37 protein-coding genes (1 of these 37 running past the window's edge) are annotated in these 57,671 nt (G+C 69.1%); 15 read left to right on the forward strand and 22 right to left on the reverse strand.

All coding sequences use genetic code 11. The features are described 5' to 3' along the window. From C8K36_RS20150 to C8K36_RS20160, 3 genes are all read right to left on the reverse strand, one after another. The coding region (locus tag C8K36_RS20150; RefSeq protein ID WP_146176513.1) for a branched-chain amino acid ABC transporter permease at window positions 1–563 on the reverse strand (563 nt) is incomplete at its 3' end. A gap of 2 nt (window positions 564–565) precedes the next feature. Further along, window positions 566–1,423 carry a branched-chain amino acid ABC transporter permease gene (locus tag C8K36_RS20155; protein ID WP_107986315.1) on the reverse strand — a complete coding sequence of 286 codons (858 nt, stop codon included), beginning with the start codon at window positions 1,421–1,423 and terminating at the stop codon, window positions 566–568. 43 nt (window positions 1,424–1,466) lie between these two features. Beyond that, window positions 1,467–2,684: an ABC transporter substrate-binding protein gene (locus C8K36_RS20160; RefSeq protein WP_107986316.1), complete on the reverse strand. Its 1,218-nt coding sequence runs from the start codon at window positions 2,682–2,684 to the stop codon at window positions 1,467–1,469. A 438-nt stretch (window positions 2,685–3,122) separates the two neighbouring features. On the opposite strand from C8K36_RS20160, the gene C8K36_RS20165 reads away from it, so the two are divergent. After that, on the forward strand, window positions 3,123–3,986 hold the full coding sequence (locus C8K36_RS20165; protein ID WP_107986317.1) for an endonuclease domain-containing protein: 864 nt from the start codon (window positions 3,123–3,125) through the stop codon (window positions 3,984–3,986). A gap of 71 nt (window positions 3,987–4,057) precedes the next feature. Here the strand turns inward: C8K36_RS20165 and C8K36_RS20170 are convergent, their stop codons facing one another. From C8K36_RS20170 to dnaK, 4 genes are read right to left on the reverse strand one after another with little or no spacing between them, the layout of a single operon-like run. Next, entirely contained in the window at window positions 4,058–4,465 is a 408-nt protein-coding gene (locus C8K36_RS20170; RefSeq protein ID WP_107986318.1) for a heat shock protein transcriptional repressor HspR, read from the reverse strand. 32 nt (window positions 4,466–4,497) lie between these two features. Next, window positions 4,498–5,673: a molecular chaperone DnaJ gene (dnaJ, locus tag C8K36_RS20175; RefSeq protein ID WP_107986319.1), complete on the reverse strand. Its 1,176-nt coding sequence runs from the start codon at window positions 5,671–5,673 to the stop codon at window positions 4,498–4,500. 34 nt (window positions 5,674–5,707) lie between these two features. Then, window positions 5,708–6,286: a nucleotide exchange factor GrpE gene (gene grpE / locus C8K36_RS20180; protein ID WP_107986320.1), complete on the reverse strand. Its 579-nt coding sequence runs from the start codon at window positions 6,284–6,286 to the stop codon at window positions 5,708–5,710. Continuing rightward, the gene (gene dnaK / locus C8K36_RS20185; protein WP_107986321.1) at window positions 6,283–8,121 is read right to left on the reverse strand and encodes a molecular chaperone DnaK; all 1,839 of its coding nucleotides are present in this window, start codon (window positions 8,119–8,121) and stop codon (window positions 6,283–6,285) included. Before dnaK ends, grpE begins: the two co-directional genes overlap by 4 nt. Before the next feature lie 241 nt (window positions 8,122–8,362). Between dnaK and C8K36_RS20190 the strand changes: the two genes are divergently transcribed. Beyond that, window positions 8,363–8,938 (forward strand): hypothetical protein, encoded by a 576-nt coding sequence (locus C8K36_RS20190; RefSeq protein WP_107986322.1) that lies wholly within the window; start codon window positions 8,363–8,365, stop codon window positions 8,936–8,938. Next, a complete protein-coding gene (locus C8K36_RS20195; protein WP_107986610.1) occupies window positions 8,935–10,350 on the forward strand; it encodes a phytoene desaturase family protein in 1,416 nt (471 codons plus the stop codon). Before C8K36_RS20190 ends, C8K36_RS20195 begins: the two co-directional genes overlap by 4 nt. Window positions 10,351–10,370: 20 nt before the next feature. On the opposite strand, the gene C8K36_RS20200 is transcribed toward C8K36_RS20195, so the two are convergent. The 7 genes from C8K36_RS20200 to C8K36_RS20225 all read right to left on the reverse strand — a co-directional run bounded on the left by C8K36_RS20200 (window position 10,371) and on the right by C8K36_RS20225 (window position 14,800). Further along, window positions 10,371–11,381: an iron-containing redox enzyme family protein gene (locus C8K36_RS20200; RefSeq protein WP_107986612.1), complete on the reverse strand. Its 1,011-nt coding sequence runs from the start codon at window positions 11,379–11,381 to the stop codon at window positions 10,371–10,373. An 18-nt stretch (window positions 11,382–11,399) separates the two neighbouring features. Next, window positions 11,400–11,552: a hypothetical protein gene (locus tag C8K36_RS24895; RefSeq protein ID WP_181319650.1), complete on the reverse strand. Its 153-nt coding sequence runs from the start codon at window positions 11,550–11,552 to the stop codon at window positions 11,400–11,402. Window positions 11,553–11,584: 32 nt separating this feature from the next. Beyond that, on the reverse strand, window positions 11,585–11,824 hold the full coding sequence (locus C8K36_RS20205) for a hypothetical protein (protein ID WP_258195512.1): 240 nt from the start codon (window positions 11,822–11,824) through the stop codon (window positions 11,585–11,587). 223 nt (window positions 11,825–12,047) lie between these two features. Continuing rightward, on the reverse strand, window positions 12,048–12,254 hold the full coding sequence (locus C8K36_RS20210) for a CDGSH iron-sulfur domain-containing protein (protein ID WP_107986324.1): 207 nt from the start codon (window positions 12,252–12,254) through the stop codon (window positions 12,048–12,050). Then, window positions 12,247–12,915 carry a HemK2/MTQ2 family protein methyltransferase gene (locus C8K36_RS20215; protein WP_107986325.1) on the reverse strand — a complete coding sequence of 223 codons (669 nt, stop codon included), beginning with the start codon at window positions 12,913–12,915 and terminating at the stop codon, window positions 12,247–12,249. The genes C8K36_RS20210 and C8K36_RS20215 overlap by 8 nt, the downstream gene beginning before the upstream one ends. 98 nt (window positions 12,916–13,013) lie before the next feature. Next, the gene (locus C8K36_RS20220; RefSeq protein WP_107986326.1) at window positions 13,014–13,907 is read right to left on the reverse strand and encodes a serine hydrolase; all 894 of its coding nucleotides are present in this window, start codon (window positions 13,905–13,907) and stop codon (window positions 13,014–13,016) included. After that, window positions 13,904–14,800: a LysR family transcriptional regulator gene (locus C8K36_RS20225; RefSeq protein ID WP_107986327.1), complete on the reverse strand. Its 897-nt coding sequence runs from the start codon at window positions 14,798–14,800 to the stop codon at window positions 13,904–13,906. The genes C8K36_RS20220 and C8K36_RS20225 overlap by 4 nt, the downstream gene beginning before the upstream one ends. Window positions 14,801–14,920: 120 nt before the next feature. Between C8K36_RS20225 and C8K36_RS20230 the strand changes: the two genes are divergently transcribed. Continuing rightward, window positions 14,921–16,711, forward strand: a complete 1,791-nt coding sequence (locus C8K36_RS20230; RefSeq protein WP_107986614.1) for a penicillin-binding transpeptidase domain-containing protein — start codon at window positions 14,921–14,923, stop codon at window positions 16,709–16,711. 18 nt (window positions 16,712–16,729) lie between these two features. Here the strand turns inward: C8K36_RS20230 and C8K36_RS20235 are convergent, their stop codons facing one another. From C8K36_RS20235 to C8K36_RS20245, 3 genes are all read right to left on the reverse strand, one after another. Continuing rightward, window positions 16,730–18,274, reverse strand: a complete 1,545-nt coding sequence (locus tag C8K36_RS20235) for a dynamin family protein (RefSeq protein ID WP_258195528.1) — start codon at window positions 18,272–18,274, stop codon at window positions 16,730–16,732. A gap of 8 nt (window positions 18,275–18,282) precedes the next feature. After that, window positions 18,283–20,130, reverse strand: a complete 1,848-nt coding sequence (locus C8K36_RS20240; RefSeq protein WP_107986329.1) for a dynamin family protein — start codon at window positions 20,128–20,130, stop codon at window positions 18,283–18,285. Window positions 20,131–20,276: 146 nt separating this feature from the next. Further along, on the reverse strand, window positions 20,277–22,748 hold the full coding sequence (locus tag C8K36_RS20245; protein WP_107986330.1) for an IniB N-terminal domain-containing protein: 2,472 nt from the start codon (window positions 22,746–22,748) through the stop codon (window positions 20,277–20,279). A 302-nt stretch (window positions 22,749–23,050) separates the two neighbouring features. Between C8K36_RS20245 and C8K36_RS20250 the strand changes: the two genes are divergently transcribed. From C8K36_RS20250 to C8K36_RS20265, 4 genes are all read left to right on the forward strand, one after another. Then, window positions 23,051–24,832 carry an Hsp70 family protein gene (locus C8K36_RS20250; protein WP_107986616.1) on the forward strand — a complete coding sequence of 594 codons (1,782 nt, stop codon included), beginning with the start codon at window positions 23,051–23,053 and terminating at the stop codon, window positions 24,830–24,832. A gap of 3 nt (window positions 24,833–24,835) precedes the next feature. Then, entirely contained in the window at window positions 24,836–27,340 is a 2,505-nt protein-coding gene (locus C8K36_RS20255; RefSeq protein ID WP_107986331.1) for a LuxR C-terminal-related transcriptional regulator, read from the forward strand. An 83-nt stretch (window positions 27,341–27,423) separates the two neighbouring features. Further along, window positions 27,424–28,803 carry a S1 family peptidase gene (locus C8K36_RS20260; RefSeq protein ID WP_107986332.1) on the forward strand — a complete coding sequence of 460 codons (1,380 nt, stop codon included), beginning with the start codon at window positions 27,424–27,426 and terminating at the stop codon, window positions 28,801–28,803. A 151-nt stretch (window positions 28,804–28,954) separates the two neighbouring features. Next, window positions 28,955–30,283, forward strand: coding sequence for a S1 family peptidase (locus C8K36_RS20265; RefSeq protein WP_107986333.1), 1,329 nt, complete (start codon window positions 28,955–28,957; stop codon window positions 30,281–30,283). A gap of 75 nt (window positions 30,284–30,358) precedes the next feature. Here the strand turns inward: C8K36_RS20265 and C8K36_RS20270 are convergent, their stop codons facing one another. After that, on the reverse strand, window positions 30,359–30,985 hold the full coding sequence (locus C8K36_RS20270) for a hypothetical protein (protein WP_107986334.1): 627 nt from the start codon (window positions 30,983–30,985) through the stop codon (window positions 30,359–30,361). Between the two features lie 508 nt (window positions 30,986–31,493). Between C8K36_RS20270 and C8K36_RS20275 the strand changes: the two genes are divergently transcribed. Next, a complete protein-coding gene (locus C8K36_RS20275; RefSeq protein ID WP_107986335.1) occupies window positions 31,494–34,673 on the forward strand; it encodes a (Fe-S)-binding protein in 3,180 nt (1,059 codons plus the stop codon). A gap of 611 nt (window positions 34,674–35,284) precedes the next feature. Beyond that, the gene (locus C8K36_RS20280) at window positions 35,285–35,866 is read left to right on the forward strand and encodes a hypothetical protein (protein WP_420910913.1); all 582 of its coding nucleotides are present in this window, start codon (window positions 35,285–35,287) and stop codon (window positions 35,864–35,866) included. Between the two features lie 26 nt (window positions 35,867–35,892). On the opposite strand, the gene C8K36_RS20285 is transcribed toward C8K36_RS20280, so the two are convergent. Continuing rightward, on the reverse strand, window positions 35,893–37,839 hold the full coding sequence (locus tag C8K36_RS20285; RefSeq protein WP_107986336.1) for a prolyl oligopeptidase family serine peptidase: 1,947 nt from the start codon (window positions 37,837–37,839) through the stop codon (window positions 35,893–35,895). Between the two features lie 47 nt (window positions 37,840–37,886). On the opposite strand from C8K36_RS20285, the gene C8K36_RS20290 reads away from it, so the two are divergent. The 4 genes from C8K36_RS20290 (at window position 37,887) to C8K36_RS20300 (ending at window position 41,550) form a co-directional block, all read left to right on the forward strand. Further along, a complete protein-coding gene (locus C8K36_RS20290) occupies window positions 37,887–38,303 on the forward strand; it encodes a TIGR03668 family PPOX class F420-dependent oxidoreductase (RefSeq protein WP_107986337.1) in 417 nt (138 codons plus the stop codon). A gap of 97 nt (window positions 38,304–38,400) precedes the next feature. Continuing rightward, complete coding sequence (locus tag C8K36_RS24900; protein WP_181319651.1) at window positions 38,401–38,574, forward strand: hypothetical protein; 174 nt, start codon at window positions 38,401–38,403, stop codon at window positions 38,572–38,574. Window positions 38,575–38,670: 96 nt separating this feature from the next. Beyond that, window positions 38,671–39,933, forward strand: coding sequence for a pyridoxal phosphate-dependent aminotransferase (locus C8K36_RS20295; RefSeq protein ID WP_107986338.1), 1,263 nt, complete (start codon window positions 38,671–38,673; stop codon window positions 39,931–39,933). Window positions 39,934–40,230: 297 nt separating this feature from the next. Continuing rightward, a complete protein-coding gene (locus C8K36_RS20300) occupies window positions 40,231–41,550 on the forward strand; it encodes a YibE/F family protein (protein ID WP_107986339.1) in 1,320 nt (439 codons plus the stop codon). A gap of 5 nt (window positions 41,551–41,555) precedes the next feature. On the opposite strand, the gene C8K36_RS20305 is transcribed toward C8K36_RS20300, so the two are convergent. Beyond that, window positions 41,556–42,488 carry an FGGY-family carbohydrate kinase gene (locus C8K36_RS20305; RefSeq protein WP_258195514.1) on the reverse strand — a complete coding sequence of 311 codons (933 nt, stop codon included), beginning with the start codon at window positions 42,486–42,488 and terminating at the stop codon, window positions 41,556–41,558. 118 nt (window positions 42,489–42,606) lie between these two features. On the opposite strand from C8K36_RS20305, the gene C8K36_RS20310 reads away from it, so the two are divergent. After that, window positions 42,607–43,140 carry a low molecular weight phosphatase family protein gene (locus tag C8K36_RS20310; RefSeq protein WP_107986342.1) on the forward strand — a complete coding sequence of 178 codons (534 nt, stop codon included), beginning with the start codon at window positions 42,607–42,609 and terminating at the stop codon, window positions 43,138–43,140. A gap of 75 nt (window positions 43,141–43,215) precedes the next feature. Here C8K36_RS20310 and C8K36_RS20315 read toward each other — a convergent pair whose 3' ends face one another. Continuing rightward, on the reverse strand, window positions 43,216–44,676 hold the full coding sequence (locus C8K36_RS20315) for a polysaccharide biosynthesis tyrosine autokinase (protein WP_107986344.1): 1,461 nt from the start codon (window positions 44,674–44,676) through the stop codon (window positions 43,216–43,218). A 54-nt stretch (window positions 44,677–44,730) separates the two neighbouring features. Further along, window positions 44,731–57,671, reverse strand: the 3' portion of a protein-coding gene (locus tag C8K36_RS20320) for a non-ribosomal peptide synthetase (protein WP_258195515.1). Its footprint extends 5,842 nt past the window's final position; 12,941 of the gene's 18,783 nt are visible here — the last part of the coding sequence; its start codon lies off the right edge, out of view — the gene reads right to left on this strand; it ends in the stop codon at window positions 44,731–44,733.

A 57,671-nucleotide genomic window follows, 5' to 3' on the forward strand; every position in this document is an offset into this window, starting at 1 on the left:
ATGCCGTGACGCGAGATCACCAGGTTGCGCATCACCACGAACCACAGGATCGTCACACCGACGACGACGTAGTAGAAGTCCTTGTCGATGTCCTGACCGAACAACGTCGGAGGCTCCATGCCGGACAGGCCGTTTCGGCCGCCGGTCTTGCCGCCGAAGATGGCGAGGATGTCGGGCACCAACAGGATCAGGAAGAACGACGTCATCGCGAGCGACCAACTACCCAGTCGCAGACCGGGAATGCCGGTGACGATGCCGACCACGAGCGCGACCGCACCAGCGGCCACCAGTTGCAGCAGGATCTCGGTGTGCCCGGCCTGCGACATCAGACCGGCCGTGTAGGCACCGGCCGCGTACATCGCGGCCTGGCCGAGTGCGAGTTCACCCGCGTAGCCGAGGCTGAGGTTCAAGCCGCTGACGACCAGCGCCAGAATGCAAGCGAGTTGGAGCTGACGCGTGTTGGTCGCGTCCAGACCGAGCATCGGTGCGAGGAACACCACGGCACCGAAGACGAGCGCGAAGATCCAACTGGGGATCGCGCGGAGAGTCCGCCAGATCTGCATGGCTACACCACCCGTTCTTTCACCGTGCCGAACAATCCGGCGGGCTTGACCATCAGGATGACGATCAACACCGTGAACACCGCGATGTTGCTGTACTGGCTACCGAACCACAGCGCGGTGAACGACTCGACCAGGCCGACGGTCAGACCGCCGATCAGAGCGCCCGGCAGCGAACCGAAGCCACCGATCGCCAGCGCCACGAAGCCCTTCAGGGCCAGCGCGGCACCGAGCGTCGCGACCGCGAACGTCTTGGGGCCGACGAACAGTCCGAGGACACCGGCGAGCGCTCCGGAGAGCGCGAACGCGCCCATCGCGATTCGACGCACGTTCACGCCGCGGAGCATCGCGGCCTCACGGTCCTCCGAGACGCCCATCAGCGCCAGACCGGTCATCGTCCGCTTGCTCAGCTGACCCAGCGCGATCACGAGCACGATCGACAGGACCAGCAGCGCGATCTCGACCGGGTAGGTGCGTCCACCGAGGAGCGTGATCGGGTCGTTGGACCCGAAGAACGGCACCGTGAGCGGCTCACTGCCCCAAATCAACTGAGTCGCACCGTTGAGCAGCGTCGCCGCACCCAATGTCGTGACCAATTGGTTCTGATGATCGGCAACCGGTCTGATCGCGACCATCTCCTCGACAGCCGCGAGGATCATCACCGTCACCGTCGCCATGACGGCGACCACCAACACCGGAAGCTTCAGCGTCACCAGGCCCGTGTAGGCCACGAACGTGCCGACCATCATCAACTGTGCCTGAGCGAAGTTGAAGGTGTTCGACGAGACGAACACGATGTTGTACCCGATAGCGACGAGCACGTAGACAGCGCCGAGGGCGAGCCCCGACCACAGAATCGTCATCGCGGGGCCCTCCTCCGCGTCGTGGAATCGAAGATCATGGAGCTCATGCCTTCGGGTTGCCGAACTGGCCGTTGACGACCTTGGTGGGCGCGATGAACTTCATCTCGTCCTGGGTCGGGTTGGGGCCGTGGTTCTCGGCGGTGAAGTTGTAACGGGCCAGGAACGCGGTCGCGGCGTTCTTCTGGACCTCTTCGCTCTCGAGTGCCTCGGCCAGCTTCTCGGCGTCGGTGGTGGTCCCGGCCTTCTCTGCGGCAGCGGCGACGAGCGGGAACGCGTCGTAGTTGTCGGCGATGATCAGCGTGGACGGGATGGTGCCCAGCGAGGCCATCGTGTCGACCATCTTGTTCACGGCCGCGTTGTTCGGGTCGTACACGGTGCTCGTGAAGACCTGCGAGACGAGGTTCTTGACCTCAGGCGTGCCGAGGACGCCGCTCGGGGGCTCATTCGCGACGAGGTTGGTGCTCGACACCGAGGTGTTGCCGATCAGCGGGACGTCCCAGCCCAGACGCTGCATGCTCTGCAGGACGTAGCCCAGCGGGGCACCGTACGCGTCGAGGGCGAGGGCCTTGGCGCCGGCGTTCTTCAGCGACTGCAGCTGCGCGGTCATGTCGAGCGCGGTGGACTCGTACTCCTCGTTGCCGGCCTGCTTCAGGCCTGCCTTCTCGAGCGTCGAGGTCATCTCCTTGCCGAACAGCTCGCCGTACGCGGTGCTGCCGTGGATGACGCCGATGCTGTCGTAGCCCTTCTCCTTCGCATGGCCGACGATTCCGCGAGCGTTGTCGGCGGCACCGGGCGCGAGGTCGAAGTTCAGCGGGAACTTCGACGGATCCGTCGAATCCGGCGTGGGCGCAACGTTGAACGAGAGAATGTCGTTCTGCTTGAGGATCGGCAGGACGGCCGCGCCGACCGACGACGGACCGGAGTTGAGGACCAGATCCGGCTTCTGCTTGTTGATGGCCTCGCGCACCTTGGTGACCGCGATCGTGGCGTCACCGGCGTCGTCGACGACGGTCAGCTCGATCTGGCGGCCACCGATACCACCTGCTGCGTTCTGGACCTGGGCACCGGCCTTGGCGGCGAGGATCGAGGTGTCCGCGTTGGCTTTGAGAACACCCTGCGCGCTGATGCCTCCGGTGACGAGCACCCGATACGGCTGGTCGTCCCCGCCTGTCTCGGCGGAGTCGGCGCTACCGCACCCCGCCAGAGTCAGGACGGATACGGCCGCGACCGCTGCGACGACAACTGGACGCCGATTTCCCATGACTGTCCTCCTAGAACACCCGAAACACACCAAACCAAGCGCTCGCTTGACTCGGTCGGACAAAACTGACCCGGACCAGAAGCGATCACCTGGCGGTTTCACCTTCCGAACGCGACCCATCAAGCAACCGCTTGAATAACCAAGCAATCGCTCGACCGGGAGCATAGGGGTGTGACAGAAGTAACGTCAACTAGGACTGCCGCGAGGCGGGAAACTCCACGTGGAAATTCCGCGCCTGGTAGCTTCGGCGTCCCCGTCCCCGAAGCGCCGAAGCGCCGAACGGGAGTTCACGACACGCTTTCCCGACGCAAGCGTGCCCGGAACTCCCGTTCAGTGCTCGTCGAGCGAGTTGTCCACAGCCGGTCCGCTGTCCACAGGCCGGTTCCGATCACGCCGACAGCGGCAATTCCTGTCGGGGCGCGCCGCCAGTCTGCCGCCATGACAGCACTACTCGTACCGTTCCGCGGAACCGCGGCGCTCGGCCGGGGATTGGTGAGCCGACGCGGACTGCGCCGCCACTACACGCGCCTGTACCCGGACACCTACGTCCACACCGACGTCGAGGTCGATGCTCGGATCCGCGCGCTCGCGGTGTGGCAGTGGGCCGACGGGCGGGGTGCGCTCGCCGGATCGTCGGCGGCCGCAATGTGGGGGACCAAGTGGGTCGACCCGACCGCCGGCGTGCGCGCCTCGACCGCGCACTTGCGACCGCCCCGCGGCATCGCCCTCTACCGCGACGACGTCCCGGCAGACCAGATCACCAGACGCGGAGGAGTGCTGCTGACCACCCCTCTTCGCACCGCGTTCGATCTGGGGCGGCGCCTCGAGTTCGACCCGGCCGTCGAAGCCGTGGACGCCCTCTACCAATCGACACGCATCACGCGCGCAGCGCTCGCAGAGTTCGCCGCGCAGCATCCAGGCGAGCGCGGAATCATCCAGCTGCACAGGGTGATCGAGGACTCCGACGAGGGAGCCGAGTCACCGTGGGAGACGCGGACCCGGCTCGCGCTGGTCCGCGCCGGGCTGCCTCGCCCCGACACGCAACTGCCGATCCGCGACGGCGTCGGCCGCTTCATCGGACGCGTCGACATGGTGTGGGAACGCTGGCGGGTAATCGTCGAGTACGACGGCGATCACCACTTCGACCGCGAGCAGCGCAACCGGGACGTCGAACGATGGAACGCGCTCGAAGCGGCCGGGTGGCGGGTGATCCGGGTGAAGGCGCGGCAGTTGCACCACGGCCGCGCGACGCTGATCGCGCAGATCACCAAGGTCCTGCGCGACGCCGGGGCACCCCTGTGAAACGCCGAACGGGAATCCGCGGCACGTTTCGTAATCGAAAGCGTGCCGTGGATTCCCGTTCGGGGCTGGGATCAGCGCTGGTTGCGCGGCTTCCACACCACGAGCGCATTGCTGCGCGGGATGGGAACGAGTTCGCGGCGGTAGCTCGCGTGAACTCGGGCGATCTCCGCAGCCATCTCCTCGAGACGACTCTGGAGTGCCTCGACCTGGTTGGTCAGCTCGATGATGCGTTTGATGCCGGCAAGGTTCACGCCCTCGTCCTGGGACAGGCGCTGAACCTCACGCAGCAGCGCCACGTCCCGCGGCGAGTACCGGCGTCCACCACCGGTGGTGCGGTGCGGGGTGACCAGCCCGAGCCGGTCGTAGTTGCGCAGCGTCTGCGCGTGCATGCCGGCCAGTTCGGCGGCCACCGAGATGACGAACACCCGCGCGTCGGGGTCCGATGGGGCCTCCGCCTGCCTGCGTTGCTTGTCGGTCATGATGGTTCACCTGTTCGATCGGTTCGGGACCGTCAGGCCCCGGCCCATCCTGCCCGCGGATCGAATCCGCTGGCCTTCTCCGCCTCCAGGTAGGCCTGGAGGGCTTCGGTCGCGGGATCGTCGAGTTTCTGCGGCACCGCCACCTTCACGGTGACGAGCAGGTCCCCGGCGCCTCCGCCGCGCTTGGGCACACCGCGCCCTCGCACCCTGAGAATTCGTCCGTCCGCGGTTCCCGCCGGAACCTTCACGCCCACACGGCCGTCCAGGGTCGGGACGGACACCGTGGTGCCGAGAACCAGTTCGCCGTAGCTCACGGGGATCACGAGCGTCAGGTCGTCGCCGTTGCGTCCGAACACCTTGTCGGGGCGGACGTGGACGGTGACGTACAGGTCGCCGGACGGCGCACCGCGTAGACCGGCCTCGCCCTGACCCGCGAGGCGGATCTTCTGTCCGTCGCTCACCCCGGAGGGGACGCGGACGGTGATGGTGCGGGTGCGGTTGGTGACGCCGTTTCCGTGGCAGTCGGTGCACGGGTCGTCGATAATCGATCCGGTGCCGCGGCAGTCGTCGCACGGCTCACTGAAGCCGAACGCGCCCTGGTTGCGGCTCACGACGCCGGCTCCGTTGCAGCGCGGGCACACCCGCGGGCTCGTGCCGGGCTTGGCGCCGCTGCCGTGGCAGGTGGTGCACGCGGACGGACTCGTCAGGCGCAACGGAACCGTCACGCCCTGGGCCGCCTCGCGGAACTCGAGGGTCGTCTCGGTCTCGACGTCGCTACCGCGACGGGGACGCGAACCGGCCGTGGACCGGCCGCCGCCGCCACGATTGAACAGCCCACCGAAGATGTCGCCGAGTCCGTCGCTGCCGCCGGCGGAGGCACCGCCACCGAACAGGTCGTTGATATCGAACCCGCCGCCACCGAAGCCGCCGCCACCGGTGGAATGCCCGGCGCGAGGGCCGAAGCCGCCGCTCGCGAACAAGCGGCGGGCCTCGTCGTACTCCTTGCGTTTCGCGGGATCGGTGAGGACCGCATTGGCCTCGCTGACCGCCTTGAACCGCTCCTCCGCCTTGGTGTCACCTGGATTGGCATCGGGATGCAAGTCCCGAGCCAGCTTGCGGTACGCCTTCTTGATCTCGTCGGCGGAAGCGTCGGAGGAGACGCCCAGTTCCTTGTAGAAGTCCTTCTCGATCCACTCCCGTTGGCTCACTCGACGTCTCCTCCTTTCACTGTTTTCTGTCTAACTACTCGGCTGCCGCATCGGTGACAGGCTCACCGTCGGTGACGGTCACCATCGCCGTACGGAGCACCCGGTCACCCAAGCGGTAACCCTTGCGCAGCACTGCCCCGAGCACGGGGTTGTCGCCGTCGCCCTCCATCTGCACGGCCTCGTGCAGATCGGCGGAGAACGCATCGCCCTCGGCGCCGAACGCGGCCAGGCCGAGACCTTCGAGGACTCCGGAGAGCTTGTCCGACAGCGCCTTCAGCGGACCCGTCTCCAGGTCGCCGTGGGCCCGTGCCCGATCCAGGTCGTCGACGACGTCCAGGAACTTCGACACGACGGCCACCCGCTCGTCCTCGACGGCCCGATCGGTCCGGGCGAGAGCCGTGCGGCGGTTGTTGGCGATCTCCGCCTTCGCATACCCGAGCTCCGTGATGGCCTGGTCACGTTCTGCGGTGACCTTGGCCAACTCGTCCGCGCCGGCCCCGGCCGCCGTTTCATCGGCGGCCGGGACGGTCTCGGCGGTGTCGAAGTCCTCGAAGGCATCGATCACCTCGCCGTCGGTGATCACCGGTTCGCGCTCGGGGTTCTCCGACGTCACTTCTTGTCCTGATCGGTCGGCTCGTCGACAACCTCGGCGTCGACGACGTCGTCGGCGGGGCCGGAGCCGTCGCCGGACGCGGCGGTGTCAGCGGCCTGCGCGTCGTAGATAGCCTGGCCCAGTGCCTGCGACTCGGTCGACAGCTTCTCCACCGCGGTCTTGACGGCCGCGATGTCGGTGCCGGCGAGAGCGGTCTTGACCTCGGTGATCGCGGCCTCGACCTTCTCCTTGACGTCGGCGGGCACCTTGTCCTCGGAGTCCTTGATGAACTTCTCGGTCTGGTGCACCAGCGAATCGGCCTGGTTGCGGACCTCTGCCTCTTCGCGGCGGTTCTTGTCTTCCTCCGCGTGCGCCTCGGCGTCCTTGATCATGCGATCGATCTCGTCCTTGGACAGACCGGAGCCGTCCTGGATCTTGATCGTGTTCTCCGTGCCCGTGCCCTTGTCCTTCGCGGTCACGTGCACGATGCCGTTGGCATCGATGTCGAAGGTGACCTCGATCTGCGGCACGCCACGCGGGGCCGGCGGGATGCCGGACAGCTCGAACGATCCGAGGAGCTTGTTGTGCGAGGCGATCTCGCGCTCACCCTGGAACACCTGGATCTGCACCGACGGCTGGTTGTCGTCCGCCGTGGTGAAGGTCTCCGAGCGCTTGGTCGGGATCGTGGTGTTGCGCTCGATGAGCTTGGTCATCACGCCACCCTTGGTCTCGATACCGAGGGACAGCGGGGTGACGTCGAGCAGCAGGACGTCCTTGACCTCGCCCTTGAGGACGCCGGCCTGAAGGGCGGCGCCGACTGCAACCACTTCGTCGGGGTTGACGCCCTTGTTGGGCTCGCGGCCACCGGTGAGCTCACGAACCAGGTCGGAGACAGCCGGCATACGGGTGGAGCCACCGACGAGCACGACGTGGTCGATGTCCTTGACGGCGATGCCCGAGTCCTTGACCACGGCCTGGAACGGCGCGCGGGTGCGGTCCAGCAGATCGGAGGTGATCTTCTGGAACTCGCTGCGGGTGAGCTGCTCGTCGAGGAACAGCGGGTTCTTGTCCGCGTCCACGGTGATGTACGGCAGGTTGATGGAGGTGCTCTGCGAGCTGGACAGCTCGATCTTCGCCTTCTCCGCGGCCTCACGCAGACGCTGCAGGGCCATCTTGTCCTTGGTGAGGTCGATGCCGTTCTGCGCCTTGAACTTCTCGACGAGCCAGCTCACGACACGCTCGTCCCAGTCGTCGCCACCGAGGTGGTTGTCACCGGAGGTCGCGCGGACCTCGACGACGCCGTCGCCGATCTCGAGCAGGGACACGTCGAAGGTGCCGCCACCGAGGTCGAAGACCAGGATGGTCTGTTCCTTCTCACCCTTGTCGAGGCCGTACGCGAGCGCGGCCGCGGTGGGCTCGTTGACGATGCGCAGGACGTTGAGGCCCGCGATCTGTCCGGCTTCCTTGGTGGCCTGGCGCTGGGCATCCTCGAAGTAGGCGGGGACGGTGATGACGGCGTCGGTGATCTCCTCGCCGAGGTACGCCTCCGCGTCACGCTTGAGCTTCATCAGCGTGCGCGCGCTGATCTCCTGCGGCGTGTACTTCTTGTCGTCGATCTCGACGTTCCAGTCGGTGCCGACGTGGCGCTTCACCGAGCGGATGGTGCGGTCGACATTGGTGACCGCCTGGTTCTTCGCGGGCTGTCCGACGAGTACTTCACCGTTCTTGGCGAAGGCCACGACCGACGGGGTGGTGCGCGAGCCCTCGGCGTTGGCGACCACTACAGCTTCGCCGCCTTCGAGCACAGACACGACCGAGTTGGTGGTCCCGAGGTCGATTCCGACCGCACGAGCCATAGTGATCCCTCACTTCCCTCTTTGCAGCTCCGCGAGCTGCATTCTTTGTTCTCTACGCTGACGTGATGAACCTCAGGTGAGCGTGTTCGGCTCAAGTTTGCATCCGACCCCGGTCGAAGTCAATTCCAAACTTGAGTCCCTTACACTCAGGTTCTCGATAGGCTCAACGGGCCGCGATGCCGGTTTGTTCCCGGCCTGTCGAACTCCCCGATTCCGCAAGCGAGCTGGATACGATTCGGACGTGGACACCACCGGCGAACCCGAGACGACCGTGCCCCGCCCCCGCCCGCCCCGGCCCGACGTCGTCGTCGCACCGATGCACATCCTCGACGCCGATCCCGGTCTCGCGCCGCGGTCCCTGACCATGGCGGTCACCGCCTGGGCCCTCTCGTTCGCGGCCTTCGCGGCCGTCGCCGGGGTCCTCGGCGTCTACTACGACGCCGTCGTCGACGCCCTCGACACGGGGCTCGCCTCACGGAATCCGGCGGCCGAGTCGGCCACGGTCGACCAGGTGACCGGACTTACCGTGCTGGCTGTGGGCGGAGCCGGCCTGCTGCTGGTCCTGGCGGCGGTCCTCGGGATCGTGCGCCTGCGGTCGGGCCACGGTCGGCCCCGCACCTGGCTGACGGTCGTCGGCGTCCTCACCGTCGCGGCGGCGGTGATCTCGTGGAGCGTGCTGGCCGACGCGGGCGACCTCGCGTTCGCGACCCTCACGTGGGCACCGCTGCTGCAGGCCGGACTGGTCGTCGTCGGTACCGCACTGCTCTTCACGAAGCCCTCGTCGGCATGGCTCGGTCGCAGGACCGTGGCGGCATGACCGACGCGGTCGTGGTCGGCGCCGGGCCCAACGGACTGGCCGCAGCGGTGACCCTCGCGCTGCGCGGGGTACAGGTCACCGTCTACGAGGCCGCCGACACGATCGGCGGCGGCACCCGCACCACCGAGCGTCTCGCACCCGGACTGCTGCACGACGACTGCTCGGCGGTGCACCCGATGGGTGTGGCGTCGCCGTTCTTCCGGTCGCTCGACCTGGCCGCGCACGGACTCGAGTGGCGCTACCCGGAGATCGACCTGGCGCACCCCCTCGACGACGCGGTCGCGGGCGTGTTCGCCCGGTCCCTCCAACAGACGACCGACCGACTGGGCCCCGACGGTCCCGCGTGGGGCAGGCTGTTCGGCCCGATCGCCGACCGGTTCGACGACATCGCCGCGGAGGTTCTGCGGCCGATCGCACACGTGCCCCGACATCCGGTCACGCTGGCCCGCTTCGGGATCGGCGCGCTCGCACCCGCGACGGTGACGGCGCGGCGGTGGCGCACCGACCAGGCGCGGGCGCTGTTCGCCGGCGTGGCCGCGCACGCCTACTACCCGCTGACCCGGCCGACCACGGCCGCGGCCGGACTGCTGATGCTGGGCGCCGGACACCGATACGGCTGGCCGGTCGCGAAGGGCGGGTCGCAGGCCATCGCCGATGCCCTGGCATCACTACTGAGTGCACACGGGGGACGGATCGAGACCGGCCGACGCGTCCGCTCGCTCGGCGAACTGCCCCGCGCCGACGTCACACTGCTCGACCTGTCTCCCACCGGCGTCGCCGATCTGGCCGGCGATCGCCTGCCGGGGCGGGTCGCGCGGGCGTACCGCCGCTACCGATACGGTCCGGCCGCGTTCAAGCTGGATCTCGCCGTCGAGGGCGGCGTTCCGTGGCGCGACCACGCCTGCCGCCGCGCCGGCACCGTGCACCTGGGCGGCACGCTCGAGGAGATCACCGCGACCGAGCGGGGCGTGCACTCGGGTCGCATGCCGGAGCGCCCGTTCGTCCTCGTCGGCCAGCAGTACCTGGCCGATCCCTCCCGCTCGGCGGGCGACGTGCACCCGGTGTGGGCGTACGCGCACGTCCCGCACGGCTACACCGGCGACGCCACCGAGGCGATCGTGGGGCAGATCGAGCGCTTCGCCCCCGGGATCCGCGAGCGAATCGTCGGCATGTTCTCCCGGTCGGCCGTCGAGATGCCGCGGTACAACCCGAACTATGTGGGCGGCGACATCGCGTCGGGCGCCAACGATCCGGTGCAGATGCTCTCGCGTCCCCGCATCGCGCTCGATCCGTACGCGACCGGCATTCCGGGCGTCTACATCTGTTCCGCGTCGACCCCGCCGGGTGGCGGCGTGCACGGGATGGGCGGGCACAACGCGGCACTGTCGGCGCTGAGGAGACTCGAGCGCTAGCCGACCGGCGCAGCGGGTTCTCAGCTGCCGCGGGCGCGCAGCGAACTGGCACCGCGCGCCCACGAGTCCGCCACGCGCTCGCCCACCAGGTCGTCGAACGCCAGGCACGCGGCGGCACCGAGCAGCACGTCACCGGCACAGTCCGGTCGCTGCTCGACGAGCCCGCCTGCGAGATCCCGGACGACGATCTGCTCGTGCACCGAGTCGGCCTCGACGTGTTCGTCGAAGAACAGGGTGGCCGCGGCGCCGAAACCGAGTCGGCGCAGTCCGGCGGCATACTTCTTGCTCGGCAGCGCGGACGTGGTCTCCACCGCGCACAGGTGCCCGGCGAGCGCGGCCCGCAGGCGGCGGTGCAACCCGAACAGAGACAGCACGTTGAGCGACGCCAGCGTCACCGCGGGAACGTCGTCGAGGTAGTGGGCGTACGCGTCGGACAGCCCGAGCTCGCGCATCGTCGTGGCGAACAGTGTCGAGTGCATCCGATCGAGCCGCCCGCCGCCGTACTCGTCGGCCTGCACCTCGACGAGCGCCGCCTTCGGACGTCCCGCGAGCCGCGGGATCCCGAGAGTGTGGACGTCAGCCTCGCGTAATTGGTTGAGCGACCGGTGGATCAACAGTTCCCGGAACTGAGCTTCGGTCGCCTCCGTCGCCATGAACCCGGACAGGCCGGGCCCCGCCGTGGGCGCGGTCATCTCCCACAGCGCGGCCACGACGTCGGACGAGTCGGCCTTCTCCACGCGCGGGCGCACGAGTTCGCGAACTGCCGCCTCGAAGGGCGCCTCCAGTTCGGCACGCGCCGCGATCAACTCCGGCGCCCACTCGAGTCGGTCGTCGACGCCGTCGATCCCGTGCAGATGCAGTTCGTACAGCAGTGTCAGCGCCAGCTGGACATCGTCGTCGGTGAGCACGTCATCCGGCGGGTCCGACCTGCACCCGAGGGCCGCCGTGTTCACGGTGGCCGGCTCGTCCGCTCCCGCGAACACCGCGACAAGGGCGGCACTGACGGGACCGCGTGGTTCGGGAATGGGCATCGGCATCAGTGGCCCCGATCAATCGTGCTTGTCGCCCGAATCGGCGTCGGCGTCCGTCGCCGGCCCGTCTGCCGTCGCGCCGCCTTCGTCCGACCACGTGTCGCGTCCGCTGGGATCGGACTGGACATCTTCTTCCTGAGCGGGGGCGGGGTCCTTCTCGTGTGCGGTCATTCGTCTCGTTTCTCCGTTCACGTCGGGTACGGCTACGTGTACTGCTCAACCAGTCGATCGAACTCGTCCGCGTCGATGAGACCCGGCTGCCCGATATCGAATGCAGTCAAGAACTTGTGCACCAGACCGAAGTCGTGCCGCAATTCGTCGGCCGAGACTCCCGCAACCTTCGCACTCACACCACTTCCGATCATCGCGTCCAGGCTCGCGGCGATCGCGTTCAACTTGGCTCGGTCGGTCTCGGCGCGACTTCCTGTTTCTCGAGTCGTCATCAGATCTCCACCTCGTTTCCGTCTGTTGGTCGTTCGCAAGGTTTCCGGCCGGACCTTCATCATGACTGCCGATGGACTGTTCTGCCGGACAGCGGGTCTTCGGAACGACCGCGATGAAAACTACTCACACCTGTGGACAGATCTGTGAATGATTCACCGGGAGGCCCCGACTCGGCCTCGACTCGAGGACACTCTGCCGACTCGAGTTGATGCAGACCGAGTTTCACTGCCTCGAGACCTTCTTGCGCTTGTGCGAGCTGTCACAGAACGGGGGCCGACTCGTACGACCGCAGCGGCACAACGCAATTGTGGCCCGCGAGTTCGCAATCGGAACCCCGGCATCGTCGAACAGTGCCACCGGCCCGCGCACGAGGAGCGGCCCGTCCGAACACACGGTGACCACCACATCGGGTTCGGCGGAATCAGTCATGTTGGGCTCTTCCCGGACGTCCGGCCCGCAGGACGACCAAACGCTCCCGATCCTGTCCGTCCTCGATGAGACCCCGCCGCCGCAACATGTCACGACGACTGGTTGTCACCGGACCGAACGGTATTTCCTCGGTGCGAACAACTTCCACCTCGAGGCCTTGTTCCTCGAGCATCACGTGGGTCTTCCCCACGTCTGCCAGTGCGGACTGCAGCAACAGCAGCACGCCACGGGAGGAAAGGATCTCGGGGACCTCGACACAGATGCGGTCCAACAACGACCGCCCGTTCAGGCCCGCATCCCAGGCCCGCGCCGCGCCCCTGGCCGGCACGTGGTCACTCGCCGCCGGAACGTAAGGCGGATTCGACACCACCAGATCGAACTGTTCGTCCCGTACCGGCGCGGTGAGATCGCCGCGCGCCACGCGCACCCGAGTGCCTCTGAGCCACAGATTCATACGGGTGTTCATCAGCGCCCTGCGCCCGATGTCCACGGCCGTGATGTCCTCGGCGCCCGCTTCGGCGGCCTGCGCGCTCAGGACGCCGGTGCCGGAACACAGATCCAGGACTCGGGTTCCCGGCCCGAGACGCTCGGAGCGCAGCGCCTGTGCCAGAAGGTAACTGTCCGCCTGTGGTCGGTAAACACCCGGTAATCGGAGCAGCACGAAGACCTCCTCGATCCACTTGACGCCGGAGAACCGACGCCTCCCTCGAGTATTACCGACCAGCGGAGGCGCCGCACGGAACCGACGGACCGGCCGGATCAGCTCCGACGTCGCAGGTCCGCGATCGCGGCCCGGGCGGCAATACCGATCGCCGCATCAGCTCTGGGCAACAACGTGTCCGCTCGTGCTGCCCGCGTGAACACCGCGACCGCGAACGCGTCCCCGTCGGGAAACTCGACGACACCCACCTCGTTCCGAACCGCACCGAGCGTTCCGGTCTTCCCGGCGACGACGACGTCCCCGAAGGGGAAGCCCGACCGCAGTCGTGCGGTGAAGACCTGGCTCGCCATCACGCCACGCACGAACGCCGTCTGTTCCGCGGACAGAGCGGCGCCTGTCCACACCGCGGACAGCAACCCGGTCATGTCGCGCGGGGTCGTTGCGCTCGACAGCACGGGGTCGTATCCGCTGGGGAACACGACGCTGTCGTTGTCGCCGATCCGCGCGAATGCCTCCGCCGGCGAGCGAGTGCCCGTGTCCGCCACGAGGGATTCCAGAATGTCCGACGTGCCGCCGACGATCCGCGTCGACGACAACCCCAGGCCCCGCATGGTCTCGTTCACCCGGTCCACCCCGACCCGGCGGAGCAGTTCGTCGGCAGCGGCATTGTCGGACAGCGCCATCATCGAGCGCGCCATGTCACGCAGCGACATTCGCACCGGATCCGACAACTGCGAGACGCCGGTCGGTCCGGTGGTGCGGTTCGACGGATCGAGGACGACCTGCTCCCGCGGATCCAGGTCACCGGCGTCGACGAGGCGACAGAAGGTGACGACGAGCGGCAGCTTGTACACCGACGCCATCACCACCGGTTCGTCGGCGGCCGTCCCGATCTCGATGCCGCCATGTCCGTCCGACACGGGGATCACGTGCATCCATCCGCGGACGGCGGCGTCGGCGAACACCTCCGAGAGCCTTGGCGCGGCCGTCACGGGGCCACCCGTCCGCCTGCCGCATAGGCGGCGATCCGGTCGGCGACCACGTCGAGCACGCCGTCCGGCACGTCCGCGGACGACGACCGCAGGCAGCGCAGGCGCAGTCGGATCGACTCGTCGCCCGGACGGACCCGCGCGACACCGGGCGCGGTAAGTCCCCGGTCTGCGGTGAGCGCGAACGCCTGGCCGGCCGCGACGAGCGCGAGCGCCCAGCGGTCGTCGGGCGCGTTGACGACGTCGAGGTCGGCGCCGACCCGGGCGAACGCGTCGGCCAGTAGGTCGTATGCGGCCGGGCCGTCGGAGCGCGGCGGCGATGCGAACCGCAGGTCCGTGAGGCGGGACAGTCCGCACGGATCCTGCTCGGCGGCCGGGTGCGACGCCGGCACCAGCAACGTCAGCGGCAAGGGCACGACGTCGGTGCCGGTGAGCGGATCCACCAGGGCGGGGTGCTCGATCACCCCGACGTCGAGCGAACCGGCGGCCAACTGGTCGACGAGGTCGGTGCTCGGCGCGATGCTCACCTCGACGCGCGCCGGCCCACCGACCGACCCGACGGTCGCGGCGAGGTCGGCCACCAGCGCGGTCGGCACCTTCGGCATCACTCCGACGCGGAGCGTGCGGTCCTGCACGCGGCGCCGCCGCGCGGTGTCGGTGAACTGCCGGGCGCGCCGCACGAGGTCGATCGCGTCGGGCAGCAGCGCGTGCCCGCTCGCGGTGAGGACGACGCCCTTGGAACCACGGTGGAACAACGTGACGCCGAGTTCCCGCTCGAGTTTCTTCACTCCCTGGCTCAGCGGCGGCTGGGTCATCCCGAGGCGCGCGGCGGCGCGACCGAAGTGCTGCTCCTCGGCCACGGCGATGAAGAATTCAAGATGCAGAAGCAGATTCACAGTGCCCTTGAACTGCTCTTATTCGAATCGAGTATCGCTTCCACCCCGATAGCATATTGGACCTACACCCGCGGTGGGTGCTTCGCTGCGACTCGGCATCGACGTCGAACGAGCGGAGTGATGATGACCGTCGGGACAAACCCGGTCAGGTGGAGGCGCGGCACGCTGGCAATCGCGGCGGTGCTCATGCTGACGTCGTGCGGGATATTCGGTGGACCCGACTCCGGGGAGAAGGTGGCGAAGAAGTTCGTCGGCGCCCTGGGCGGCGCCGACGTGGCCGCGGCGGCAGCACTCACCGACGACCCGGACGGCGCGAGCGCCGTGCTGCGTCGCACGTTCGACGGCCTGGGCGAGGGCGCCGACGCCGAGTTCACGGTCGAACGCGCGAACGACTCTGCGTTCACGTACCGCTCGGACTGGGACTTCGGGGGCGGCCGCACCTGGAGCTACTCGACGACGGTGCCGCTGACGAGCCCCGGCGGTGACCGCCGCATCGCGTGGTCCGCGGCCGTGATCAACGAACGGCTCCAGGCCGATCAGGCGCTGCAGTACACCCCGGTCACCGACACCCGGGCCGTCCTCGACGCGAACGGCATGGCGCTGATGGAACCGCGGACCGTCACGGTCGTCGACGTCGAGTCGAGCGCGCTCACGCCCGCGGTGCGCGCACAACTGTCGAGGTTGTTGGCGAGCGCGGTCCCGGGCTTCGAACTCGCGGCGCCGAGCGGCGGCACGAAGCCGGGTGAACGGGTCAACCTGGTGACGTTGCGGCAGGAGGACGTCGAACCGATCCGCGCCGAACTCGAGAAGGTTCCCGGCATCCACCTGTCGGATCAGCTGCGCCTGCTCACCGTCGATCGGGAGATGACGTCACCCGTCGTCGCGGGACTGCGGGCGACCTGGGAGTCGCGGCAGAAGGACTCTGCCGGCTGGCGGGTGCAGGCCGTCGACCGTGACGGCGGTGTCGCCGGCACCCTCGCCGGCGGGGATCCTCCCGGCGGCACCGCGATGCGCACGACGCTCGATCCCCGTATCCAGTACCTCGCGCAGCAGGCCGTGAACACCGAACCCCGGGCGGCCGCGCTGGTCGCGCTCGACACGTCGAACGGTCAGGTGCTCGGCGTGGCGCAGAACGGCGCCGCCGACAAGTCCGGCCCGATCGCGCTCACGGGTCTGTATCCACCGGGGTCGACGTTCAAGACCGTCACGACGATGGCGGCCCTGCAGAGCGGTGCGGTCAGCGCCGACAGCACCGTCGACTGCCCGGGCACCGCGAACATCGAGGGGAGGCGCATCCCCAACGAGAACGAATTCGATCTGGGCCGCGTTCCGCTGCACAGCGCATTCGCGCACTCCTGCAACACCACGATGGGCCGACTCGCCGTCGGTCTACCCGCCGACGCACTGCGGAGCCAGGCGCGCGAACTCGGTCTGGGCGTCGACTACGTGACTCCCGGGCTGACCACCGTCACCGGTTCGGTGCCGTCGGCCGACACTCCGGCGAAGCGGGTGGAGGCAGCAATCGGACAGGGCGAGAACCTGGCGAGCCCGTTCGGCATGGCGATGGTGGCGGCGACGATCGCCCGCGGCAACGCACCGCTGCCGCAGCTGATCGGCGGCGAGACGACCACCGCAGACCACGCGCCGGAACCGCTCGATGCCGCGCACGTGCGGGACCTGAAGTCGATGATGACCGAGGCCGTCCGTAGCGGCACCGCCACCAGCCTCTCCGACATCTCCGGGCTGATGGGTAAGACCGGGACGGCAGAGTTCGGCGACGGCAAGCACGCGCACGGCTGGTTCGTCGGGATCCGGGGCACCGTCGCGTTCGCGGTGCTGGTGGTCTCCGGCGAGAGTTCGCGTCCTGCACTCGACATCGCCGGGCACTTCCTCCGGCCCCTCGACGACTGATCCGGACGGTGCTCCGCGCTACGCGTCGGGCATCGGCGTGACCCGCACCGCTCCGGCGTCGAGGTCGAGGCGCATCGCGCCGGCGAATCCGCCCGCACCGGAGATCCCGCCCAGATCGGCGAGGACCCCCTCGGCGCTGCGGGCCGCGACCCGGCAGGCGCGCGCGGTGAACTGATCCACCAGCGGATGCGCTGCCCGCTCGCGCCACTTTCGCACCGCGGTGAGCCCGGCCGCCCTACCGTCCTCGATCGACGCGTCCGCGCCGAGACCGAGGCGCTGGGCGGGGTCGATGCCGAATCCGCCGATGAGCCGCTGCAGTTCGGCGAGATCCTCACCGGACAGGGCGGTCTCGGTGCTGCGCAATCTGCCGAGCATCCGCAGTTCCTGGAAGCCGTGGACGTCGGCGAGCAGGCGTCCGACGTCGTCCAGCAGGCGGGCGGTCGCGGCCGTCGGGTGCGTGGTGAGCACGCGCTCGAGGGCCACCAACGCCGAATGCGTCTTCAACTGCTCGGCCCGCTGGCCGAACTGCACGTCGATCACCTGACGAAGTTCGTCGAGTCCGCTGCTGGCCACCAGTTCGGCTGCCAGACTGGGTGAATCGTTCACCCCGAGCCGGACGAGCATGATCGCGAGCCGAATACCGAAGAGCCCGAACCGGTCTGCCAACTGACTGCGCATCGCGGCGTCCACCGGAAGTGGCGCGTCGTCGCGAGCGAAACGGTCGGCGGACAGCATCGCCAGTTGCAGGTCTGCGTCGGACACCTGCGCGAGCGCCTCGAACGCGGCGAATTCGCTCTGCCGCAACGTGCGCGCGCCCAGCGCGAGCAGACCGGCGACGGGCACCACGGACTGACACAGCCCGGTGAGTTCCAGTTCGGAGGTGAAGCGCGCGGCGACCTCCTTGGCCGACATCATCGCGTCCGCCCGGCCGGCCCCCACCTCGTCGGCACGGGAGACGACACCCACCACCCCGAGCGGCCCCGACTCGCCGCCCACGTGCGCCCCGATCCGGCCCAGGAACTGGACGTCGGATGCACTGAGGCTGCGCAGCAGGTACACGACGGCATCGGCCCCGGACACCGCATTCTCGGGGGTGAGCATCCGGAAGGTGCGGGCCGAGACGTCCTTCGACAGCGACGACGTGCCCGGGGTGTCGATGATCGTGGTCTGCGAAAGGGCGCTGGCGGGCCATTCGACGTCCAGGCGGTCCACCCGGTCCGCGGTGAGATCGCCGAGGTCGAACGTCAACCGGCCCTCGTGCCTCCGCACGGTCACGTTCGACGAGGCGTCGCCGTCGTAGCGGGCGGTCACCGTCGGGGTGGTGCCGCTGCGGTACCACGTGACGACTCGGGTGCACTCGGTCGCGTCGGTGGGCGCGATGTCCTGTCCGACGAACGCGTTGAGCAGTGTCGACTTCCCGGCCTTGAGCGACCCGGCGAGCGCGACGCGCAGCGGTTCCTCGAGTCGGGCCGCGCACTCGGCCAACTGGGCGCGCGCCGCCGCGTTCTCGGGGTAGGCGGCGCGGGCCGCGGCGATGAGATCCCGGGCCCGTCCGATCGACATCGCCGTCGTCACGCGGAGATCTCCCCGCTCGGCGCGGACTCGACCGGGAACAGCTGTGTCGCACGCCCCTTCAACGTCTCGAGGACTGCCATTTGCCGCTCCACCTCACCGCCACGCCTGGTGCGTTCGCCAGATTCGATCGACGCCGCCTCCTGCGCGGCCCGCAGCGAGTCCGCGAGCGATCGCAGCGTCTGCTCCGCGATGGCCGTGAAGTGGTCGCGCAGCAGACGCTGGATCAGGCGCAGCCGATCCTTCGACTCCTTGCCCACCTGGAAGCTGACGTCGTCGGTGAACCGGCGGATCGCGACCTTGGCGTCGGCCCGTCGTTTGACGATCCGGGTCTCCCGATCGTCGCGATAGGCCTTGGTGCCGAGCAGGACTCCGGCGCCCATCGAGATGGGGTTGAGCAGCGTCATGCCCATCAGCGTCGTGATGAGACCGAACATCAGTACGCCACCGTACGAACCGCGCATGCCGACCAGCACCTTCTGGGTGATGCCGATCCGGCCCGATTCGAGGTCCGTCAGCGCGACCACCGGGTCGAGGACGCTGTCGAGATCGGCGACGTCGAGTTGCGGCAGTTCGACGGTGCCCGCGTCGGCGAAGTGCTCCGCCACCACCTCCGCGAGCCACAGCGCGCGCTCGTGCGCCCACACGAAGTTGTCGCCCACCGACTGCGCGATCTGCTGCTCGAGCCAGTCCCCCAACTCGTCCCATTCCTTGCCGGGATCGCACTCGTCGACGGCGCGTTCGGCCTCCCGCGTCACCTGCCGCAGTCGATCGCGCAGGTCGTGATCGATGTCCGACGCCAAGTCGGCGATGCCGTCGGCGAGGGTCTGCTGCCACCGTGATGTCTTCTTCTGCAGTTCCTCCGTGACCGCCTTCGCGCGCATCAACTCGGCGACCGCCGCGGCCCCCTTCTCCGGATCGCGCAGCGCTGCCAGTTCGCTGCCGAGAGCGAGCATGAGGTGTTCGACGACGGAGTGGACGTCGACGGAGACGGCTCGGCGCAGCCCACCCGCCGCGTGGTCGATGACGCGTTCGCGCAGAAAATCGTAGAGCGCGGCGAAACCCGACTCGTCGTGCAGTGATTGGTCGTCGAGGCGCAGCGCGTGCGAGCGCAGCATCGACGAGACCGGCAGCAACGGGACGTCGAGCCCCGCCCGCTCCAGGTGCCCGGCGTCGGCCTCGACGATCCGTCGCCAGTGCGGATACAGATCGGTCTTGGTGATCAGGCACGCGACCGCGGGGCACAGTCCTGTCACTTGGCGCAGGAACGCCAACTCGGGCTCGGTGAACTCCTGGCTGGCGTCGGAGAGCACCAGAACGGCGTCGGCTGCCGGCAGCAGACCGAGAGTGGCCGCCGCGTGCGGGCTTCCGTGTCCACCCACCCCCGGGGTGTCGACGAAGACGAGCCCGTCCGCCAGCAGCGGGCTCGGCACGCTCACCTCGAGCCGCAGCACCTCGCGCCCCTGCGCGAGCGGAGTGGACGGGGTAATCGAATCCAGTTCCGCCAGAGGAACATCCACTCTGCGCGTCTCGCCACCGGGTTCGGCGAGTACCAGTTCGGCGGTCGCGTGTTCGCCGTTCTGCACCACGGTCGGTACCGCGGTGGTCTCGTCGTCGCCCACCGAGCACACCGACAGGTTGAGCAGCGAGTTCACGAACTGGCTCTTGCCCTGTTTGAGCTGACCGACGACGACGACGCGGAACCGCGGGTCGACGACGCGGGTGCGGACCAGCGCGAGGCGATCCACCAGGTCCGCCCGGCCCGCGGACGCCGCGATCTCCGAGGTCTGATCGAGCAAACTCGTCAGGGCAGTATCCGAGGTGACCTCGGTGACCTTGGTGTTCATGAGTCTCACTGCCCCGCTTCTCTTCCGACCTCCACGCGCACCGACGTCCGCGTGCCGACTGATCCGCCGATCCGCTGGATACGGATCGGGGCCCCGTTCGCATTAGCGCGCACGGGGCCCCGTTCGTTACAGACCGTGTCCGGTCGTCACGGCAGCAGATCGTGTCCCGGATCGAGCAGCGCGGCGGGATCGATGGCCGCCGGATCCGCATGTCCGCCCAGGTCACCGGCACCGTTCGCGAACAGGCCGGCATCCGAATGACCGGAACCGAACGCGTCCACGTCGATGGAGGACCACGCGTTGCTCGTCGCGTCGAGCGCGCCCTGCAGCGCGGACGTCAGCCCACCGGTGAGATCGGCCGCGATGTCCTCGGCGCCCGCCAGTCCGGCACCGACGCCGGCGCCGAGGCCCGCGTCGAGGCCCGCGTCGAGGCTGCCGCTCGAGCCGAAACCACCACCGAATTCTCCGCCGAACTGTCCACCGCCGCCCACGTTCCCGTCGATCCCGCCGTCGACCGCACCGGAGGAACCGGCGCCGATCTGCGCGTTCCCGACTGCCGTGGTGGCAGCGTCCAGGGCGCCGCCGAGTGCCGAGTCGAGGGCACCGGAGATGTCGCCGGCGAGGTCCAGTCCGCCGCCCAGCCCGGCCCCGAGACCTGCACCGAGGTCACCGGTCGAGCCGAGGTCGCCGGTCGAGCCGAGGTCGCCGGTCGAGCCGAGCCCGCCGGTGGAGCCCAGTCCGCCGCCCGCACTGATCGCCGCGTCCAGCGCCGCACCGAGATCGCCGCCCAGGTCCAGCGAACCGGATTCCAGGCTTCCGCCGAGTGCCGCACCGAGTGCCGCACCGAGGTCCGCGCCGGCCGAGCCCCCGACACCGAAGGCGCCCTCGAGCAGGCCGCCCAGGTCGACGCCGGCACCCGCTTCGACGCTTCCGCCGAGGGCGAGTACGTTGTCGATCGCGGCACCGAGGGTGGTGGTGAGCGAACCGTCGACGCCGAGGGCGCTGCCCAGTGCAGCACTGATCGCGCCGCCCAGGTCGCCGCCCGTACCGAGCAGGCCGTCGAGGTCGAGGCTCGCCCCGAGCTGAGCGTCGAGTGCGCCACCCAAGGCCGCACCGAGATCCGCACCGATCGAACCGCCTGCAGCGAGCGCAGATTCGAGTGCACCACTGAGCCCTGCCGCCAGGTCACCGCCGAGATTGGCGCCCAGTTCGGATCCGAGGCTGCCGCCGACCGCCAGCGCCGACTCGAGCGCACCGTTCAGGGACGCGCCGAGGTCGCCGCCGACGCCGAGGGCACCGGCGAGCGTCGTCTCCAGCGAGCCGCCGAGACCACCGACCGACCCGACGGCTCCTTCGAGCACGCCGCCGAACGCCGCGCCCAGTTGCGCACCGAGATCTCCGCCGACGGAGAAGGCGCCCTCGAGCGCGGCCGTCAGACCGCCACCGGTCGCGAGCAGACCGGACAGGTCCAGGCTGCCCAGTCCGTCGAGGGCGGCACCCAACGCCGCACCGAGATCCGCGGTGAGGGCGCCATCCACCCCGAGCGAGCCGCCCAGCAGGCTGCCGAGCGAGGCGCCGAGGCCCAGTGCGCCGTCGATGTTCACCAGGTCGGCGATGTCGATCGTGCCGCCCAGCTCGAGGGCACCGCCGAGCGCGGCACCGAGGTCGCCGCCGACGGATCCGCCGATCGCCAGGGCTGATTCGAGCAGGCCGCCGAGGGACGCACCCAGCTGGACCGCGAGGTCACCACCGAGCGCTCCGCCGAGGCTGCCGCCGAGCGTCAACGCGCTGTCGAGCGCTGCTTCGAAGCCGGCGCCGAGCCCCCCACCGAGCTCGACGCCGGCCTCTACTGCCGAACTCAGGAGCGCACCGAGGGCGGCGCCGAGCTCCCCACCCAGCGCACCTCCGATCTCGAATGCGCTCTCGAGCGCGGCGCTCAACCCGCCGTCGACCGACAGGAGTCCATCCAGATCCAGGCTCATGCCCTCGAACGCGGCGTTCAGGGCGGCACCGAGATCCGTCACCAGGGAACCGTTCACCTCGAGTGCGCCGCCCAACGCCGTGGCCAGCGCACCGCCGAGGTCGATCGAGCCACCGAAGTCGACCAGGCTCCCGAGGTCCAGACCGCCGCCCAGCCCGAGGGCCGCCTCGAAGGCACCGCCCAGCGCGGCACCCAGCTGCGCACCGATCGAGCCGCCGGCCGCGAGCGCTGCACCGAGCGCCGCCGCGATGTCGCCGCCGAAGTCCAGGTCGCCGGTGATGCCGCCGCCCAGTCCCCCGCCGACCGCAGCACCCAGACCGAGTCCGGCTCCCGCGCCGAGGCCGAGACTGGCACTGCCGCCGAGCCCGCCGCCCAGGCCGAGTCCGCCGCCGGCGGCCGCACCGAGCGAACCGGCCGCCGTCGTGCCCGCCGCGAGGATCGCGCCCAGATCACCGGCCGCGTTTCCGAAGAGTCCGGACTCGGCGACCATCGGTGCGACGGCCGCAATGTCCGCGTGGCACAGATCGCCGAGACCCGCCGCGCCGAGCGCCGCCTGTGGGTTCGCGCAGTACGCAGCAGCGGCCTCCTCGTCACGAAGTAGCCGGAGGATGAAATCGAGAACCGCGTTGCTGGCCATGAGAAAGCTCCTGACAGTAGAAAAGCAGGCTGCCACAGATGCCGGGAAGACCGGCGAGAAAACCGCGGCGAGATTGCCCTTGACGCTACGAATTCGGCGGCCGGCGGGTAACGGGGCAGATCCCCCCGAGTTGGTCGAGGGGGATCCTGCCGACCCCGCATAGGGGATCGCCCGCCGATAGGGGGTGTGCCCCCAACCTGCGCTGTCCGCAGCCCTTCCCCGTAACGCTCGGTGCCGTGGCGCCGACAATCGGCATACCACCGGCGGTGCCGAACCCCGCCCCGAACGCATCGGAGAAGGACATGATCGCAGGGCTCGGAATTGCTGTCGGAACGGCCAATTCGGACGCCGCGGTCACCCGTCGATGCGAGCCGGGCGACGGCACCGCGTCGATCATCGCGTCGTACGCGACGATCGTCCACGTCGGCGCCGACGGCACTGCGACGCTCGACTCCGGCCCCTCGGGTCCGGGGAGGGCGGGCCTGTCCGGCTTCGTCGAGCGCGTCGGCGATCCGGTCGGATTGCTCGGCCCCGACGGTCGGGCTCATCCCGGCGAAGATCTGTTCGCGGCGGCCGTCACGTGCCTGATCGACGAGGTCGTCGGGGAGGACACTGCCGCCCACGAAGAGCGGACCGCGATCGTCGTCACGCATCCGACGCCGTGGAACAGCCACACGGTCCGAACACTGGAATCCGCACTCGAACGCACCGACCTGCCGCCGGTGACCCTGGTGCCCGAGGCCACTGCCTGCCTGCGCTGGCTCGAGTCCACCCGCGGCGCACAGGACGACGGTGTCGTGGTGGTGTACGACCTCGGTGCCACGTCGCTCGACGTCTCGGTGCTGCGCACCGGGTCGGAGACGGCGTTGCTGGGCAAAACGATCCGCTCGGAGGACGTCTCCGGCGCGCAGTTCGACCACCTCGTCACCCGCCACGTTCTCGACGACCTCGCCGGCAAGACGGCCGGATTCGACCCGTTCGATCCGGCCCTCGTCGAGGCGCTGACGACACTGCGGCGCAGCTGTGCCGCGGCCAAGGAAGCGCTGTCAGCCGACACCGAGACCGTCATCCAGGTCGCCCTTCCCGGGCTCGAGACGGATGTGCGTCTCGTCCGGTCCGAACTCGAGGACTTGGTCCGCACTCCACTGTCGACCTCCATGGAACTGATCCGCGAGGCACTCCGCTCGGCGGGCGTCGAACCTGCCGATGTCCATCACGTCCTGCTCGCCGGTGGCGGCGGCGCGATTCCTCTCGTCGCCGAACTCGTCTCGTCCGAACTCGGGCTGACGGTGGCCGCCGCACCGAATCCGGCGCACACCGCCGCACTCGGTGCCGCACTTCTCGCGGCCGACGCCCACGCCCACGTCCCGGTGCCGGCGCCGGTGCCGGTGCCCGCCGCCGGCGCGCGTGACGGTATCTCCCGCGAACCGGTGAACCCGGTGTTCCCGTCCAGTCTGCACTCGACTCGCAGCGGCTCGAACGTGCGGCGCCGCATCGCGATCATCGCGGCGTCGGCGGCCGCGATCGGCGTGCTCGCTGCGGGCGGACTGTCGATCGGTACCGCCGCCAATCCAGCTCCCGCGCAGTCCACTTCGACGTCGTCGTCGAACCGGACGGCCGAGAGTGCCGTGGCCGAACCCGGATCGGCACCCACCGACACCTCGCCGCAGCACGGGACGATGACCGCCGTGGGCGGCACCGGAAGCGGTGCCGTGATGACCCCAGCCGCGGTCGCTGCCCGCGGCGGGATCGCCGTCCCGGGCACCGACCCGACCGGACGGGCGCTACCGCCGAGCGCGGCTGCGGGGGCCCCGGGAACCGAGACCGTCCCGGTCTCCGCTCCCACCGTGAACAACCCGGCCCCGGGCAACTCGCCCACCCAGCCCGAGTACACGCCGCCGCCGTCGGGCGGTGGTGGCACCGCACCCGCTCCCGCGGGGCCCAACATCCCGTCCCAGATCGGCACCGGATTCGGCAATGCCGCACAGGGACTCGGCCAGGGTGTGGGCGCCGTCCTGGGTGGCGTCGGCGGGGTCGTCGGAGCCGTCGTGGATCCGCTGACCGGCCTGCTGATCGGGAACTAGCGGATGCGGACCGTACCCACCGCGAGCCCCCCGGGAATCGGCAGCCTCGCCGGAATACGTGCGGCGCAAGGCATCCTCGATGCGATCGACGCGACCCCCTCGACGCCGGTTCTGGTCCGGGGCCGGTCGGGCAGCGGCAAGTCACTGGTGCTGAGCGCCGTGCGGGAACACGCGTGCGCCCAGGGGCGCGACGTCGTCACCACCGTCGCGGCGGCCGAGTCCAGCGCGGGAATGCTCGTCGTCGACGGCGCGCACGCACTGGCGTCCGACGACGCTGCCGCCCTGCTCCGATTGATCCAGCGGGGCGACCGCTGCATCGTCGTCGCCACCGAGACCCGACCGCACGATCCGGTGCTGTGCGCGCTCACCACCGCCATGCAGTCGCTGGGGCCGGTGTTCGACCTCGGACCCCTCACCCCTGCCGACATTGCCGACCGCGCCCACGCCCGGGGCACCGAACTCGGCCCGACTCTCGCGCGGACGCTGCACGATTGGACCGGGGGCACGCTCGCCCACGTCGACGTCGCCCTGACCGCGGCCCGGCAGGGCGAAGCCGCCGTCCGCGCGGCGGTGACCGCACATCTACGCGACGCGCTACGACATCTCGACGGCGACCTCCTCGCTGCGCTGTCGTTGTTCCTCTACGGGGGTGGCGCCGACGGCGGTGACCTGGCCCCGGCTCTCGAGGTGACCTCCGATCACGGGCAGGCGCTCGCGGACCGAGTCCGCGCGAGTTCGCTGGTGACCCGCTCGGACAACGTCCTGCCACTCGCCCGGCCTCTGCTCACCTCCGCGATCGGCGTGACGCGACTGCGGGACCTGCAGACCAGGCTGCTCACCGCGCGGCTCGATGCCGGCACCCTCGACGTGCGGACTGCGTGCACGCTCGCCGAAACCGGGATCGACGATCCTCGCCTGGCCGACTTCCTCTGCACCAGAGCCCTTTCGGTCGATCCCGCGGAAGCGACCACCCTGTACGACGCCGCAATCCTCGCCGGCGCGGACGCAGACACCCTGGCCCTGCGACGCTGCGAGGCCAGTGCACTCAGCGGCAACCTCGACGCCGCGCATGCGCTGGCCGATGCACTGGTCACTCGGGCCGACAGCCTCGATCCGGCAGAACTCGCCGCCGCCGTGCGCATCTCGTCCAGCGTCGCCGCCCATCGCGGCGCCCTGGGCCACAGTGCCGACCTGTACGAGTGGCTGGGACCGGACCGCGCGGGCACCGATGCGGCGATCGCGGCGACCGTACTGTTCGCGGCCGGACGCCCCGAACCGGCGGCGGCGATGTCGATGCGTGGCCGGCAGGGGCCACCCACGTCCGCCGCGGCCGGTACCGCGTTGCTCGCGGACGGTCTCGCGCAGTCCATCGCGGGATCCGGCGCCGTGGCGATGAACTCGCTCACCCGCGCGATGGCGATGCTGTCGAGTAGCGCCAACACCCGCATCCTTCCCGACACCGCACCCGCCGTGACCGCGCTGCTGTGCCTGCATTCGGGCGAACTCGCCCACGCGGAATCGGTGCTCCGGCAGGCGCTCGAATCCGACCCGGTCACCGGCACCGCCCGGTCACGTCACCTCGTCCTGTCGGCGTGGACAGCGATGATCGGCGGCGACCTCACCGGTGCCGTCACGCTCCTCGAAGGACTGCCCGCCGACCGGGCGCTCCACGCCCGCGAGGCCTTCTTCCTGCACGGCCTGCGCGCCGGGATCGCACGCAGGCAGGGCGATGTCGTTGCACTGCAGCGCGAATGGATCCAGGCGCAGTCCGTCGTCGCGGGCTACTCCGCGGATCTTTTCGGGCTCCTTCCGCTCGGCGAACTGTGGCTGGCCGCGGTCCGCCTCGGCGACGAGCAACGCATCCTCCACCTCGTCGAAGAGGCGAACGCGCTGCTCGCCAGGCTCGGCGAGCCCGCGCTGTGGGGTGCAGCGCTGCACTGGTACGGAGTGCAGGCCGCGATCCTCGGCGAGAACCCCGCAGCACTCCTGCCGCACGCGCGAGCGCTGGCCGCCTCCGCGGAAGTCAGTTCGTACGCAGCGGGCCTCGCCGCGGCAGGTCGCGTCTGGCTGCGCGTGCTGAGAGAGGAGGCGGACGCCACCGAGGTCGAGGCGGCTGCCCGCGCCCTCAACCGCATCGGGCTGCCGTGGGACGGAGCACGGCTCGCGGGCGAAGCCGCCCTTCGCGTCTCCGACACGCGCGGCGCGACGACGCTGTTACAGGTGGCGCGTTCGCTGCGGAGCACTGCGCCGGTGCAGCCCGTCGACGGCGAGATCGTCGCCACCGAGCCTTCCGCGGGGACCCTCACCGATCGGGAAGCCGACGTCGCCGAACTGCTCGTTCTCGGGCTCACCCACCGCGAAATCGGCGCGCGCCTCTACATCGCACCCAAGACCGTCGAGCATCATGTCGCGCGCATCCGCCGACGACTCGGCGCCAACTCTCGTTCGGAGCTGCTGTCGATGCTCCGCGCGCTCGGCCACGGGGTCGCTGAAACGCCCGTACCGTGAACTTCGGGACTTTGTTCCTCGGCCGGCCGGCCGCGGCTTCGCCTATTGTTGACAGCTGATCCCGAAGACCCCGAAGGAAATCAATGCGTATCCCGCTGGCGCCGCGCGCCGCTGTGCATTCGTTCGCCCGCCGCGCCGTCGTCGTCGGATCGTCTGCGCTCCTTGTCCTCGTTCCGTTCAGCACCTCCGCGCAGGCCGAACCCGCCGCCTCCTCGGAATCCGAGATCACCCAGTTGTCGGCCGACGAACTGCCCGCCGACCTGGTCGAAGCCATCACCCGGGACCTGAAGATCAGTCCCCAGGAATACCTGGACCGCGCCTCCCGGGCGCAGGAACTCGCGTCGTACGCCGACGACTTCCGCGCCGAACGCCCCGACGAGTTCGCGGGTGCCTGGATGGGCCTCGACGGCCATCCCGTGGTCTCGGTGACCACCCCCGAGGCTGCGCTCACCGCCGCGCGCGACGGTTATCGGACGCAGATGGCGGCCGTATCGTCGGAGAGTCTCGAGACGTCCCTCGCCGACTTCAACCGCTGGGTCACGGACCTGCCGCGCGAAATCTCGTCCCAGATCGGCCGGGCCACGGTCGACGTCCTGAACAATCAGGTCGTCGTCGACATCGCCAACAGCCCCGTCGGACGCGCCCTCGATCTGCCCACCACGCTCGCCAATATCAAGGTGCAGGTGCAGTCGTTCGGTCCGGTGCCGGTCGCGCGTGGACCGCTGGGCGGCGACACGTACATCACGTCGGCATTCCCGCTGGCGAGCGCTCCCGAAGGCGGCATCAGCGTGTGCTCCTTCGGATTCAATGCGGTGGACCGCGGTGGCAACGCCGTCAATATCAGTGCGGGTCACTGCGACCCCGCGCCCGGCCGCAACGCGGGGGTGTTCCTTCCGAACCGTTCCAACATCCCCGACAGCCTCGAGATCGGCCGATTCGCGCGCTCCGAGGTGGGAGACCTCGACGGCCTCGACTACTCGCTCATCCGCATCAACGACGCCGGTGTCCGTGCCGGAATGGACCGTCCCGTGGTCCGCGGTGCGGGCGGCAGCGCTCTCACCGTCACGGGCACCGCTGTTCCGGTCGCGGGCGCGCCGATCTGCAAGTCCGGACAGACGTCGTCGTTCACGTGTGGAGTCGTAACGTCCGAACGGGTCGAGACACTGCTCGAGGTCGCGCCCGACGACGTCCGCGTGGTGCGCGGATTCGCAGGCACCGCATGCACTCTCAAGGGCGACAGCGGTGGCGCGATCGTCACCGGCACGCTGGCCCTGGGCATCACGAGCGGATCCAACAGCACCGAGGCGCCGTCGTGCGGCGAGGCCAACCTCGTCCTCGCCATGGACGGCGGTGCGACCAATCTCGGTATTCCGATCCGCAGCATCCTGGACTCGGCGAACGCGACCTCCGGTGGCGGTTTCGGCGCCGGATTGTCGGTGCGCGCCGGAACCGCCGAGCACTGACGGATTCCCCGCGCCAATCGGTCGATTCGAGTGGGCACTGCGGTCCCCTACCCATATAGTCGAAGCCGACTCGGAGCACCCGCACCGCCGGGTGTTCCTCTCTGCGCGCCTCGGGGTCCAGGGTCGCAGGGCAGACGATAGAAAGGCCCACATGCGAAGCTCGCTCGCACGTCGTGCTGTGGTTTTCGGTTCCGCAGCGCTTCTGCTCGTCACTCCTGCAGTCGCTCAGGCCTCGCCCGAGCCCGGCGCCGCCGGTGGTTCCACACCAGGTGTTTCCGATCAGGCGGCGCACCTGCCGATCGAACTGATCGATGCTCTGCAGCGGGACCTGAAGCTGTCGCCCGATCAGTACCTCCAACAGTCGGAGGCGGCTCAGAAGCTCGCCGAGTTCGCCGCGATGGCGGGCGTGCAGTTCCCCGAGGCCTTCGGTGGCACCTGGCTCGACGCCGCCGGCACGCCTGTCGTCGGTGTCGCGGGCCCCGACGGCGCCGCGCTCCGCGACGCCGTCACCAACGCCGGATTCACCCCGACGGACGTCCAGCGCAGCAGCCAGCGCCTCGACGCCGACCGCACGGCGCTCACCGACTGGGTCGCGACCCTGCCTCCGGAGATCGCGAAGCTCGTCCACGGCGTCACCGTCGACATCGCGAACAACTCGATCGTGGTCGGCGCGGAGAATGCCGCCGGATCGCTCGTCGATCTGCTGCCGCCCGCCCTGCGGGAAGCCGCACGGGTCATTCTCGGCCCGGCGCTCGCCCCGCTCGTTCCCACAACCACGGGCGAGGAGGTCGCGCAGTTCGGCACCGACGCCCTCCTCGGCGGCGACCCCTACGCCGCCAACGGTGGCGGGATGGGCCTGCGCTGCTCCCTCGGTTTCAATGCCGTCGATCAGGCCGGCGCGTCCGTCAACATCAGCGCGGGCCACTGCGATCCCAGCCCGGCATCCGCCGGAACCCCCTACGCATCCCAGGCCCGCGCCATGGTCGGCAACCTGACGGGCCCGGCGATCGGCACCTTCGAGAAGACCAACCTGCAGGGGCTGGACTACTCGATCATCCGGCCCACAGCCGAAGCCGCCCGCCTGCTGTCCAACAACCAGGTCCGCGTGCCCAATGCCGAGGCCCTGCGCATCAGCGGTACCGCGAATCCCGTGGTCGGCGCGCCCGCATGCAAGGCCGGCAACACCACCGGCTACAGCTGCGGCGTCGTCACGAGCGTCAACCGGAACATCAAGGTCGGCGATCGCGTCATCGACAACGGCTTCACCACCGACATGTGCGGCCTCCGCGGCGACAGCGGCGGCCCCATCGTGACCGGCACCCTCGCACTCGGCATCTCGAGTGCATCGAACGTCGGCGGAATCGGAACATGCGACGCGGCCGCCGTCGCCCAGGTCACCGGCGGCGGACCCACGCTGTCGGCAACACCGATCAAGTCGATCCTCGGCGCCAACCCGGGACTGGCGCTGCGCACGTCGTAGCCGCACGCACAGAGGAGTAAGGGGCCCGCTTCCTCGAGGAAGCGGGCCCCTTACTTGTTGTGACTCTTGGCGGCGTCAGCCCACGGCAGGAGCCGGGGCGTTCATCGTCTGGTAGATCTGCCAGCCGTTGTACGCCAGGACGGGGCCGGCGGCGACGATGGTGCCGACGATGCCACCGATCGGAGCGAAAGTGACCATTGCAGGAAGGCACCCCGTGGCGAATCCGATGAGGCAACCAGCCAGCGCGCCGACCACCGTGCCGACGAGGGTGCCGACCGTGACGGCGGAGTCGACGCCCTCGGCAAGCTTGTCGAGCATCGAGAGATCGATCGGCAGCGGCGGCAGCGTCGGGCCCGCGATGTCCGCCATCGTCGCCTTCGCGGGATCGGTCTCGGGCGTCAGCGTCAACTGGCGTCCCTCGACGACCGGTGCGATCGAGAACTCGCGATCGCCGATCCGGTACGTGAGCGGCAGAGACTGGAGCACTTGACCGGCATCGTCGCGGACCTGGACGAACTTGCCGTCCGAGGTGACGCGGAATCCGCCGGCGTCGAGGACGGTCACGACGCTGGGTCCGTCGATGTGCGCCTGGTAACCGATCTGGCTCGGTGCGGGCGTCGGATCGGCGTACGACGTGCCGGCCCCCACCCCCATCGCGGCAACTACGAGTACGGACGTCGCGGCAAATTTCTTGAGCTTCATAAGACGGTCATTCCATTCTGTGGCTACCGACAGTGGCCCCCCGACCGATTTCGATCTCCCGATCACGGAAGTGACAACGCGCCCCCACCTGCGCGAACGAGGCGGAAGAACACCCAATTCCGGGCGAATCATAACTCAGGAATACGCAATTCGATCGCCGAATGAATCCATACCGTTCGATGGACAAACGTCCGAATGATGCAGTGATTCCACCCCGCCCACACGAGTTAGGACTACCTACGCGACACCAGTCACAACCGCACCACATACCGTTAACTGAATCGAGCCCGGCTCGCGAGGTTCAGCCCACCTGGCGACTCCTGCAACAACAGCTTCAAACGCCCACCGGACAACACCGCGCGGGATAAAGATGCAGGAAACCGAGCTACGCGCTATGTTACCGACAGGTAGTTGACACAAGTTACCGACGGGTAACTTGTGAGCGGTTAGGATCTGTGGGCTGACCCACAGGCGGCACGTGTGCTGCCCCGAAACGAAAGGCCTCGACATGAATGCCCTGACGATTACGTTGGGCACCGTCGGCGTGCTGCTGAGCCTCGTCTGTTGGGCCTCGTTCCTCAGTGGGGCCTGGCGAATGGCGAAGACCGTGCAGATCGGGCAGTCCGCGCCCGACCGCTGGCGCCCGTTCTTCCCGCGCTTCAAGCAGATGATCATCGAGTTCATCGCGCACACCCGGATGCAGAAGTTCCGCACCGTCGGCTGGGCGCACTGGCTCGTGATGATCGGCTTCCTCGGCGGCGCACTGCTGTGGTTCGAGGCCTACGGCCAGACCTTCGATCCGACGTTCCACTGGCCGCTGTTCGGTAACACCTGGGTGTGGCACCTGTGGGACGAGATCCTGGGTATCGGCACCGTGGTGGGCATCCTGACGCTGATCGTGATCCGTCAGCTCAACCACCCGCGCATCCCCGAGCGGTTGTCCCGCTTCGGTGGCTCACGCTTCGGCGCTGCGTACTTCGTCGAGGTCGTCGTCCTCATCGAGGGCCTCGGCATGATCATGGTGAAGTCCGGCCGTATCGCGATGACCGGACACTCCAACCCGTGGACCGACTTCCTCACGATGCGGATCGCGGAGTTGCTGCCGTCGAGCGCCGTCATGGTGTCGTGCTTCGCGTTCGTCAAGCTGATGTCCGGCATGATCTGGCTGTACGTGGTCGGCCGCAACATCACGTGGGGTGTCGCGTGGCACCGCTTCTCGGCATTCCCGAACATCTACTTCAAGCGTGAGGACGACGGCGACGTCGCACTGGGCGCGGCCAAGCCGATGATGTCCAAGGGCCGTGCGCTCGACATGGAGAACGTCGACCCCGACACCGACACCCTGGGTGCCGGCCGGGTCGAGGACTTCTCGTGGAAGGGCTGGCTCGACTTCACGACGTGTACCGAGTGTGGTCGCTGCCAGTCGCAGTGCCCCGCGTGGAACACCGGCAAGCCGCTCTCGCCGAAGCTGCTCATCATGTCGCTGCGCGACCACGGCTACGCCAAGGCCCCCTACCTACTGGCCGGTGGCCGCAAGGACATGGGCGGCGAGGAGATCGGCCTGGTCGACGCCGAGGGCAACGCGAACGAGGCCGCTCTCGCGAAGATTCCGGAGGCCGCGCGCGCCGAGGCCGAGCGTCCCCTGGTCGGCGAGTCGATCGAGGGTGAACTGGGCGGCATCATCGACCCCGAGACGCTGTGGTCGTGCACCACGTGTGGCGCGTGTGTCGAGCAGTGCCCCGTCGACATCGAGCACGTCGACCACATCATCGACATGCGCCGCTACCAGGTGCTGATCGAGTCGGAGTTCCCCTCCGAGCTCGCAGGTCTGTTCAAGAACCTCGAGAACAAGGGCAACCCCTGGGGCCAGAACTCCAAGGACCGCCTCAACTGGATCAACGAGATGGACTTCGAGATCCCGGTCTACGGCCAGGACGCGGATTCCTTCGAGGACTACGAGTACCTGTTCTGGGTCGGTTGCGCCGGCGCCTACGAGGACCGCGCGAAGAAGACCACCAAGGCCGTCGCCGAGCTGCTCGCGACCGCAGGCGTGAAGTTCATGGTCCTGGGCGCCGACGAGACCTGTACCGGCGACTCGGCTCGCCGCGCAGGCAACGAGTTCCTGTTCCAGCAGCTCGCGTTGCAGAACATCGAAATGCTGAACACGGTGTTCGACGGCACCCCGGACAAGAAGCGCAAGATCGTCGTCACGTGTGCGCACTGCTTCAACGCGCTCGGCAACGAGTACCCGCAGGTCGGTGGCGTCTACGAGGTGGTCCACCACACGCAGCTGCTCAACCGTCTGGTGCGGTCCAAGCAGCTCGTCCCGGTTGCCAAGCTCGAAGAGGACGTCACCTACCACGACCCGTGCTACCTGGGCCGTCACAACAAGGTGTACGACGCACCGCGTGAGCTGATGGAGGCGTCGGGCGCCAAGCTCAAGGAGATGCCGCGTCACGGCGAGCGGTCGATGTGCTGTGGTGCCGGTGGCGCTCGCATGTGGATGGAAGAGCAGCTCGGCAAGCGCATCAACGTCGATCGCGTCGACGAAGCGTTGTCCATGTCGCCGAAGAAGATCGCGACGGGCTGCCCGTTCTGCCGCGTCATGCTCACCGACGGCGTCACCGCCCGTCAGGAGCAGGGCGAGGGTGAGGGTGTCGAGGTCGTCGACGTCGCACAGATGATGCTCGAGACCGTCACACGTCTCGATTCCGCGCAGCTCACCGCGAACCTCAAGGTCGAGCCGCGTGAGAAGGCCCCGGTCGCCGCCGCACCGGCGGCCGCGGAGGCTGTCGCCGAGGTCAAGGAAGCCGAGCGCGTCGAGGAGGTCGAGGAGGCTGCCGCTACCCCGGCCGCCCAGGCGGCCCCCGCGGGCAAGGGCCTGCAGATGAAGGGTCTGGCCAAGGCTCCGGGCGCGAAGGCTCCCGGCGGCAAGGGCCTGCAGATGAAGGGCGCCGCCAAGGCACCCGGCGCCAAGGCCGAGGCTGCCGCACCGGCCGCCGAGGCTGCTCCCGCTGCCGAAGCACCGGCCGCTCCGGTCGCCAAGGCCGGCGGACTCGGCATGAAGGGCGGGGCCAAGGCACCGGGTGGCAAGGGCCTGCAGATGAAGGGCGCCGCCAAGGCGCCCGGCGCGAAGGCTCCGGCCGCTCCGGCCGCACCCGCTGCCGAGGCTCCGGCTGCCGAAGCTGAAGCACCGGCGGCTCCCGCGGCTCCGGCGGCCAAGCCCGGCGGACTCGCGATGAAGGGTGGCGCCAAGGCACCCGGCGGCAAGGGCCTGCAGATGAAGGGCGCCGCCAAGGCTCCGGGCGCGAAGGCTGCACCGGCACCGGCGGCCGAGGCTCCGGCTGCTCCGGCTGCTCCGGCTGCTCCGGCTGCCGATGCTGCTCCGGCTGCTCCGGCTTCACCCGCCGCCGAGGCACCGGCACCGCCGCAGGCGAAGGCTGGCGGACTGGGCTTCAAGGCCGGCGCGAAGGCACCGGGCGCCCGCAAGGCCGCCCCCGCGCCTGCTGCACCTGCCGCACCTGCCGCCGAGCCTGAGTCGGCTCCCGAGCCCGAACAGCAGGCCGAAGCCGCACCTGCCGAGGCCCCCGCGCCGAAGCAGCAGGCGTCCACCCCGGCGCCGCCGCAGGCCAAGCCCGGCGCACTGGGCTTCAAGTCCGGCGCCAAGGCCCCGGGCCGCAAGAAGTAGTTCCCGACGTCAGCGCCCCCACCGTCCGCGGTGGGGGCGCTTTCGTGTCCGCACCCCCCGACACCACACACCCTTTCCCCGCATCACACACGAATTCAACGCGGAAAGCCTGTGTGAACCCGGGAAAACATGTGTGGGCTCAATCCATCCACAGGCCCGTGGTTGTCCCCAGCCTCGCTCCGGAACCGGTACGGACGCAGGTTGGTCCGTCACGACGAGGGCACGATGCCCGGGTGGACTCACACATCATTCGACGCACCGAGGCACTCCAACGCGGGGCCGCCGATCATCAACTTCAAAGGCAGTGCCGGACCAGGACGTGGCGCCGGATTCGACCGGGGCGATACGCACCGGCGGCTGCATTCGATGCTCTGGACATCTTCGAGCGGCACCGACTCCGGGCCCTGGAAACCCTCCGGGCAGCGTCCACCGATGCGGTGCTCAGCCATCAGTCCGCGGCAGTCCTCCACGGCCTTGACCTCTGGAACACACCGCTGTCCATCGCACATCTGACCCGAAGCCGTCCGACCGGCGGTCGACGCACCCGGCATCGTCATGTCCATTCCGCGATACTGCATCCTGACGAGGTCGCGGAAGTCGACGGACTCCCCGTGACGACCGTGGCTCGGACAGTGGCGGATCTGGCACGTACGCTGCCGTTCGAGCAGGCCGTCGTCGCCGGCGATCACGCGCTGCACGCGGCGGGGCTCACCTCCGAGGAGATGGCTGCCGCGGCGGACGCGATTCCGTCACATGCCGGACGTCGGCGCGTCCACCGCGTCTTCGAGCAACTCGACGGACGATCCGAATCCGTCGGCGAATCGCGCAGCCGAGTGCTGATGATCCGCGAGCAACTCCCGATGCCGGACTGCCAGCCGAACCTCTATGCGGCCGGCGGTGAGCACCTGGGGCGCGTCGACTTCCTGTTCGAGGACCTTGGTGTCGTGGGGGAGTTCGACGGGCGCGGGAAGTACGGCCGTCTCGTTCCAGAAGGACAGGTCCCCGCCGACGTCGTGTGGGCGGAGAAGAAGCGCGAGGACGCGATCCGGGGCGCGGGTTGGCAAGTCGCACGGTGGACGTGGGACGATCTCGAATTCCCCCACCTGGTGGTCCGGCGGATATATGACGCCGTCGACCGCGCCCGGCTCTCGCCTCCACCGAGCGGACAGGTCGGACACACCCCGAAGCCGTAGCCGGATCACGTGGGAAGAGCAACTGCCTACGGCCGCCACAGCTCCAACCGCGGAATGCCCGGGGTCTCGAAGCCGAGGACCTGGCCGTAGAACGACAGCTCCGCCTCGCGGGCGCTGACGATGGTCTCGACTCGCCGGAAGCCGTGCGCCTCCCCCTCGTAAGCGAGGTAGGCGTGCGGAATTCCCTTGTCCAGCAGCGCCGCACGGAATCGTTCGGCCTGCGACGGCGGGACAATCGGGTCGGACAGGCCCTGCAACAACAGCACCGGGCACGACAGCCCGCCGACGTTGTTGACCGGAGCGCGCTCGATGTAGAGGTCGATGGCCTCGGGCAGCGGTCCGATCAGCCCGTCGATGTACCGGGACTCGAAGTCGTGGGTCTCCTTGACGAACTCGACCAGTTCGGCGACGCCGTAGTACGAGACGCCGCAGGCGAACACGTCCGACGTCGTCAGCGCCGACAGCACCGTCCATCCGCCGGCCGAGCCGCCCTCGATCGCGAGACGGTCGGGGTCGGCCAGGCCCGAGTCGGCGAGTCCGCGGACGGCGGCGACGGTGTCCTCGACGTCGACGATCCCCCACTGCCCGCGCAGTCGGTTGCGGTATTCGCGCCCGAATCCGCTCGAGCCGCCGTAGTTGACGTCGACGACACCGATGCCCCGACTCGTGAAGTACGCGTACACCAGGTGCACCGCCGGCGCGACGTGCGCGGTGGGGCCGCCGTGCACGAACGCGACGTACGGCGGCAGTTCGCCGTCCGGCGCCGTGAAGTTCGGGTTGCGCGGCGCGTAGACGAGCGCGTGCACCTCACGCTCCGGGCCCGCGAAGGTGAGCGACTGCGCCTCCGGCAGGAACTCGACGTCGGGCAGGTCGTCGACGGACAATCGGATATCGGTGAGCGTGCCGGTGTCGAGGTCGAGCAGGCGCAGGCCCGATGCGACGCGGGCGCCGCCGCAGCGCAAGAGGATTCGACGGCCGTCGACGTCCGCGATCTGCACCGAGGCGATGCCGTCGAGCACGATGTCGGAGAGAGCGCCGGTCGCGGGATCGAGTAGGGCGAGGGTGTCGGTGCCGACCGTCCGCGTCGTGAGCAGCATGCCGGTGTCGAGGGCGGCGTGCCAGACGGCACCCAGTTGCCACAGCGGGGCGGCGAAATCTGCGGCGACCGGACGGATCGGAGCGACGTCACGACGCAGGTCGACGCGATACAGGTTCCACCAGCCGCTGCGGTCGCTGATCACGTGCAGCGTCTCGTCGTCGACCCACTCGGGCTGCAGCACCGACTCCTCGGTGCCACCCATCAGGACGCCCACATCGCCTGACGCGAGTGCGAGAATGCGCAGTTCTGTTCCGTCCCAGGGCATCTGAGGATGGTTCCAGGCGATCCATGCGAGACGCTCACCGTCCGGGGACAGCCGCGGGTACGCCAGGAAGTCGGATCCGCCGACGATCGAGCGGACCGCCGCAGGATCGATCTCCGCTCGCCCGTCGAGGGGGATTGCGCAGATGTCGCGGACGATCGCTTCACCGTCGTGGCGCTCCCGCACGCACCACACCTCGTCGCCGACGATCGTGAGGTCGCCGTAGCGATCTGAGGAGGGAGTGGGTGACATCGGCGTGATCGGTATCGGCGCGGCGTCGGCGAGCGGATCGAACCGGTACAGCCGCTGGTCGCTGAACTCGGCGAACACCAGCACACTGCCACCGGCCACCGTCCACGCGCCGCCGCCGTATTCGTGGACGCGGGTGCGCGCATTCCAGGGCGCGGGCAGGACGTCGACGACCACGTCGGGGTCGCGTCGACGACGAATCGCCGTCCGACCTCCCTCGGTGGGCCGCAGTTCGGACCACCACACCTCGTCACCGACGAATCGACCACCGTCCACCGGATGTCCACTCGCGGCCAGGTCGACGGCGCTGATCGGCGAAGTCCACGATCCATAGGGGGCAATGGCGGGCGCGGGAGACGTCATGCGCCCACCCTAGCCACGGCCGCGCCTCGACGACGTAGCGTTTTCCCATGACCCCGGACCTGATCCCGGACTTACCCGCGCGGTTCGCCCAGGCATCCGTCGCACGAATGGCGACGGTGTCGGCGGACGGCACGCCGCACCTGGTTCCGGTGGTGTTCGCAGTCTGCGGCGGCATGGTCTACACCGCCGTGGACCACAAGCCGAAGACGACCCGGCACCTGCGTCGCCTGTCGAACGTCGCCGCGACCGGACGGGTCAGCCTGATCGTCGACCACTACGACGACGACTGGTCCCGGCTGTGGTGGATCCGGGTGGACGGCAGCGCCGAGGTGCTGGAGGCGGCCGCCGCGACCGCTGCGCTCGACGCCCTGGTGGCGAAGTACCGCCAGTACGCGTCGAGGCGTCCCGCAGGACCGGTGATCGCCGTCCGGGTGTCCGGTTGGCGTGAATGGTCGGCGTCGTAGTCGAATCGTGCGTTCGACGCCCTTGTGACACAGGGCACATCGGGTTCACGATGGAGGGACCCTGTCTGTACTCGTCCTCGGAAGGACGGTTCCTCTCATGACACGCAGGATTGCTGGAATACTCGCCTCGATCGCGATCGTGCTCTCACTCGGTGCGTTCGCAGCACCGGCGGCGTCGGCTGCACCGGCGCAAGCACAGCCCGCGCAGGGATCGGTGGGGCTGTGCCTCGTCATCCCGCTGGGATCGCTGGTGTATCCGATCTGCATCTGACGCCGATCCCGTCGCACCTCACACCTGCGGGGTTTGTGACGTCTTCTCGCGGCGCCTGGCGCACCCTCCGAATTTCATTTGCGCTCGAGTGGAAGTATGGAGGGCGTGAGCACTCCAGATTCCGCCCGTCCCCGTCGGCCGCACCGCGCTCTCGAGCAGTCCACCAAGCTGCAGAACGTGCTGTACGAGATCCGAGGGCCGGTGCACGCGCATGCCGCGCGATTGGAGTCGGAGGGGCATCGGATCCTCAAGCTCAACATCGGTAACCCCGCGCCGTTCGGCTTCGAAGCCCCCGACGTGATCATGCGCGACATGATCGCGGCTCTGCCTTACGCACAGGGCTATTCGGAGTCGAAGGGCATCCTTTCGGCACGACGCGCGATCGTCACGCGGTACGAGTTGGTGCCCGGCTTCCCGGAGCTGGACGTCGACGACATCTACCTCGGCAACGGCGTCTCCGAGCTCATCACGATGACCATGCAGGCGCTGCTCGACGACGGCGACGAGGTGCTCATCCCCGCGCCCGACTACCCGCTGTGGACCGCGATGACGAGCCTGTCGGGCGGCACTCCGGTGCACTACCTGTGCGACGAGCAGAACGACTGGAACCCGGACATCGCGGACATCGAGTCCAAGATCACCGAGAAGACCAAGGCGCTGCTGGTCATCAACCCGAACAACCCGACGGGCGCGGTGTACTCGGCGGAGGTGCTCACCCAGCTCGTCGACTTAGCGCGCAAGCACCAGTTGCTGCTGCTGTCGGACGAGATCTACGACAAGATCCTCTACGACGACGCCAAGCACATCTCGCTGGCGACGCTGGCCCCCGACATGCTCTGTCTGACGTTCAATGGACTGTCGAAGGCCTACCGCGTTGCCGGCTACCGGTCCGGTTGGGTCGCGATCACCGGGCCGAAGGAGCACGCCGCAGGCTTTCTCGAGGGGCTCGATCTGCTCGCGTCGACCCGCCTGTGCCCCAACGTCCCGGGCCAGCACGCCATTCAGGTGGCGCTCGGCGGCCACCAGAGCATCGAGGATCTGATCCTTCCGGGCGGGCGCCTGCTCGAGCAGCGCGACGTTGCGTGGGAGCGGCTCAACATGATTCCCGGCGTCTCCTGCGTCAAGCCGCGCGGCGCGCTGTACGCGTTCCCCCGCCTGGATCCGAACGTCTACGAGATCCACGACGACGAGAAACTGGTCCAGGATCTGCTGCTGCAGGAGAAGATCCTCATGGTGCAAGGCACCGGCTTCAACTGGCCGGACCATGACCACCTGCGCATCGTCACGCTGCCCTGGGCGCGTGATCTCGCGGTGGCGATCGAGCGGTTCGGCAACTTCCTGTCGGGCTACAAGCAGTGATCTGACGGCCCCCGATACCGCGGATCGGGGGCCGAAATGTCCTGTTCCAGAGGGTTTCCCTCCGATCTGCTCACGATTACGGGCTGACACGACACGAAATTCGACCCCAATCCTGCGGGATCGCCTCGATATGGGTAGATTGACCGATTGGCACCTCTGAGTGCCCGTAAGCGCCTCGTCTTGCCCCCTCCCCCCCTGGGCGGCGAGGTCCGGTGGCGGGGACGACCCCCCCTGCTCCCCGCCACCGCTGCTTATCGTTCGCTCCCGCTAGCCTGATCCGGTGCGGAGACGAATTCGATGACACCCGACGCCCCTCAGGTGCGTGAGACAGCCTCCGGCATCAGCCATGGACACGGACACGGCCACGGACACGGCGGCCCCGTCCCCGTCGGCCCGACTGCGGCACGAGTGGTGGTCGGCCTCCTCGCCGCGATCGCGATCGCCGTCGTCGCCGGTGCGGTGATGCTGTGGCCCACCAAGCAGCACATCGAGATTCCCCTGCCGTTCCAGTCCGCGGGCGGCGCCGCCGTCACCACCGAGGCCGGAACCGTCGTGGCACAAGACCTCGCTCCGTGCGGTAGTCCCTCTGCCGGAAAGGCCTTCACGGGCGACGCGGCGCCACCACCGAACTCGGGTGCCGGATTCCAGTGCCACCGCAGCATCGTGACGATCGACTCCGGACCCCACGCCGGCACCCGAACACTCCTCGAAATCGTTCCGGGCCCAGGACAGCCGAATCTCGATGTGGGGCAGAGTATTCGACTCGTCCGGCAGACGGATTCGTCCGGCACCCCGATCTATTCCTTCAACGACTATGCGCGGGGAATGCCCCTCGCGCTCGTCGTCGCGGCGTTCGTCGTTGCAATCGTCGCGGTCGCCCGCTGGCGCGGGGTGCGTGCGCTACTGGGACTAGGCATCGCCTTCGGCGTCCTCGTGGTGTTCACGCTGCCCGCGCTGCTGGACGGCAAACCTGCGATGCCCGTCGCGCTGGTCTCGGGCGCCGCGATCCTCTTCGCCGTGCTCTACCTCGCACACGGCGTGAACCTGCGGACCAGTTCCGCACTCCTCGGCACCCTCGCCTCCATGCTGGTGGCAGCGGTGTTGTCGGTAATCGCGATCCGGATGACCCACCTCACGGGCCTCTCGGAGGAACAGAACACCGACGTTCAGGCGTACGTCCAGCATGTGAGCATCACCGGCCTGCTCTTGGCGGGTTTCATCATCGGCTCACTCGGTGTCCTCAACGACGTCACCATCACGCAGGCATCCTCCGCCTTCGAGATCGCCTCGATGGACGAATCTGCCACTCGAAGAACCATTTTCTCGTCGGCGATGCGTGTGGGTCGTGACCACATCGCGAGCACCGTGTACACACTCGTGCTCGCGTACGCCGGTGGCGCGCTACCACTGCTGCTGCTCTTCAGCGTGGCCGGCGGACCCATGGGCGACGTGCTGACAGGCGACGCCGTCGCGATCGAGATCGTGAGGTCGTCGGTGGGCGGCATCGCCCTCGCGCTCTCTGTTCCACTCACGACCGCAATCGCGGTGATGCTCGCGCGGCCTCGCATTCGCGCGAACACGCCCGCACGACACCGGGGTGGCCGCCACGCACGCTGACCGACTCAGAGCCCGGGGAGGCGCATCTCGGCCAGGGGCGCCATCGGGGGTGCCTGTACCGGGACGGCCGCGGGTGCCGAGGGCAGAGTGCTCGCCGCCGCCGGTGTCGACGTCACTGTGGCGCGGGGTCTCGCATCAGCGGATGAGTCGAATATCGTTCTGCCGTAGCCGAGCCCGAAGCCGATGACGGCAAGAAGAGCCAGCATGATGCCCGCGGCTCCGGCGCCGCGCAGCTGGCGCCGGGACACGCCCCGGTGAGAGGACGCGGTGCGACGTGTCCGGGAACGAGGGGTGGGCCCGAAGGCAGCCAGTGCGCCGTCACGACTGCCGATCAGCGCCGCACCCGACGCCGCCGAGAACTCCGGGTCATCGGGAACCACGACAGGCAGGCCCGCCAGGTCGGCGAGAAGTTCACGCACCGAATCGATGTGCGCGCCTCCACCGATCAGCACCACCGCGTCGGCGACGCTGCCCGACTGGAGAAGCAGTTCGTCTGCAACGACAACCGATTCTTCGAGACCGGCGGAGGTCCGCTCGGTGGCCGCCACACGTCCGGTCGACGTCTCGACCACGCTGACCGTCGTTCCAGAGGTCCCCAGGTCGCACACGACGACGGTGCCGAATTCGGTGAGCAATCCGGTTGCGCCCAGGTGCGCGAGCACCGCGGACAGCTCCGGGACCAGTCGGTAGCGGGTGATTCCCTCGCGGCGCATCGCGGAGTCGAGAGCGGCGGCTTGCCCCTCGTCTGTGTACGCGATGGTCACGCCGGCCGGCGTCCCGGACTCCGCGTCGTCCGCCAGCAAGACTCCGATCGACTCGCCCGCGAGCCTCACCGGATCCTGGTTGTCCACCAGAATCGTTCGGCGCTCGGCCCCTCCGAGCGCGCGGACCGCACTGGACTCCCGGAGGCACACCATCCGAACGAATCCGGATCCCACCGAAACTCCCAGAACCCCGCCCATGAGCCGCCTTCGATCGAGGGCGCACCCGGTCGACGCTCGAACCCGGTGCGTACTGAACCAGCCGAGTCTATACAGTCGCCCCTACACTCGTTTCATGAAACTGCTGTTCGTCTGCACCGGCAACATCTGCCGTTCACCCACCGCGGAAAGACTCGCTGCGGCCTGGGCGGACCACCGTGGCCTCGTGGGCCTCGACACCACCAGCGCAGGCACACGCGCCATGATCGGTTCGCCAATGGAAAAGACTGCAGCGAAAGTTCTTTCGTCTCTCGGAGGCAAACCCGAGAGCTTCTCCGGACGGCAGCTCACACCCGCCATCGCGGCAGACGCCGACCTGATCCTCGCCATGACGCAACATCATCGCGATGCGGTACTGCGGATGGCTCCGCGGCAACTCCGCCGCACGTTCACCCTCCTCGAGGCGGCGCATCTGGTGACGTCCGGTGGAGCGCGCGCCGTGACGGAGCTCGATACGACCCGAGCCCTCACACCGCGGCTCGACGACGTCCACATGGACGTCCCCGACCCGATAAAGCGGAATGAGTCCGTGTTCGAGGAGGTCGGTGAGCAGATTGCCGCGGCAGTGGTAACCGTGCTCGAAGGACTCCATACGATTGATCGACCGTAGGCGGATACGGGTCCGGCCGCACCTCGAGCATCTGCTCGTGGTGCGGCCGGACCGATCGTGAAAGGTGTTCTCCGGTCAGCGAACCGGCTCACTCCATTTGTCTGTTCCACTTCCCGACGAGGCATCGGCGGGGGCTTCGGGTGCAGAAGCCACAGGAGTGCTCCCGGGCTTCGGCGCGGGCCCCTCGGAGTCGTAGTAGTACTTGTATTCGTAGGCGTTCTCGCCCTTGGTCGGCGTCATCGTGAGGATCGTGCCGAGCACGTTCGCGCCGGCACTGCGCAGGTTCCCGACCGCGCGCGCCACCTGGTCGCGCTTGGTCTTGCCGTACCGGACAGCGATGAGTGCACCGTCCACCTTGGCGGCGATAACGGCCGCGTCGGTAACCGGGAGCAGTGGCGAAGCGTCGACCACGACGTAGTCGAAGCGGGCCTTGAGATCCGCGAACAGCGTCGTCGCGTGGCTCGAGCCCAGCAGTTCGCTCGGATTGGGCGGGATGGCGCCCGACGCAAGCACGGTCAGGTTCGGGAACGATGTGGACTGGAGGACGTCGTCGAGTTCGGCCTGCCCGGAAAGCACGGTACTCACACCGACCGAGTCGATCAGCCCGAGGTACTTGGAGATGCGGGGGCGACGCAGGTCGCCCTCGACGAGTGCGACGGAGTAGCCCGCCTCGGCGAGTGCCAGACACAAGTTGATGGCAGTCGTGGTCTTGCCCTCGGACGGAAGAGAACTGGTGACCGCGATAACGCGTGGCGGGTTGTCGACCTCGAGGAACTGGAGGTTTGTCCGCAGTTCACGAAACGCCTCGGCGCTACCGGAGTAACCGTCTTGGAAGGCGATGGCGGCCTTCTGCTCGCGCTCCTTGTCGAAGGGCACACTGCCGACGACACCGGCGCCGACGAGTTCGTCGAGCACCTGCCGACTCTTGACTGTGTTGTCCAAACGATCGCGAAGCACGGCGAGGCCGAGGCCGGCCAGCAGGCCGACCGCAAAGCCGAGCGCGAGATTGCGCTTGGTCTTGGGGCTCACCGGCGAGGACGGAGTGGAGGCGTGTTGTTCGACGACGACGCGGGCCGTCGGGGGGCGATTCGGATCGAACGTCTCGAGCTCCGCCGCCATGACCACGAACTCGTCGGACAACGCGTTGACGATGTCGCGGGCACGCTCCGGTGACGAATCCTGGACGCTGGCGTCGATGAGCACCGTGTCCGGAGCCGAGGTGGCCTTGACCTGAGACGCCACGCCGCTCGCACTGACGCCAGTGAGCCCCAGGCGGTCGATCGTTCGCTGCGCGAGCGTCGGTCCGGTCAGCAGTTTGGTATACGAAGCGACGCGCTGCTGCGAGAAGAGATTGCCCTGGTACACCTCGTTGACCGACGCTGCGGAGGATGTGGACACGAACAAACGCGCCGACGCCTGGTACATCGGGGTCGACATCAGCGATGCGACGAGTGCCCCCAGTACCCCGACAATCGTTGCGAGTGCGATGATTCGCCAACGTTGCTGCAAGATCCGCAGATAGTCCTGTACTTCCATTTCCCCGTCCTTACTTGCTTTCAACGCTTCCAACACCCTATGTACGCGTTCGCGTCAGTAGGTTTCGCCCGTCGATTCGACGAGAACACTTGCAATCCGCGCCAGTGCGGCCGGGGCGGTCATCTCCGAGTGGGTGCACGGTACCTCGACCGACGTCACCTGCCCGGCCACATGGCGCGCCCAGCGCGCCACACTCCGGCGACGCGCCACATCCTCGCGCGCCGCAACGAACACCAGTACATCTCCTCGATAGATCCCGGGCCGATGTGCATGGGCTGCGGCCTCGAGAGCCGCGCCGACCTCCAGGACCCGGCGGACCTCGTCGGGGGCGAGGACGCGAAGATCGGCGTCGTCGAACCGCTCGTTCCGCTGATCGTCCCACGTCGACTCGACCGGTGTCGGTACTGCGTCCGAGGGATGGGAATCGAGGAGGATCAGGCTCGCGACGTCTGCTCCCGTGGCCCGCAACTGGATCGCCATCTCGTGGGCGATGTTGCCGCCGAGCGACCACCCCAGCAGGTGATACGGACCGTCCGGCTGCACTGTCCTGATCTGCTCGACGTATTCGCGTGCGAGATCGACGAGAGAGTCGGCGTGTGTCGTGCCGGTCGCCTGCAATCCGTACAACGGTCGGTCACCGAGGTGTTCGGCGAGACCGGTGTAGCACCAGGCGAGCCCGCTGACCGGATGGACGCAGAACAGAGGCTCCCCTGCGAGCGCTTCCGGGCGGCTCAGGCGTACGAGCGAGGCGAGCGGGTCGGTCGCGGCGTCGCCGCACTCGATGCGGCGCGCCAGACCTGCGACGGTGGGCTCGGTGAACAGCCACTCGAGTGCGACGTCGCGGCCTAGTTCGGCTCGGAGTCTGGCGACTACCTGCACGGCACCCATCGATGTCCCGCCGAGTTCGAAGAAGCTGGCCTCACGGGACACGAATTCCCGACCGGTCGTCTCGGCGACGGCTGCAGCGATCCGTCGCTCCATGTCCGTCCGTGGCGCGGTTCCCGGCACGGGCAGCTCGTCAACTACGGGGGCCGGCAGTGCGGACCGGTCGATCTTGCCGGACGTGGTCAGCGGCAACTGCTCGACCACCTGGACTGTGGCGGGCACGAGATGTCGCGGCAGCAAACGCGCCGCGTGCGCTCGTAGGCGCGACACGTCGGGGCTCCGGCCAGGCGCCGACTGCACGTAGGTCACGAGAACCGGGTCGCCCGACGGGCCGGGGTGCGCCACCGTAACCGAGGTGCGGACATCGGGATCTGCGCCGAGCACTGCGTCGATCTCGCCGGGTTCCACTCGGACGCCGTGGATCTGGACCTGGTCGTCGCTGCGACCGATGTACTCGAGGTCGGCGTCGCGACGCCGCCGCACGAGGTCTCCGGTCCGGTACAGCCGGGCGCCAGGGCTTCCTCCGGGATCAGCAACGAACCGAGTCACAGTAAGACCTGGCTGTCCGCGATAGCCGCGGGCGAGACCCGTTGCGCCGATATACAACTCCCCCACCACACCGATCGGGACCGGATTCAGCCGCTCGTCGAGAACCTCGATGCGCACGCCGGCAAGCGGTGTGCCGATCGTGACATCCGAGCCTTCCAGCGCCGAACTGCACGTGGCACCGACCGTGACCTCGGTGGGCCCGTAGCCGTTGTGCACCCGATGGCCTGCCCACGCGAGCGCGAGTGACGCCGGCAGTATCTCGCCCGCGGACACCACGGTGAGGGTGTGCGCCAGTGCGGTCGGATCGAGCGTGCTGAGCACGGTCGGGGTGAGGTTGACGTGGGTGATCTCGTGCTCGTTGAGGAACGACGCCAGATCGTCCCCCGCGTAAGAATATTCGGGTGCGCACACGAGGGTTCCGCCGTGCGCGTGGGCGGCGAGCAGTTCGAACACCGCGGCGTCGAATGTGGGCGACGCAGCCTGCAGGACGCGCGACTCACTGGTGACGCCGAGCCGTCGGCGTTGCAGGTCGACCAGTGCCTCCAGTCCGCGATGGGTCACCTCGACCCCTTTGGGCGTGCCGGTGCTACCGGAAGTGAACAGCACGTAGGCCAGCTCGTCCGGTGTACCGGACGCGGTGACGCGTCCGGCGGAACGAGCACTGGTGGCGCTGCACAGCAACTCTCTCCGTTCGGGGGGCAGGCTCGGGTCGACCGGCGCCCACGCCGCACCGACCCGGGTCACGGCCCACACTTCTACGACCCAGTCGGCGCCGCGGACCGCATCCACCGGAACGACGTCTCCCACCCCGATGCCGCGGGCACGCAAGCGGTCCGCGCGGGCGGCGGCGCGGGCGTCCAGCTCGGCGTACGTCCACTGCTCAGTGCCCGCGCGCAGGGCGACCCGCTCCGGATAACCACGGACCGTGGCGGCGAGGATCGCCGCGAGCGTCCGTGGCGCCGGTGCCGGCACGGAATCGGGTGTCGGTACCGGAAGCGCCAGGTCCCCTACCGCAGCAGAGGGATTTGCGACGGCGGCATCGAGCAGTGCGACCAAGTCGCGGAGCAACTGCGCGGCCGTCGGCGGGTCGAAGAGGTCGGTGGCGTACACGAGTCGGACACCGATGCCGTCGACATGCGGTGATTCGCGGACGTCGAAGGCCAGGTCGAACTGCGCCGCAGGTTCCGCTGCTGGGACTTCCTGCACCCGGACGCCGGGCAGCGCGAGCGCTGCGGTGGTGGCGCCCACGGAGTGCGCGAGGAGTACCTGGAACAGCGGGTGAGCGGCCGGATCTCGGGCGGGCGCCACATGCGCGACGACGTCGTCGAACGGGACGTCTGCGTGCGCAAACGCGTCCAGGTCGGTCGAGCGCACCCTGCCGAGGAGATCCTCGAACGACTCGACCGGGTCCACCCGAGCACGCAGGACCAAGGTTCCGACGAACATCCCTACGATCGACGCCAGACGAGGGTCCGGTCGGCCGGCCACGACGGTGCCGACCGCGATATCAGTACGCCCCGAGTACCGCGCAAGCAGCACGGTGAGCGCGGCGTGGATCACCATGAAGACGGTGACGTCGTGCGCGCGGGCGAAGGCGGTCAGCGTCGCGTGGGTGCCGGCGGCGAGGGTCTCCTCCACTGCGGCACCGCGGTGTGACGGTCGTGGCGGACGCGGGCGATCGGTCGGCAGCGGCAGGGGCGCATCCGGCAGCCCGGCGAGGGTCTGCGCCCAATAGGCCAACTGTCGGCCACCGATTCCGTTCGGGTCGGTGAGATCGCCGATCAGTTCCACCTGCCAGCGCGCGAAGTCGCGGTACTGCAATGCGAGCGGGGCCGGGTCCGGCGCCGCGCCCGCGGTCCGGGCCGCGTACGCCGCCGCGAGATCGGCAAGTAGCGGCGCGATGGAGGCGCCGTCCACCGCGATGTGATGCGCGACGACGGCGAGCACCCATTCGGTGTGGCCGGCCCGGAACAGGCTCACCCGCAACGGCGGTCGCGTGATCAGGTCGAGCGGGCGGGTGAGGGCGGCGGCAACCCTGCGGTTCAAGACGTCCGCGGGGCCGACGGTGGCGTCGACCTCGATCTCGACATCGTCGGCGGGAACCACACGCTGGGTGTCCGCGTCGGGGTAGACGGTGCGCAAGATCTCGTGTCGGGTCACGACGTCACGGAACGCGGACACGAGTGCCCTCACGTCGAGATCACCATCGAGCCGCAGCACGATCGGCATCGTGTACGCGGAGTGCGATGGATCCGCCTGGTGCATCAGCCACAGCCGGCGTTGCGCGGGAGCGATGGGCGCGACGACGTCCGTGCCTGAAACCAGTGTCGGCCCCAGCGCGACGGGATGATCCGGCGCGGAAGCGAGCGCCGCGAGGGTGGGTACCTCGAACACCGCGCGCGGCGTCACGTCGCGGGACAGCGCGGCACTCAACCGGGCGGCCACCTCGACGGCCGCGAGGGAATGCCCACCGGCCGCGAAGAATCCGGCGTCGACGTCGACCGCAAATCCGAGGACGTCACCCACGATGTCCGCCACGTGCTGCTCTTCGGGACGCAGGGTGCGCGTCGAGCCTCGGGGCGCCGACTCGGCGGCCAGTGCGGACAGCGCTACGGCGTCGACCTTGCCGTTTGCAGTGGTCGGGATGGCCTCGAGCACGAGAACCCTCGACGGAACAGCTGCGGCAGGCAGGGCCGGCGCGGCGGCGGTGAGCAGCACGGCGGTGTCGATGCCGGTTCCGGTGACGAACCCGACCAGCGTGCCGTTCCAGAGGACCACGGCGGCCTGCTCGACGCCCGGACAGCGCGCGAGCACGGCCTCGACGTGGCCCGGTTCCACACGCACGCCCCGCACCTTCAGTTGGCGGTCGCTGCGCCCCAGATAGATCAGCCGGCCGTCGGCGTGGACCCGGACCAGGTCACCAGTCCGGTACATCCGCTGGCCGTCCTGCGAAGCGACGAACCGCTGAGCCGTCAGCGTGGGCGCACCGAGGTACCCACGGGCCAGTCCAGCACCGGACAGATACAACTCACCGATCCCGCCGGACGGCACCGGTCGTAGTCGGCCGTCGAGCACACGAACCGCGGTGCCGGGGATGGGTTCTCCGAGCCCGCGGCGGTCGTCGACCTCTGCAAGCGTCGCGACGACGGTCGACTCGGTGGGGCCGTATGCATCGATCAGCACCCGATGCCGTCGCCAGCGGTCGGCCACGTGTGGTGCCAGAGCCTCGCCGCCGCTGGCCGCGACGCGGAGCGCTTCCAGGCCGGAGTCGTCCACGGTCGCGAGAACCGACGGGGTGGACAGGAAGTGGGTGACGGCCTGCTCACGCAGCAGCGTGTGCAAGTCGGGACCGGCGAATACCTCGGGCGGTGCAATCACGAGCGCGGCACCGGAGGTGTGAGCCAGCAGTATCTCGAGGACGGCGGCGTCGAACGCCGGGTCGTAGCCGTGCAGGACGCGGTCCCCGGCCGACACCCGGTAACGGTGCCGGCCCTCGGCGGCGAGGGCCGCCAGCCCTCGATGCGTGACCGCGACGGTCTTGGGGGCGCCGGTCGAGCCGGACGTGGTGATCGCGTACGCCAGCGAGTCGACGGATGCCACCGAAGCGGAACCCCCGGCGGAGCGAACCGTTCGCGCACCGAACGCAGCGCCGGTCTTCGCCACCGCCCACAGCATTCGAATCCGCTCGAGTGATCGGGCCGGGTCGAGTGCGACGACATCGTCCGCCCCGTAGCCGTGGTCGAGGAGCAGCTCGTTCGCCAGCGCGTCCGACTGCTCGTCGAGTTCGCGGTACGTAACGGTCGCGGGTCCGTCGACGACTGCGACGCGGTCCGGGTGCGCGGCCGCGGTCGATCGGAACAGTTCGGCGAGAGTGCAGGGGGCCGCGCCCAGCCCTCCGCTCCAGACGTCGGTGGCAGACAACGGCAGGTCCTGCACGGCCAACTGCGGGCTCTCGGCGACCGCAGCGAGTGCAGCGCCGAAATGCTCGGCGAGCGCGGCCGCGGTCGCTTCGTCGAAAAGCGAGGAGTCGTAGGTCAACACGCCGTCGATGGCACCGTTCTCAGCACCCGAGAGCGTGAACTGTAGATCGAAACGAGCTGTGGCGGATTCGATCTCACGGACCCGCATTTCGAGGCCGCCCGTTCGGAGGGTCGGCGGCGTGAAGTCCTGGAAGGCCAGCGCGACCTGCGGTACCCGGCCGCCGACGAAGGGCAGAACTTCCTCGAGCGGCACGCTGGCATGATCGAAGGCCGCGATGTCGAAGTCCCGGACCTGCGCGAGCAACCCGGAGAGCGGCATGTCCGGCTCCACCCGCGCCCGCAGCACTACGGTGTCGAGGAACAGTCCCACCAGCGATTCGAGTTGCGGGAAGCGGCGGCCGGAGACCACCGTGGCGATCGCGACGTCACCGTGCGCGCCGAGTCGGGCGAGGACGGCGGCGAGCACCGCGTGCAGGACCATGAACTCGGTGGCGTGGTGCGCGTGAGCTGTTGCGGTGATCGCGCGGGCGGTGTTTGGAGCGATCGTGAAGCGCACCGATTCGGCGACGCCCGGCGCCACGTGGCGCGCGGTGTCGGTCGGCAGCACTGCGGGATCGAAATCGGCCAGTTCGCGACGCCAGTGCTCGATCGAATCGGCCTGTACCTCCCGACCGCGGTCCCAGGCTGCGAAGTCGGCGTACTGCAGCGGCAGCGGGCTCCACGCGGGCGCAGTTCCGGTGATCCGCGCATCGTAGGCAGCGGCGAGGTCTTGCACCAGCACGGTTACCGATCCGCCGTCCGCCACGAGGTGGTCGATCGAGACGTCGAGCACGTGACGGTCGGGCGACTGTGATTGCAGGTGGGTCGCAAAGGCCTCCGATCCCATCGGGTCGGCCACCAGATGCGGTCCGCGCTCGTCGGTTACGACGCGACTACGCAGCACGTCGTGGCGGGCGACGACGTCCGCGACAGCCGCGTGCAGGGCCTCGACGTCGAGCGGGCCGTCGAACAGCACCTGTGCGCGCAACCGGTAGGAATCCCCGGCGCCGGTACTGCGCAGCGCCCACAGTCGCGCCTGCGCGCGGCTGAGCGGGATCCGGGTCGGCCGCGCACCCGCGACCGGGCCCTGCTCCCGATTGGCGAGGTCTTCCTCGTCGAGCGCGGCGGCCAACCCGGCCACCGTGGGAGCGGCGAAGAGCAGTCGCAGCGGCACGTCGAATCCGACACGCTCGCGCAGGCGAGCCACGAGCGTCGTGGCGAGCAGTGAATCGCCACCGGCGACGAAGAAGTCGTCGGTTCGACCGACGTCGCGGCCGAGCACCGAGGAGAACACATCCGCGACGAGTTGTTCGGTGGCGGTGGCGGGTTCGGCACCCACACCGGAATCCGGTGCAGGCAGGGCGTGGGTGTCGATCTTGCCGTTCGCGGTGAGAGGGAGGGCTGTCATCGGAACGATCGCCGACGGCACCATGTACGACGGAACACTGTTCGCGAGCGAGCGTCGCAACTCTGCGATGTCGACCGTCACGGGCACCACGTACGACACGAGTGTCGTCGTACCGTTGGCGTTCTCGCGGATGATGGTCATCGACTGGGTCACGTCGGCGCGGCGGACGAGGACGGCGTCGATCTCGGCGAGTTCGATACGGATACCGCGGACTTTGACCTGGGCGTCGTTGCGCCCGCGGAAGTCGAGAACACGGCCGTCGGGACGGTCGAGCCAAAGCACCAAGTCCCCGGTGCGGTACCAGCGCCGCCCGTCCGGTCCGGCGACGAACCGTTCCGCGGTGCGGGCAGGGCTACCCGCGTATCCGACGGACATCCGGTCGCCGGCCAGGTACAGCTCGCCCGTCACGCCGGTGGGCACCGGCTGCATTCGCGCGTCCAGCACCAGCGTCTCGATGCCGCGGGCGGGTGTTCCGATCGTCGCGGGCAGTTCCGGTCGCAGAGGCTGTGAGTAGGTCGCGAACACGGTCGACTCGGCCGGCCCGTAGCCGTTGTACAGCCGGCGGCCGGGCGACCAGCGCGCAACCAGTTCGGGCGGCACTCGCTCGCCTCCGAGCATGATCGTCTCGAGCGCCGGTAGCGCACGGGGCGGGACCGTCGCCAGTGCCGACGGCGTCATGCACGCATGGGTAACGTGCTCGCGCTCGAGGAGCCGCGCCAATTCTTCTCCGCCATAAGCGTTCTCCGGGGCAATGATCAGGCAGGCACCGGATCCCGCAGCCACCAGCAGCTCCAGGAGAGCTGCATCGAATCCGGGTGAGGCGAGGGCGAGCATCCGCGAATTCGGTCCGGCGGCGAACACGTCGCGCAGATCCTGGGCGAGCGCGCCGAGGCCACGTGCGGTGAGGACGATGCCCTTCGGGGCGCCGGTCGTACCGGATGTGAAGACGATGTAGGCCGGATGGTCATCCTGCACGCCGAGGTCGGCGTGATCCGGGAGACCGGGGAGGTCGTCGATCGCCGCGTCCACCGTGACGTCGATCCACTGCGTATGTGTCGGCAGACCACCGATTCGGTCGACGCTGCTCACCCCGATCACGGCGCCCGATGCCGCGAGCATCGCGGCGAGACGCGACGGCGGGTGCGACGGGTCGAGCATGACCGGTGCCGCACCCGTTCGAGCGATGGCCCACACCGCGATCACCGCGTCGAGCGAGCGCGGGAGGGCGCATGCCACCGCGGCGCCCGGTACGGCGCCGTGAGCGCGGAGGGTGGTGGCGAGCGTCTCGGCCCGCGTCACGAGTTCGGTGTAGCCGAGTTCGTTCTCCCCGGAGCGCGCGGCGACCCCAGATCTGCCGGTCCCGGCGCCGTCGGCCAGCAGCGACCACAGCGAACTCGGGGTGCCGATTTTCCCGCGCGCCGGTACCAGTTCCCTGCGCTCGGCGTCGGTGAGCAGGTCGATCCGGCCCACCTCGACATCCGGATCGCGCAAGGATTGGTCGAGGAACCTCGAGAACCGCGACGCGAACGCGGCGACCGTGGCTGCGTCGTACAGGTCCCGCTGGTAGGTGAACTCCAGATCGATCGAGTCGGCGGTTTCGGTGACCGTCAACTGCAGGTCGAACGGCACCGAATCGAGCGGGGCGGCCGCCGCGGACACCACGAGACCGGGTAGGTCGAGGGTGGGCAGCGCGGGCCGGCGCATCGACAATGCAACCTGGAACAGCGGATGGTGGGACGAATCACGCACCGGGGCAAGGTGTTCGACGATGGTTTCGAACGGAGTCCGGGCGTGTGTGTAGGCGGCCAGATCCCGGTCACGGACGTGGGCGAGAAGATCCGCGAACGACGCATCGCCCGCGACCCGTGTGCGTAGGACCAGGGTGGCGGCGAACATTCCGACCACGTCGTCGAGCCGGGGGTCACCGCGGCCCGCGACCACCGTGCCGACCGGGATGTCCTCGGACCCCGCGTGTCTGGAGAGCACCGCCGCCAGCGCCGCGTGCAGGACCATGAACGTGGTGGCGCGGCCACGCCGAGCGGTCTCACGCACAGCATGGATCTGCTTGCCGCTCAGAGCGATGCGGATGCTGTCGGCGTGGGACGTGCCTCCGGCCGGACGCGGGTGATCGTGTGGGAGCGTCGACTGCTCGGGCAGGCCGCCGAGCACGTCGAGCCATGTCTGCAGGTCGTCCTCCGCGCTGTCCGCCTGCCATGCCGCGTAGTCGACATACTGCACGGGCAGGGCGTCCCACTGAGGCTGCCGACCCGCGAGCCGGGCACGGTACGCGTCCGCGGTGTCGCGCAGCATCGGCGTGAGCGACCATTCGTCCGCGGCGATGTGGTGCACCACGAGCACGAGCGCATAGCGTCGGGTACCGGTCCGGTACAGGCGCAGCCGGACCGGAGGCTCACTTTCGAGCACGAAGGGGGTCGCCGCGAAGGACGTCACATAGTCGTCCAGTGCTGATGCGGGCACCGAAATCGGCGTCAGGTCGACCTCCGGGACATCGATCACCACCTGCACCGGGCCTGACTCGTCCGACGGGTACACCGTCCGCAGCGTCCGGTGCCGCTCGAGGACGTCGCGGAGCGCGGCACCGAGCGCATCGACGTTCACGTCGCCGCGCAGGCCCACCACGAACGGCAGGTTGTGCGCGGCTGTCTCGGGGGTGAAGCGGTACAGGAACCACAGGCGGCGCTGCGCGGGCGACAGCGGCCCGCGCATGCGGGCTCCGTCGGACACCGGCAGCCGACGGCCGTGGCGTGGCCCGCCCACTCGGTCCTCGACCACCCGCGCGAGATCCGCCACGACGGCCGACTCGAACACGTCCCGGACACTGACGTCCGTACCGGTGAGTGCAGCGACCCGACCTGCCAATTGCGTCGCGAGCAGTGAGTTTCCCCCCAGCTCGAAGAAGTCGTCGTCGGACCCGATGCTCTGGACCCCGAGCAGTTCCCGGTAGGCGTCGGCCACCAGGTCGTCGAGCGGGCTGCGCGGCATGGACCAGAGCCGGTGGGCCGGCACCGCGTCGGGCAGGGCAGAGACGTCGAGCTTGCCGTTCACGGTGCGCGGCAGCTCGGGCACCTCCGCCACCGCGGCGGGAACCATGTAGTCGGGCAGCACCCGCCGTAGGTCGCGGATCAGTTGCGTGGGATCGATCGTGGGTGCCGCGGGTCCGGAATCCCGGACCACGTACGCCATCAACCGGTCGTCGCGGACCAGCACCGCGGCCGCCGCGATGCCGGGCAGCCGGGTGAGCGCGCCGCGGACCTCGCCCGGCTCGATGCGGTGGCCCCGCAGCTGGAGCTGGTCGTCGGAGCGGCCCCGGTACTCGAGACCGCCGTCGTTGCGGAGTCGGGCGAGGTCGCCGGTGCGGTACAGGATCTCGCCGTCCGGGGCGGCGACGAAACGCTGCGCTGTCAGGCCGGGTCGGCCCCGGTACCCACGGGCAACCTGCGGGCCGCTCACGTAGATCTCGCCGACTGCGCCGGGTAGAACCTGACGCAGCGCACGATCGAGCAGGCGGAGCACGACGCCCGGCAATGGTGTGCCGATGTCGTTGCTTCGATCCGTCTCACGTTCGACAACGGCCCGGGTGAGGTGGACCGTGGTCTCGGTGATGCCGAACATGTTGACGGCGTCGACGGCAGGGTTCCGGTCGAGCCAGCCGCGCACGCGGGTCGCGTCGAGCGGCTCGCCGCCGAAGATCAGCGTCCGGACGGCCAGGTCGCCAGGGTTGCCGTCGAGGTCCGCAAACTGTCCGAACGCGGTCGGTGTCTGGTTGAGCACCGTCACCCGCTCGCGGACGAGCAGCGCACGGAAGTCACCGGGGTTACGGGCCACGGAGTGGTCGACCACGACCACCCGGCCGCCGGTCGTCAGCGGACCCCAGACCTCCCACACCGAGAAGTCGAACGCGGGCGAGTGGAACATCGTCCAGACGTCGTCGGGGCCGAAGCCGAAGTCCGCGCGTGTATTCGTCAGGAGCGCGGTCAGGTTCTCATGCGTCACCACGACGCCCTTGGGCGTGCCGGTGGATCCGCTGGTGTAGACCACGTACGCGGCACTACGGGGATCGACGACGGCGTCGACGGCGTGGTCGCCTGCGGCGTGGGCGGCGTGGGCGCCTGCGGCGTGGGCGGCGTCAGCGCGGCCCAGTGGCACGGTCGGTACCGGCGCTTCGAAACCGTCCAGGCACACGACACACGCGGGGTGCGCTTCGGTCAGCAACGCCGACAAGCGGTCTGACGGTTGCGTGACGTCCAGTGGCAGGTAGGCGGCGCCGGCACGAGCGACGGCGAGGATCGCGACGACGAGGTCGGCCGATCGGGGCAGCGCGATCGCGACGACGTCCTCGGCACCGACACCGCGCTCGACCAGGTTCGCGGCCAGGGCGCGTGAGCGGACGTCGAGGTCCTTGTAGCTGAGGCGTTCCACCCCTGCGACCACGGCGACCGCGTCCGGTCGTTCGTGCACATGCCGCGCGAACTGCTCCGTGATTGACGGTGCGGCGTCCGCGGATGCCCTCTTGGCCGTACCGGCATCCGGTGCGGGTCCGACCGGGTCGATGCGGGCCAGTTCGATGGTGGGGTCGTCGGTGACGAGTTCGATGATCCGCACGAACCAGCGCGCCCACCGATCTGCCGTCTCGTGGTCGAAAAGACTGCACGCATATGTGAACCGGCCGTCGAACCCAGCCGGGTACTCCCCCGGCTCCCGATCCCGGACCGCCACTTCCAGATCGAATCGCGTCCTGCCCGTGTCGATCTCGCGACCGCGGACGTGCAGGCCTCCGAGTTCGAGTTGGGCGGGCACGACATCGTCGTACGAGAACATCACCTGGAACAGCGGGTGGTGGGCGCCGGCACGCGTCTGCGCGAGTTCGGCCACCACCGCATCGAACGGCACATCGGCGTGGCTGAAGGCCGACAGATCGGTGCGGCGCACGTTGGACAGCAGTTCGGCGAACGACCAGCTTGCATCCACTCCGGTCCGCAGAACGACGGTGCCTACGAACATACCCACCGCGTTGTCGACGTCTTGATGCGCGCGACCCGACACCGGGGTACCGACGCTGACATCCTCGGTGCCCGACAGCTTGGCCAGCAGGACGGCGAGCGCGGCGTGCAACACCATGAAAGGCGTCGAGTCGTATTCCTGCGCAACCTTTTCCACCGCCACGTGGAGGTCCGACGGGATCGTGAACGCCACGGTGTCCGCGGCCACCGATTCGGTGTCGACCGACCGAGGCCGGTCTGCGGGCAGGGCGGGCGCTGACACCGCTCCGGCGAGTGCGGAACGCCAGTGCGTCAGGTCGCGGTGCGCGCGGCTGAGCGGATCGACCGGATCGCCGAGGACCGTGCGATGCCAGCGGGCGTAGTCGGTGAACGGGACGACCGGCGCGTCCCACCGGGGCACGTTCCCTGCGCTGCGCGCCCGGTAGGCGTGGTCGAGATCGCGTGCGAGCGGCGGAATGGACAGCCCGTCGACCGCAATGTGGTGCGCTACGACGACGAGCGTGTGCCGGTCATCGGCGATCCTGTGCAGTCTCAGCCGGATCGGGCGTTCCACGGTCAGGTCGAAGGGCTCGCACGCGGCCGAGTGTTCGGCAGCCTCGACGTCCGCGGGTGGATCCTGCACCTCGAGACCGACCTCGGCCGGCAGCACGATCTGCACGGGCCCGTCGGGGGTCTCCGGGAAGACGGTGCGGAGTACAGCGTGCCGGTCGAGCACGTCGAGGACGGCGGCCTGCAGGGCGGCGACGTCCAGGCGCCCGTCCAGGTCGACCGCGAACGCGATGTTGTCGGCACCCGTCGGCTGGGTGCGCCCCAGCAGCCACATCCGTTGCTGTGCCGGTGCCAGCGGTGCCGGTCCCGATCCGTCGGTGACGACGAGTGGAATCGACCGATCCGAATCGCGCCCGTCCAGCAGCGCCGCCAGGCCCGCGACAGTGGGGTGCTCGAACACGTCCCGCACGTCGACCCGGCGGTCGAGCGCGGCGCGCAGCCGGGACGCGAACCGGGCCGCGAGCAGCGAGTTCCCGCCGAAGGTGAAGAAGTCGCTGTCCGGCCCCATTACGGGAAGCGAGAGCAGGTCCGCGGCGACCCGCCCGACGAGCTCCTGGAGCGGGC

It is taken from the genome of Rhodococcus sp. OK519, assembly GCF_003051005.1.
Lineage (GTDB): Bacteria > Actinomycetota > Actinomycetes > Mycobacteriales > Mycobacteriaceae > Prescottella.

Coding starts and splice junctions, on each gene's coding strand:
- C8K36_RS20285 (WP_107986336.1), bottom strand. CDS start 37,839: ATGACGTCTCCCGCGCCCGCCATTGCCCCCTATGGATCGTGGACTTCG.
- C8K36_RS20235 (WP_258195528.1), bottom strand. CDS start 18,274: ATGTCGATCGGACGGGCCCGGGATCTCATCGCCGCGGCCCGCGCCGCC.
- C8K36_RS20260 (WP_107986332.1), top strand. CDS start 27,424: ATGCGTATCCCGCTGGCGCCGCGCGCCGCTGTGCATTCGTTCGCCCGC.
- C8K36_RS20270 (WP_107986334.1), bottom strand. CDS start 30,985: ATGAAGCTCAAGAAATTTGCCGCGACGTCCGTACTCGTAGTTGCCGCG.
- C8K36_RS20165 (WP_107986317.1), top strand. CDS start 3,123: ATGACAGCACTACTCGTACCGTTCCGCGGAACCGCGGCGCTCGGCCGG.
- C8K36_RS20300 (WP_107986339.1), top strand. CDS start 40,231: ATGACACCCGACGCCCCTCAGGTGCGTGAGACAGCCTCCGGCATCAGC.
- C8K36_RS20240 (WP_107986329.1), bottom strand. CDS start 20,130: ATGAACACCAAGGTCACCGAGGTCACCTCGGATACTGCCCTGACGAGT.
- C8K36_RS20315 (WP_107986344.1), bottom strand. CDS start 44,676: ATGGAAGTACAGGACTATCTGCGGATCTTGCAGCAACGTTGGCGAATC.
- C8K36_RS24895 (WP_181319650.1), bottom strand. CDS start 11,552: ATGACCGCACACGAGAAGGACCCCGCCCCCGCTCAGGAAGAAGATGTC.
- C8K36_RS20265 (WP_107986333.1), top strand. CDS start 28,955: ATGCGAAGCTCGCTCGCACGTCGTGCTGTGGTTTTCGGTTCCGCAGCG.
- C8K36_RS20250 (WP_107986616.1), top strand. CDS start 23,051: ATGATCGCAGGGCTCGGAATTGCTGTCGGAACGGCCAATTCGGACGCC.
- C8K36_RS20200 (WP_107986612.1), bottom strand. CDS start 11,381: ATGCCCATTCCCGAACCACGCGGTCCCGTCAGTGCCGCCCTTGTCGCG.
- C8K36_RS20275 (WP_107986335.1), top strand. CDS start 31,494: ATGAATGCCCTGACGATTACGTTGGGCACCGTCGGCGTGCTGCTGAGC.
- C8K36_RS20295 (WP_107986338.1), top strand. CDS start 38,671: ATGGAGGGCGTGAGCACTCCAGATTCCGCCCGTCCCCGTCGGCCGCAC.
- C8K36_RS20255 (WP_107986331.1), top strand. CDS start 24,836: ATGCGGACCGTACCCACCGCGAGCCCCCCGGGAATCGGCAGCCTCGCC.
- dnaK (WP_107986321.1), bottom strand. CDS start 8,121: ATGGCTCGTGCGGTCGGAATCGACCTCGGGACCACCAACTCGGTCGTG.
- C8K36_RS24900 (WP_181319651.1), top strand. CDS start 38,401: ATGACACGCAGGATTGCTGGAATACTCGCCTCGATCGCGATCGTGCTC.
- C8K36_RS20205 (WP_258195512.1), bottom strand. CDS start 11,824: ATGACGACTCGAGAAACAGGAAGTCGCGCCGAGACCGACCGAGCCAAG.
- C8K36_RS20210 (WP_107986324.1), bottom strand. CDS start 12,254: ATGACTGATTCCGCCGAACCCGATGTGGTGGTCACCGTGTGTTCGGAC.
- C8K36_RS20160 (WP_107986316.1), bottom strand. CDS start 2,684: ATGGGAAATCGGCGTCCAGTTGTCGTCGCAGCGGTCGCGGCCGTATCC.
- C8K36_RS20290 (WP_107986337.1), top strand. CDS start 37,887: ATGACCCCGGACCTGATCCCGGACTTACCCGCGCGGTTCGCCCAGGCA.
- C8K36_RS20310 (WP_107986342.1), top strand. CDS start 42,607: ATGAAACTGCTGTTCGTCTGCACCGGCAACATCTGCCGTTCACCCACC.
- C8K36_RS20170 (WP_107986318.1), bottom strand. CDS start 4,465: ATGACCGACAAGCAACGCAGGCAGGCGGAGGCCCCATCGGACCCCGAC.
- C8K36_RS20155 (WP_107986315.1), bottom strand. CDS start 1,423: ATGACGATTCTGTGGTCGGGGCTCGCCCTCGGCGCTGTCTACGTGCTC.
- C8K36_RS20195 (WP_107986610.1), top strand. CDS start 8,935: ATGACCGACGCGGTCGTGGTCGGCGCCGGGCCCAACGGACTGGCCGCA.
- C8K36_RS20230 (WP_107986614.1), top strand. CDS start 14,921: ATGATGACCGTCGGGACAAACCCGGTCAGGTGGAGGCGCGGCACGCTG.
- C8K36_RS20245 (WP_107986330.1), bottom strand. CDS start 22,748: ATGGCCAGCAACGCGGTTCTCGATTTCATCCTCCGGCTACTTCGTGAC.